The following is a 47,354-nucleotide window of genomic DNA, read 5'->3' on the forward strand; positions in this document are numbered from 1 at the left end:
CTATGGCCCGGTCGGCCGCGACAATCCCGATTGTTCGTAAGCGCTAGACGGGTTTCGGGAGAAACGTGATGGCGGTCGCCGAAGGTATGCCGCGGAGCAATGGCTCCGGCCCCCGGTCCGAAACGGCCCAACGGGTCGAACAGGCCGGCGCGGCCCACGCCCTCGATATCGAGGGCGTGGGGCGTACCTTCGGTGCCGTCGTCGCGCTCGCCGATGTGAGCTTCTCCGTCGGCGCGGGCGAACGGCGCGCGGTGCTCGGCGCCAACGGCGCGGGCAAGACGACGCTGTTCAACGCGATCACCGGGGATTTTCCGGCGACGTCCGGACGCATCCGCTTCTTCGGGGAGGATGTGACCGATCTGCCGCCGCATGAGCGCATTCGGCGCGGTCTGCGGCGCACCTATCAGCATTCGCTTCTGTTCCGGGGTCTCACCATCCTGGACAATCTCTATCTCTCCTGCCGGGGCGTGACCCGGCGGCGCTATTCGCTGAAGCGGCCGGGTAAGGACGACCCGGCGCTACGCATGGCGAAGGAGTTGGCGCATACGGTCCGCCTGGACCATTTGGCGGATACGCCCGTCTCCGAACTCGCCTACGGTCAGCAGCGGCAGTTGGAGATCGGCATGGCGTTGTCCGGCGCGCCGCGCTTCATCCTGTTCGACGAGCCGGCGGCGGGTCTCTCCTCGGTCGAGCGGCGGGAACTTATCCAGATCCTCCAGGCCCTGCCGCGCCATATCGGCTATATCATCATCGAGCATGACCTGGACGTCGCCTTGCGCGTCGTCGATCGGGTGACGATCATGCACAACGGGCGCCTCTTCAAACATGGCAGCCCGGAGGAGATCGAGACCGATCCGGAGGTCCAGCGCATCTATCTCGGGGGCGGTCATGGCTGAACGCGGGGAGACGCGCGGCGCGCAACGCGGCACCCGGCGCGAGACAGCGCCGGTTCTGGAGATTGGCGGCCTGACCGTTCATTACGGGCACGCGCCCGCGCTCCAGGGGGTGGATCTTACCCTCGATCACGGTGTGCTGGCGGTCGTCGGCCGCAACGGCATGGGCAAGACGACGACCTGCAACGCGGTGACGGGGCTGGTGCGTCCCTCGGCCGGATCGATCAAGTTCCATGGGCGCGAACTGGTCGGGATGTCGCCGAACCGGATCGCGCGGCTCGGTATCGGCTATGTGCCGCAGGGCCGGCGCGTCTGGCCGTCGCTCAGCGTGGACGAGCATCTGCGCCTCGCCCAGCGCGGCGGGCGGGACGCGGACTGGACCGTCGACCGGGTCTACGAGACCTTCCCGCGCCTGCATGAACGGCGGCGCAGCGGCGGCGGTCAGCTTTCCGGCGGCGAGCAGCAGATGCTCGCCATCGGGCGCGCGTTGCTCGGCAATCCGACCCTGTTGGTGATGGACGAGCCGACCGAGGGCCTCGCCCCCGTCATCGTCGAGCAGGTCGAGAACATGCTGCGGGATCTCGCGGCGGAGGGAGCCATCTCCGTCCTGTTGATCGAGCAGAATATCGGCGTCGCCCTGGATATCGCCGAGCGCGTCGGGGTCATGATCAACGGCCGCATCGCGCGCGACATGGCGGCGGAGGAACTGCGCGCCGACACCGCCCTACAACAGCGCCTGTTGGGCGTCGGCCGCCACGACGACGAGGCGGAGGACGCCGCCGACGACGACGCTGGGCAAGCGGACCGGGCGCCGGAGCCGGTCGTCTATCGCGTTCGGCGCGAAGCCGCGAACGAGGATGCGGGCCCCGTCCCTGGCGCCGGTCCTTCAGGCAGCCGGCGCGACGTCCCGACCCGCTGGTCGCAGGCGAACCCGCTCGCCCGCCGTGCGCGTGACGGGGACGGCGATGCGGCCTCTGGCGGTGACAGCCGCGAGGCCGCGCGCGATCTCAAGCGCGCCGCCCCGCCGATTCCCTTTACCCGCGCCTATGAGGGCGCGGCCTATGTCGTCGGCACCTTCGACACCAAGGCGCGGGAATTGCGCTTCATCGCCCAGCGTCTTGAAGCGATGGGGCGGCCCGTCGTGACGGTCGACCTCAGCACGTCCGGCCGGCCGTCCACGGCCGATGTCGGACCGACGGAGGTCGCCTCCCATCATCCGGGCGGGGCGCATGCGGTCTTCACCGCCGACCGGGGCAGCGCGGTCTCCGCCATGGCCGTCGCGTTCGAGCGTTTCCTGCCCGGGCGCCGCGACCTGGCCGGCGTGATCTCGGCCGGCGGATCGGGCGGCACGGCCCTGGCCACGCCGGCGATGCAGCGTCTGCCGGTGGGCGTGCCGAAGGTCATGGTCTCGACCGTCGCGTCGGGCGACGTCTCCTCCTATGTCGGGCCGACCGACATCACCATGATGTATTCGGTGACGGACGTGCAGGGGTTGAACCGCATTTCCGAGCAGGTGCTGGCGAATGCCGCGCACGCGCTGGGCGGCATGATCGCCAATGCGGGGGAGGACGGTGTCCGCGGGCGCGGCGGCGCCGGGGAGAAGGCGCGGCCCGCCGTGGGCCTGTCGATGTTCGGCGTGACCACGCCTTGCGTGCAGCAGGCGCAGCGTCTGCTGGAGGATGAGTATGACTGCCTTGTCTTCCACGCGACCGGAACCGGCGGTCAGTCGATGGAGAAACTGGCGGAGAGCGGCATGCTCGCCGGGGTCATCGACGCCACGACGACGGAGATCGCGGACCTGCTGATGGGCGGCGTTTTCTCCGCGGGCGAGGGGCGGTTGGATGCCGTCGCGCGCTCCCGCGTGCCCTATGTGGGGTCATGCGGCGCGCTCGACATGGTGAACTGGGGCGCGCTCGATACGGTTCCCGAGCGGTTCAAGAACCGTACTCTCTACAAGCACAATCCGCAGGTGACGCTGATGCGCACCACGGCGGAGGAGAACGCGGCCATGGGCCGTTGGATCGCGGAGAAGCTCAATCGCTGCGAGGGGCCGGTACGTTTCCTGATTCCGGAGGGTGGGGTCTCCCTGCTCGACGCGCCGGGCATGCCCTTCCACGATCCCGAGGCGGACGCCGCCCTCTTCAACGCGATCGAGGAGACGTTCCGCCCGACGGCGAATCGCCGGCTGATCCGGTTGAAGCACAATATCAACGACCCGGCCTTCTCGGAGGCGCTGGTCGAGCAATTCCGCGCGATCCAGGCCCCGGCCGGCGGCCGGGCGCTGGGCGCGCGGACGGGCTCCTGACGGGGTGGTTCCTGGCGGGCGGGACCCGCGCGGGCAAGGACGACGAGGAAAGAGGGAGAGGCCGGACATGGCCAGATTGGAAAGACGCGAGATCCTGGACCGCTTCCGCACGATGATCCGCCGGGGCGAGCCAATCGTCGGCGGCGGCGCGGGCACGGGCCTGTCGGCCAAGTGCGAGGAGGCCGGCGGCATCGACCTGATCGTGATCTACAATTCCGGACGCTATCGCATGGCGGGGCGCGGCTCGCTCGCGGGCCTGCTCGCCTACGGCAACGCGAACGAAATCGTGGTCGAGATGGCGCGCGAGGTCTTGCCGGTGGTCGAGAAGACGCCGGTCCTGGCGGGCGTCAACGGAACCGATCCCTTCATGCTGCGCGGACCGTTTCTGAAGCAACTGAAGGAGTTGGGCTTCGCCGGGGTGCAGAATTTCCCGACGGTCGGGCTGATCGACGGGACCTTCCGCGCGAACCTGGAGGAAACCGGCATGGGCTACGGCCTGGAGGTCGACATGATCCGGGCGGCGCACGATCTCGACATGCTGACCACGCCCTATGTCTTCAGCGAGGACGACGCCCGCGCGATGACCGAGGCCGGGGCCGATATCGTCGTCTGCCACATGGGGCTGACGACCGGCGGGGCCATCGGGGCGGAGACGGCGGTGACGCTCGACGATTGCGTCGCCTCCATCAACAGTTGGGCCAAGGCCGCGATGAAGGTGCGGCGCGACGTGATCGTGCTGTGCCATGGCGGGCCGATCTCCATGCCCGAGGATGCGGAATATATCCTGAAACGCTGCCCCGATTGCCACGGCTTCTACGGGGCTAGCTCGATGGAGCGCCTGCCGACCGAAAAGGCGCTTACCGAACAGACGCGCAAATTCAAGACGATCGGACGGCATTAACCCGTCCGGGCGCCGCGCGGCCGAGGTCCCGGCGCCCAAGACAGCAGGGAGGATACGATGTCTGGTGCAGCGATCGGATGGACGGTTCTGGGGATCATCATCCTCGCCGTCGTCATCGTCGTGGGCGTATATCTGCTTCATTGGCTCTATCGCCGTTCCACTAAGGAGACCGCCTTCGTGCGCACCGGCTGGGGCGGGGAGAAGGTGGTCAAGGACGGCGGCGCCTTCGTGCTGCCGATTGTCCATGAAGTGACGCCCGTCAACATGAACACCCTGCGCCTGGAGATCCGGCGCGGCCAGGAAGCGGCCCTGATCACCAAGAACCGCATGCGGGTCGACGTGGTGGCGGAGTTCTATGTGCGCGTCGCCCAGAAGCGCGACGCGATCTCCGCCGCCGCCCAGACGCTGGGCCGGCGCACGATGCAACCGGACGCGCTGAAGGAACTGGTCGAGGGTAAATTCGTCGATTCCCTGCGTTCCGTCGCCGCCGAGATGACGATGGAGGAACTGCACGAGCAGCGTGGCCAATTCGTCCGCCGGGTACAGGAATCGGTGGCCGAGATGCTCTCGCGCAACGGGTTGGAACTGGAAGCGGTCTCGCTCACCGGCATGGACCAGACCAACATGGACTATTTCAACCCGTCGAACGCGTTCGACGCGGAAGGTTTGACCCGCCTGACCGAGGAGATCGAGCGGCGCAAGAAATCCCGCAACGACATCGAGCAGGACACCATGATCGCCATCCGGAACAAGAATCTGGAGGCGGAGAAGATGGCCCTCGATATCGAGCGGGAGAGTGAATATGCCCGCCTCGACCAGGAACGCGAGATCGAGGGCCGCCGCGCCGGTCAGCGCGCGGAGGTGAGCCGCGAGCGCGCGGAGCGCGAGCGCGAGGCCGAGGAGGCGCGCATCGCCGCCGAACTGGCGGTGGAGCGCGCCAAGATATCCCAGGCCCGCACGCTGGACGAGGAACGCATCACCCGCGAGCGCGAGACCCAGACTCTGGAGGTCTCCCGCCGGCGTGCCTTGGAGAAGGCCGAGACCGAGGCCCGCGAGGCGACGGAGCGCGAGCGCATCGCCACCGAGAAGACCCTGGAGGAGGAGCGCATCGCCAGCCAGGCCGAGACCGAGCGCCTGGAGGTCGAGCGCCGGAAGTCCGTCCAACTGGCCGAGGAGGAGCGCGCCATCGCGCTCGCCAAGAAGGCGCTGGAGAAGGCCAAGGTCGAGGCGGAGTCCGAGGAGCAGACCCTCATGGCGCTGTTGGAGGTGGAACGCGCCAAGATCAAGCGCGACCGCTTGATCGAGGAGGACCGCATCTCCCGCGAGAAGGCGCTTCAGGTGCTGGAAGTCGGCCGGCGCCAGGCGCTGGAGGAGGCAGAGATCCAGACCCGCGAGGAGGTCGAGCGCGCCCGTATCCAGAGCGAGCGCGGCCTGGACGAGGCCCGTATCCTCCAGCGCAAGGAACTGCGCAAGATGGAGATCGACCAGCAACTGGCCCTGGAGATCGCGGAGATCGACCGCGCGATCGAGGTCGCGGGCAAGACCAAGCAGCGCTCCGAGGCGCTGGTCGAGAGCGAGGGCGCCCGGGCCAAGGCGATCCAGGCGGAGGAGAAGACCTTCTCCGCGCGCGAGATGGAGATCGCGGAGCGCAAGAAGGCGATCGAGCTCATCCAGGCGGAACTGGCCGCGGAGCGCGACGGCATCAAGCTGCGCAAGGGCGCCGAGGCCGAGCGCATGGCCAGCCTGGAGCGGGCCGAGGCGCTGCGGGCCATGGCCGAGGGCGAGGCGGAATCGGAGAAGCTCCGCGCGCTCGCCGACAAGCTGCGCTACGAGATCGATGCCGAGGGGCGCCGCCAGCTCAACGAGGCGCTCAACGTGCTGTCCGATCCGGCGCGCGGCTCGGAAATGCGCCTCAAGCTCATCGACAAGCTGGAGGGCATCATCCGCGAGAGTGCCAAGCCGCTGGAGCGGATCGAGGGCATCAAGATCCTGCAGGTCGACGGCCTGCTCGGCCATGGTGGCGGGTCCGGCGGAGGCTCGGGCGGCAATGGCGGAGGCGGCGATTCCGGCAATGGCGGCTTCGCCGACAATGTCGTGAACTCCGCCCTGCGCTACCGCGCGCAAGCGCCGCTGATCGACAATCTGCTGTCCGAGATCGGCATCAGCGGCGGCGATATCGGCCGGCTGACCAATGTCCTGAACCACGCCAAGGCCGTGAATCCCCAGGCCGTTAACCCCCAGGCCGTTAACCCCAAGGCCGATGACGCCGGGAGCGGGGATGACGGCACCAAGGGCGAAGGCGGTACCAAGGGGGGCAAGAGCGCCAAGGGCGACCGCGAGGGGGCGGGCTGATCCGTCATGGTGAAGGTCTATACCTCCAGCGTCATCGGCGCGCCGGCCGACCGGGTCTGGCGCGTCGTGCGCGACTTCAACGGGTTGCCGGACTGGCACCCGGCGATCGCGGAAAGCCGGATCGAGAACGGCGTCCCTTCCGATCGCGTGGGCTGTATCCGCAACTTCACGCTGAAGGACGGCGGACGCATCCGGGAGCAGCTTCTGGCGCTCTCGGATTTCGACTACAGCTTCCGCTATTCGATCCTGGAATCGCCGATGGGCGTGACGGACTATATCGCCGATTTCCGGCTGCTTCCGGTGACCGACGGGGATCAATGCTTCGCCGAATGGACGGCGGAATTCGATTGCGCCCCGGAGCGTGAGGGCGAACTCGCGGAACTGGTCGGCCAGGGCGTCTTCCAGGGTGGGTTCGATGCGTTGAAGCAGCGCTTCGGCGCGGCCTGAGGGACGCCCGGCGATGGTGAAGCTCGTGCGAAGCACGGTGATCGATGCGCCGGTCGATGCGGTCTGGGCGGCGATCCGTGATTTCAACAGCCACAAGTTCTGGCATCCCGCCATCGCCGACAGCGTGATCGAGGATGGGCGCGCCGGGGACGAGGTGGGGTGCGTGCGGCGCTTCATCCTCTCCGACGGGGAGAGCGTGCTGCGCGAGCGGCTGCTCGCCCTCGACGACCGGGAGCGGAGCTTCACCTATTGCCTGACCGATGCGCCCATCCCGCTCGACGGCTATGTCGCGACGGTGCGGCTACGGCCGGTGAGCGATGGGGACCGCACCTTCTGGGACTGGCGCAGCGAGTTCACCTGTCCGCCGTCGCGCCGCGCGGAATTGGTCGAACTGGTCGGCGAGGGCGTCTATCAAGCCGGTTTCGAGGCGATCCGGGAGCGTTTGTCCCGAACGCCTTCCGCCCGCGCCGGCGCGGCGCCGCGATCCGCGCGGGCGGAGCCTTCCTCCCCGACATCTGCCGCGCGCGAGCCGGCGGCCCCGGCGGTTCGGCGCGCGGGCGGGGCGATCGAAAGCTGGGGTATGGTCATGACCGCCCATGGCGGGCCGGAGGTGCTGGAGCGCCAAACGGTCGAGGTCCCGGCGCCCGGCCCTGGCGAGGTGCGGTTGCGTCATACGGCGATCGGTCTCAATTTCATCGATGTCTATTGTCGCACGGGCTATTTCCGGCTGGTCGATCCGCCGGGCATCCTGGGCATGGAGGCGGCGGGCGTCGTCACCGATGTCGGCCCCGGCGTGCATGGCCTGGGGGAGGGGGATCGGGTCGGCTATGCCTGCCCGCCGCCGGGCGCCTATGCCGAACGGCGGACCATGGCGGCCGATCTGCTGGTGCCGCTGCCGGACGATATCCCGGACGAGACGGCCGCCGCCGGGTTGCTGAAGGGCATGACGGCGGCCTTCCTGCTGCACGATGTGCACCGGGTGACAGAGGGGGACACGATCCTCGTCCACGCGGCCGCGGGCGGGGTGGGCACGCTGCTGTGCCAATGGGGGCGGCGGCTGGGCGCCACCGTGATCGGCACGGCGGGCGGTCCGGAGAAGACCCGCCGCGCGCGGGAGAACGGCTGCGCCTTCCCGATCGACACGACCCGCCAGGATTTCGTCGCGGCGGTCCGGGACATCACCGACGGGCGCGGCTGCGACGTGGTTTATGACGCGGTCGGGCGCGATACGATCGAGAAGAGCTTCGAGGCGCTGGCCGTGCGCGGCCATCTGGTAAGCTTCGGTCAGGCGTCGGGGCCGCTGCCGCTTCTCGACATGGCGGGCTATGCCGGCAAGTCGGCTTGCCTGTCGCGTCCGAACTATGCCCATTACACCGGCACGGCGGCCGCGGTCCGGCGTCTCAGCGACCGGCTGTTCGAAGGGTTGCGCGCCGGGTGGCTTCGGGTCGAGGCGGGGCAGAGCTTCCCACTGGCCCGGGTGGCGGATGCGCACCGCGCGCTTGAATCGCGCCAAACCACCGGCTCCACGATCCTGACCCTCTGAGCGGTCATCCGGCCTTCAATCGGCCGGGCGGCGGTGTGACACGGTACCCCCTGGAAGATACGCCCATTTGTCCTAAGTCGCCCCTCATGACCGACAATGATACAATTTTTGGTCGATAGAGGGTTGGAAGATGAGCGGAAAAGAGGTTGCGAGCGTTGTCGAGACATTGCCGGACGCCCGCGCCCTGGCCGAGGTCAACAGGGTCATCGAGCGGGCGGTCGGGTCCTGGAAGACGTCGGATCGGGTCAAGCGTGCCGCCTTGCCGAGCTATCGCTACGACCCTTTCGACCTGCCGGATATGCGGTTCTTCGTGGCGCAGGATGCCGATGGGCGCGTCGCGGGGGTCGCGACCCTGGCCGCGGTGAAGGAGGGGGAGGGGCTGCCCGGCCTGCCGAGCCGATTGCTGCACGGCCTCTTCGTCGATCCGCCGCGCACGCATCGGGGGATCGGCCGCGCGCTTCTGAATGCCGTCGAGGCGGCGGCGCGGGAGGAAGGCGTGCACGCCCTCGTCGTGCGCGCCCATATCGACTCACAGGGTTTCTTCGCGAAGGCCGGTTATGAAGCCCATGCGAGCGCGGCCTACCCCTATGCGATGGCGCGCCGTCTTTCGGGTTAGGGTTTTGGAATCGCCGCGCGGGCGAGGGCGTCGGCGCGCTCGTTCTCCGCATGGCCGGCATGGCCCTTGACCCAGCGCCAGTCGATGTCGTGACGCTTCGCCGCCTCGTCCAACCTTTGCCAGAGGTCGGCGTTCTTCACCGGCTTCTTCGCTGCCGTCTTCCAGCCATTGCGCCGCCAACCATGTATCCAGCCGGTGATACCGTCGCGCAGATAGCTGGAATCCGTCGTCAGCACCACCCGGCAGGGGCGTTTCAGCGCTTCGAGCGCGGCGATGGCCGCCATCATTTCCATGCGGTTGTTGGTGGTCGCGGGATCGCCGCCGGAAAGCTCCTTCTCCTGCCCGCGGAAGCGCATCACCGCGCCCCAGCCGCCCGGGCCGGGGTTACCGCTGCAGGCCCCGTCGGTGAAGATCTCGACCTGTTCCGCCATCAGCCGAGACCGTATCCCGACCGGCCCTCGACGCCGCGATGGAACTGCAGATAGGCGACATATTCCAGCGGGTCCTTCGGCTTCACCAGCGCGCCGGGCGGGCAGTTCAGCCAGTCATAAAGCCGCGTCAGCAGGAAGCGCATGGCCGCCCCCCGGCACAGGATCGGCAAGGCCTCCAGTTCGGCCGCCGTCATCGGCCGTTCTCCGGTATAGGCGTCGAGGAACTGCCGCGCCTTGGTGATGTTGAAGCTGCGATCGCGTTCGAAGCACCAGGCATTGAGGCAGATGGCCAGATCGTAGGCGAGGAAATCGTTGCAGGCGAAGTAGAAGTCGATCAACCCCGACAGCCGGTCCCCCATGAAGAAGACATTGTCGGGGAAGAGATCGGCATGGATCAGCCCTTCCGGCAGGCCCGTTGGCCAATCCGCCTCCAACGCGTCGAGCTCGTCCTCGATCAGCGGGCCGAGATTGGGGTCGACCTCGTGCGCGCGCTCCGCCGACATCTCGTAGAGCGGGCGCCAACCGTCGGGGCCGAGCGCGTTCGCGCGATAGAGCGGGAAATCGGCGCCGGCCGCGTGGAAGTGGGCGAGACCCTGGCCCAGTTCGGCGCAATGCACGCCCCGGACCTTGCGGGTCCACATGCCCTCCAGGAAGGTGATGATCGCCGCCGGGCGGCCGGCGAGCCGCCGCAAAGCTTCTCCGTCGCGGCCGCGCAGGGGCTCGGGGCACGGGATGTCGCGCGAGGACAGATGGTCCATCAGGCCGAGGAAGAAGGGCAGATCCTCCTCCCGCACGCGTTTCTCGTAGAGGGTCAGGATGTAACTGTCCCGCGTGGTACGGATCAGATAGTTGGAATTCTCGACCCCTTCCGCGATGCCCTTCGCCGAGACCAGATCGCCGATATCATATTCCGCGATGAAGGAACGCATCTCCTCGTCGGAGACTTCCGTGTAGACCGCCATGCCCTGCCGCGCCCGCCCTTGATGTTCGCCGTTCCGTCAGGCCACCAACGCGCGCGGCAGCTTGAATTCGATGGTTTCGACCGCCGTGACGACCTCCTCGATCGTCACGTCGTAATGCGCCCGACAGGCCTCGATCACCTCCTCCACCAGCACCTCGGGCGCGGACGCGCCGGCGGTGAGGCCGAGGGTGCGAACCCCGGCGAGCCCGCGCCAATCGATATCGTGGGCGCGTTGGATCAGATGGGCGTTATCGACGCCCTGGTCCCGGGCGACATCGACCAGCCGGTTCGAGTTGGAACTGTTCGGCGCGCCGAGGACGAGAACCGCGTCCGCGCGCTCCGCGATGGCGCGGGTCGATTTCTGCCGGTTGGTCGTGGCGTAGCAGATATCCTCCTGCTTCGGGCCGGCGATCTCCGGGAAGCGCGCCTTCAGGGCGGCGATGGAGGCGGCCGCCTCGTCGACGGACAGGGTCGTCTGCGTGGCGTAGGCAAGCGGCGTGTCCGCCGCGACCTCCAGCGTCGCGACGTCCGACGGTTTCTCGACCAGCAGGATCGCGCCGTCGGGCAACTGGCCCATCGTGCCTTCCACCTCCGGATGGCCGGCATGGCCGATCAGCACGACGGTGCGGCCATTGGCATGATGGCGTTCGACCTCGCGGTGAACCTTGCTGACCAGCGGGCAGGTCGCGTCGACATAGATCATGTTGCGCCGACGCGCCTCGTCCGGCACGTGCTTCGGGACGCCATGGGCGGAGAAGACGATCGGCCGATCGGTTGGCGCGTCCTCGACCTCGTCGACGAAGACGGCGCCCTTGGCTTCCAGGTTCTCGACCACGAAGCGGTTATGGACGATCTCGTGCCGCACATAGACGGGCGGACCAAACCGCTCCAGCGCCTTCTCGACGATCAGGATCGCGCGATCGACGCCCGCGCAGAACCCGCGCGGCCCGGCCAGCAGGATGGTGAGCGGCGGCTTTTCCCCGGAAGGGCGCCCCGGGGCGTTCCCACGGGCCTTTTCCGGGGACCTCATAGGACCGTCTTCCCGCGCGTTCCGCGAAGCAATGGCCTGATCGTCGGTCATCCGTGCCTATCCATATCCGAAAGGGCCCATATCCAATTTGGCCGGTTCCCGCCCGGAACCCGCCCATTGGTGACCCGAAGCACGGGCAACGTCAACCGATGACGGCATTCTCCCGGGGCGGGGCGAGGGTGACGATCACCGTCTCCTCCGTATCGCCTTCCGAGAAGGTGATATAGTCGCTGAAGAGGCAGCCGACGATCTGCCGCACGACGTCCCGCTCAATAAGCGGGGTGAAGGCGCATTCGATTCGACAGGTCACGTTCCGTTCGCGCAGATGAACCGTCCGGCGCATGGCGACGCGGTGCCGTTCGGCGATGGCGCCGTCATAGGCGGCGGTGACCGTGTGCGTATCGGGGCCGTGGATGATCCGGCGCAAATCGACACCCCGCAGGTCCCGCCCGAAGGTGTGTCGAAGCCGGTCACCCGTCAGCCGCACGATCAGGCCCGGGCCGTCCACGTCCAGAAGATAGAGATAGGGCCACAGCCGGGGCGGCACATCGGCGACGTCGAAAGCCGCGACGGTACCGGGGACGGCGTCGAGGAAACACGATAATTCAGACTGCTTCGTGAACCCGTCGAGCGTCATCATCGATCCCCGGATTGTCGAAACCTAGCCTTAAGTACCATTAATGCACGGCTATGAATAGATTGAAGAATCCGCACTCGTTTTACGGGTTTCACGCTCGGTGGGATGTGGTAAGTCTTTATGTTGATATTGATAATCATTTTCATCTTGAGTAGTGTCGGACTTGGAACGAAGCCAGATGACATGGCGATCCGGGGAGCTGCCTGACGATGCGGGGGTAGTACGAACAGGTGAGCGAGAATGCCGGCAAACTGGAGCTGTATCTCAGATACCGCGCGTCCCTGATCGACTATGCGACGCCGATTGTCGGCTCCCGCTCCTGGGCGGAGGATCTCGTTCAGGAGGCGTATTTTCGATTCATGCCCCAGGACGGCGCGGATCGTCCGGTTGATCAACCCGTGGCTTATCTCTATCGGATCGTACGCAATCTGGCCCTGGACTGGCGGCGCCGGACGATCGCGGAGGATCAGCGCGACAAGGCTTTTCGGAGCGTCAGCGACCCTCACCCGATGGTTCCCTCTCCCGAGGACCGGGCGCTCTACAGCGATGAGCTGGCCGAGGTTGATCGCGCTCTTTCAGAATTACCGGACAAGATGCGGCTGGCCTTCGAGATGCATCGTCTCGGCGAGGCTCCGTTGCGGGAGATCGCGGAGCGCCTCGATATCTCCGTCGCGACGGCGGGTCGTTGGACCCAGCAGGCGCATGCCCATATCGCGCGGCGTCTGCGCGATTCCGAATCATGATTATTTTATGCACCCCGGTGAGAAATTCGTCACCGCGCTTCGTCTCTTGGATTAGCGGCAAACCGTCGATCTTCACGAATAAGCACACCATCATTGCGAGCCCCATCGAGTGCGAGAGATGAACGAGACCGCCGGACCGTTTCCCAACGACGATGCGATCGACGAGGCGACGGCATGGTTCCATCGCCTGCGGGAGGCCGCCGACGATGTTGAGGTGTCCGCCGGTTTCCAGCGGTGGATCGAACGGGACGAAGCCAATGCCGAGGCTTGGCGTCTTGTTTCGCGGGCATGGCGTCTATCCGGCGATGCGGCCGAGGCCTCGGTGCGACCTCGGACCGCCGGCGATGGGCTCGATGGTGCCGGCCCGTCGGCTGACAGGGGGTGGGATGACACGGCGGGCGTTGGGATGCCGGCCGCGCGGCACGGGTGGAGGCGTGGGAATGGCCGCGCGCGCGGCCACTCCCGTCGGCGCGCGGCGCCGCGACGACGGACGGTGATCCGTGCGGTGGCGGCCGGTATCGCCTGTCTCGCGGTCGTCCTGGCCGCGCCGTCGATGATGCGGGATATCCTTTCGGACGTCAGTACCGCCGTCGGCGAGACCCGCACCGTCGCGCTTTCGGATGGGTCGAACGTTCACCTCTCCGCGGACAGCGCCATCGCCCTCGATATGGGAGAGAGCGAACGATCCGTGCGGCTTGTCGAGGGGGAGGCTTTCTTTGACGTCGAGTCCGACCCCGACCGGCCCTTCCTTGTCCGGGCGGAGGATTTGACGGTGCGTGTAACCGGCACGGCCTTCGATGTGCGGGTGACGGCGCGCCGTTTCGTCGTCGCCGTCGCGGAAGGGTCGGTCGACGTCTCCCGGGATGCGGCCGCGCCGACCCGGCTTCGGCCGGGTCAAAGGCTATCGATCGACCGGACGACGGGCCATTCCTCGGTGACCTCGATCGATGTCGCGAACGTTGCCGCCTGGCGCAGCGGTCAGTTGATGGTGGAGGACGCGCCGTTACTTGATGTGGTCGATGTCCTCCGACGCTATCACGACGGCATGATCCTGGTGGCGAGCACCGAGGCGGAGGCCAGGCATGTCACCGGCGTTTTCGACCTTACCCGGCCGGAACGGGCCCTGCGGACGCTGGTCGCCCCCTATGGCGCGGGTGTGCGCGCGGTGTCGGATCACTTCCTTCTTATGACCGATTTCTAACCGGCGGGGGCCGCCGGACCGGATTTATCGCATCGGCGTGAGAAAACCGCTGCCGAGCCTCGTCCCCTACAAAGAGATGCGAATGCGAGCCAGTCGCATGGTTGTCGCTTGTTGCGAGAGGGAGAGGTTATGTTTGTTCGGGGAGAAACCAATAGGCGCCGGGCGCGCGCGCCGCGCAGTCTGGCGGGACCCGTGATACCGGGACGGATGTCGGTGTGGCTCTGCGCCGCGGCGGCGGTCGCGATCGCCGCCATGCCGCCGATGGGTGAGGCCCAGGCCGCCGATGCCGCGACACTGACCGCCGGAGGCGGCGCGGCTACGGCGAAATTGGCTCAATCGGGCGAGGCGGTGCGCTTCGACATCCCGGGGCAGGGGCTGTCGGCGGCGTTGATGGCCTTCGGCCGTCAGTCCGGTTACCAGGTGTCGGTCGATCATGGCGCCCTGGCCGGTCTGACCTCCACGCCCGTATCGGGCGCTATGGCACCGGAAGCGGCGCTTACCCGTCTCCTGGAAGGGACGCCCGTTACCTGGCGTCTTGCCGACACGCGCAGCGTCGTGCTTACCCCCGCCGATGCGTCTGGCGACGGACCGATGCAGCTCGGCCCGATCAATGTCGAGGGGCGCAACATGTCCGGTGGAGAGACCGACTATCGCCCGCAGCCAAGTTCGGTCGGCACCAAGATGAACCTGCCGATCCGACAGACGCCCTATACCGTCAATCAGGTCGATTCCGAACTGATGGAGGACCGCGGCGACACGACGGTCTACGATGCGTTGGAGAATATCGCCGGCGTCACGCATCAGAGCACGAATTCAGACACCGGATCGAACTTCGTGCGCAGCATTTTCGTGCGTGGCTTCGATATCGCCGGGGACGGTCCCATCCTGGTCAACGGTCAGCGCTTCTACACCACCGGCACCAATTTCCGCAGCACCGCCAGCATGGAGCGGATCGATCTGCTGCGCGGGGCCGCGGGTATTTATTACGGTGCGTCCCAACCGGGCGGTGTCCTCAACTATGTCTATAAGAAGCCCCAGGCCGAGGCGGCCCAGAAGGTCAGCGTCCGGGGCGATTCCTTCGGCAGTTACGGCGGCACGGCCGATATTACCGGCGCGGTCAGCGAGGATGAAAGCCTGCGCGTCCGTCTGATCGCCGATTACGGCCGGGAGAAGGACAATGTCGAGGAGATCTACGAGGAACCGAAGAGCCTGATGGGCGCGCTTCAGTGGGTGCCGAGCGAGGAGTTCGAGAGCACGTTCACCGTCGAGGCCCTCGACATCGACGGCGTCCCGCAGCGCTACGACAATATCCGCGTCAATGGTGAGTTGCTGCCGATCCAGGAGGATATCTTCTGGGGGCACGACAATGATTTCGTCGACGTCAAACAGTATACGGCCATGCTGGAGAACAACTGGACGCCGTCCGATGCCTTCAATGTGCGGACCTATCTGGCCTATCAGACGACGGATCAGGAACACCAGACGACGCGCATCGGCGGCCGTGGGGGCGGAGCGCCCCTGGCCGATACGTCATTGCCGCGCACGGTGCATGTCGGTCAGTCGGAGGAGTATTCCATCTCCACCGGGTTCGACCTGAGCGGGCGCTTCGATACCGGCGATTTCGGTCATGATTGGCTGTTCGGCTACGGCTTCGCCTATGGCGAATCCGAAGGCGGGGTGGCCCAGTGCAGCACGGGCGCGAATGCGGGCTCGGACTGCTTCCCCATACGCCCGACCTCTCAGTTCCCATTCGATCCGGTCCAGGGGGACTATGCCTATCAGAGTGACATATTCGACCTGATCGGCACGCAACGCGGCGGTGTCGGTTTCAGCGAGGCGCGCGACCACAATTTCTATGTTCAGGACATGGTGACGCTCCCGAACGAGGATACGAAGCTCCTCGCCGGTGTCGGCTATACCATCGCCGAGCGGGAAAGCTGGGACGAACCGAAAGGGGGAACCCGAACTCCGACCCAGATGATCGATGCGGCCCGGCCGACGCCCCGTCTCGCCCTGATCCACGATCTGGACCGGGTGACGACGGTTTATGCCAGCTATAATGAATCCTACTTCCCGCAACTCTACAGCAATCCGGATGGCGGCATTCTCGACGATCCCGAGATCGGCGTGCAGTACGAAGCCGGGTTCAAGCGTGATATGTTCGATGGCGATGCGCTCTTCACCCTTTCCCTCTTCCAGTTGGAGAAGGAGAACGTGCAGCGCAACGATCCGGCCTATGATCCGTCGCTCGGCTATCGGATTTCCGATGGCCTGCAGCGTTCCCGGGGGCTGGAGACGGAGCTTTCCGGCCGGGTCAACGACTGGTGGAAGGCGCATCTGGGCTATGCCTATCTGGCGACCGAAATCGTCGATGCGGATGCCAATGTCGGGCAGGATTTCGAGAATGTGTCGCGGCACAACCTGTCCCTCTGGAACAAGTTTCGGGTTCTCGGCGATCGGAGGAGCGGAGAGTTCAGCATCGGCGCGGGCCTGTCCGCCCACAGCCGCTCCGGCACCTTCAGTGGCGCGGAAAACCCGGGATATGGGATCGTCGATGTCGGTCTGTTCTATGAGCAGGATGTCGAGGACGGGCCGGCCCTGAACGCCGCGTTGCGCGTCGATAATCTGCTGGACAAGGATTATTTCGACCGCCGTTCCTACGGCAGTTCCGTCACCTATGGCGAGGAGCGGGTGGTCAGCTTCCGCCTCGGGGCGCGGTTCTGATGGCGCAAGCGGCGCGCGGGGCGCGTGGACGGGCTCCGTCCCCGCGTTACCGTCTGGATGTCGCCTCGCGCGCGGTGGCGGGGATCGGGGGCGGATATGCGCTCTCGGTCCTCGTCACGCTTCTGTTGGCGCGGCTATTGCCCCTGGGGGCGGCGGACGCGGGCCTCGCGGCGACGATGGGCTCCTTCACGATCCATGCGATCGCGATCATCTGGGCTTTCTCCGTGCGGGGGCAGGCGCGGGTGTGGGGCGGTATCGCCGGGGCGGCGGCTCTGGCTGGCCTCCTGCTGATCGTCATCCATGAGATTGGCGGCGGGGCGCAAATGGGGGGCGGGCTATGAAGGGTGGCTTTCGCCAATCCATGGCCTGGTTGCATGCCTGGGTAGGAATCCTGCCGGGATGGTTGCTGTTCGCGGTCTTCCTGACCGGGACGATCGCCTTCTTCCGGACGGAGGTCACTTTCTGGATGCAGCCGGAACTGCATGCCTCTCAACCGGGGCCGGAGACGGCGGCGATGGCGATGGAGCGGCTGCGGACCCTGGCGCCCAATGCCGAAAGCTGGGTCGTCGGTCTGCCGGAGGAACGCTCCCCCACGCTCAGCCTCTCCTGGCGGGAGCCGGGCGCGCCGCCGGGCCGGCGTGGGTTGACCGGCACGGTGCTGGATGCGGGCAGCGGCGTGGAACTGCATCCCCGGGACACGGCGGGCGGTAACTTCCTCTATCGTTTCCATTACGAGCTTTATGCCCTGCCGCGCGATTGGGGACGCGCCATCGTCGGAATCGCGACCATGGCGATGTTCGTCGCGATCCTGAGCGGGGTGATCACCCATCGGCGAATCTTCAAGGACTTCTTCACCTTCCGGCCGGCGAAGGGCGGGCAGCGATCCTGGCTGGATGGTCACAATGCGGCCGCCGTGCTGGGGCTGCCGTTCCATCTGATGATCACTTATTCGGGGCTGGTCCTCTTCATCTCGACACTGATGCCCTGGGCATTGGACGATGGGGGGCGCCATGGCAGGGGGGGCGCGCCGCCCGATGCGGAAACCACGGTGGAAAAACAACTGACGCCCGCCGACCTGCCCGAATTCGCCCCGATCGGTCCGGTCCTCGCGCAGGCGGAGGCGCTTTGGGGTATCCCGGCCGGGCGCATCATGGTGGAGGATCCCGCCGGCGCGGCGGTCATAACGCTGGCTCCCCGGCGCAATACCCGCCTTTCCGCGCATAGCGGCAGCGGGTCTATCGGCGTGGAGCGATTGCATTTCGACGGACGCAGCGGCCGCCTGATCGGCCGCGACGACAATATCGAGGAGTCCGCCGTCCAGGCGACCAACAATGTGCTGGGCAGCCTTCATCGTGCGCGCTTCGCGGATACGACCATGCGGTGGCTGTTCTTCCTGGCCGGCGTCGCGGGAACCGCCATGGTGGGGACCGGCCTTATCCTGTGGACGGTCAAGCGCGCGAAGCAGCAGGCCCGCCCGGACGGCACCATACCCCGCCATATCGAGGTGATGGAGCGTCTCAACATCGCGGCCATCACCGGCCTGACCATCGCGGTCGGCGCCTATTTCGTCGCGAACCGCCTTTTGCCGGTGGATATGGCCGACCGGGCGGGATGGGAGATCCGCGTCTTCTTCGCCGTCTGGGCGGCCTTCATCCTGCACCCCTTCCTACGGCCCCTGCGGGTCGGTTGGGTGGAGCAGCTTACCATCGCGGCGGGGCTTTTCGCGGCCATTCCGCTTCTCAACATGGCGGTGACGGGCAGTCATCTGTTCGTGACCCTGCCGGCGGGGAGCTGGATCGTGGCGGGTTTCGATCTGATCTGCCTTCTGACCGCGCTGGGGTTGGGGGCGACGGCCCTGAAGGTCGCGGGCCGCTGGCCGGTGGCGGCCGTCCGGCCGTCCGGCCGTGGGGCACGCGTGCGCCGGCGCGCGGTGGGGCGGGTGGAATGATCGCGCTCGCGCTCGCCGTCTCCTATATCGGCATGCTCGTGCTGTGTCTCGCGATGGATAGACACGGGCGGGACGTGTTGGGCCGGGTGCCCGGCCGTGGCGGGCGTCTCGCGGCCCGCCTGCTCGGTTCGGCGTTGCTGGCCGGCGCGCTCGTGCTTTGCTTCGACCGGTGGGGGCATGCCATCGGGACGACCGCCTGGCTCGGCCTGGTCACGGTCGCGGGGCTCGTGTTGATCCTGTTGCTGCCCTTTTCTGTCCGCGCGGCGGGGACGGGCGCGCGCATGGCCTGTTTGCTCGCGCCCTTGCCGGTGGGGGCGATGGCCATGGGGGTGTTCGCCGGATAGGAGGGAGGTGAGGGGTCAGCCGGTGGGCTCGGGCCCTTCCCGTTTCTTCGCCTGGAGGCCGAGATAGAAGGCCATGACCGCGGCGGCGTTGAGCGCCGTGATCTCGGCCACGTCGTAGGCGGGCGCCACCTCGACCACGTCCATGCCGATGAAGCGTGGCCCCTTGAGCCGCGTCAGGATGGCCCGTGTCTGCCATGAAAGCAGGCCGCCGACCTCCGGCGTGCCGGTGCCCGGCGCGCAGGACGGATCGAGGCAGTCGATATCGAAGGTGAGGTAGGTATCCCCAGACGTTCCGACGATATCGACGATCCGGGCGGCGATCTCGTCCGGGCGGCCGAGATGCACCTCCTCGGCCGATATGATCGTCACCCCCTGGTCCGACGTCCAGTGCCAGACCTCCGGTTCGACCCGGCAGCGGATGCCGATTTGCACCATCCGCTTCGGATCGACCAGCCCCTCCTCGATGGCGATGCGGAAATTGGTGCCGTGGGTGAAGGGCACCTGGAAGGTTTCCGCCCAGGTGTCGACATGGGCGTCGAAATGGACGAGGCCGAGCGGCCCGCCCCGACGCTTCGACGCCGCCCGCAACAGCGGCAGGGTGACGAGATGATCGCCCCCCACCGATAGCAGGTGGTCGTAGGCCATGGCCTGACGCTCGATCGCGTCCAGGGAGTCCGCCAACTGGCCCATATAGAGGCTGAAATTTCCCACGTCGGCGATATCCAGCCCGTAGAGATCGGGCCAGAGATCGGGATAGGTGCCACCGACCATGCGGCTCGCGCGGCGCACCGCCGCCGGTCCGTCGCGCGCCCCGGCGCGGTTGGTCGTGCCCAGGTCGAAGGGAATGCCGGCGATGGAGAACTCCGCATTCGCCATCTTCTCCGTGCCGAAGAAGGTTTCGCGCGCGGCGAAGGTGGGCAGCGGCCTGTCGCGGCGCTTGCCCGACCGCTCGGCTTGGCCGGAAGGGGGCGAGTTCGGGGGCTGGTCGCTCATGATCGCGTCCCTTGGTCGGTCGGGCCCCTCCATGGCGGTATCCATGTCGGGCGGTTAACCGGATAAGGATGGCAGTTTACCACGGCGAAATGAAGCGGAGCGATCCGGCCCGGGAAAAGCCGGGGCCCTTTTCCTCCAAAACCGGGTCCTCCAAACCGGGCCCCTCCTGAAAAGCAGGGAGGTCATCCGGCCATGACGCGGTTCCGGCCGTCCTCCTTCGCGCGATAAAGCGCGCGGTCGGCACGCGCCAACAGGCTGTCCTCACTTTCATCCACGTCGTGGCACGCGACGCCGAAGCTGCTCGTCACCTGCCCGATTTCCCCGAAATCATGCGCGGCGATCGCGCCACGTAGCTTTTCGGCGAGGACCATCGCCCCCTCAAGGGTCGTTTCCGGACAAATCACCAGGAACTCCTCGCCGCCCCAGCGTCCGGGAATATCGACCTGCCGCACGCTGGTGCGTAGGAGGGTGGCGATATCACTCAATACCCGGTCGCCCGCCTGATGCCCGTGGATATCGTTGACGCGCTTGAAGTGGTCGACGTCGAAGAGAATCACGGACAGGGCATTGTGGTATCGCTTGCGGCGTTCAAGTTCGTCGGCGAAGGCGCTGTCCAATTTCAACCGATTGAAAAGGCCTGTCAGCCGATCGGTGATCGACAGTTCCTGGAGCTGGCGTGCCTTGCCCTCGAGGTCCTTGGTCTGGTTCGCGACGATGCGCTCCAGCCGCTCGGTCGCGAACCGGAATGCCATGAACAGTAAAAGTTCGACGAAGAGGAACCCGACGATGCCATAGACGATATTGAAGAGGGCTGCCCGGCGGTGGGCGGTGATTCGTTCGGTCGCGTCGCGCCAGAAGACGACCGCGCCGACCGCTTCGCGATCCGGTTCCCGCATGCCTTTGTAGTCGCGCAATGGGAAATGCGTTACTACGTGGATGGTCTCGTCGGTCTCGACGATATTCGTGTCCTCGTCCCGGAAATCGAGGCCGAGTTCCGGCATCTTCGCGAGAATGGGACGCAGCCCCTCCCTGGATTGCGCTTCGATGGCGCAGTCGCATCCGGGCTCGCCCTCGCCGAATCGCTCCTTCACGAAATCAGGCCACATCGCCGATTCGATGTGATCCATGGAAAGCAGGATGCCCACTCCCTGGCCCAGCCGTTCATCCAGGATCTTGATGATATTCGAGAAGGACGTCCCCACTTCCAACGCGCCGGCATGGACATGCTCGCCACTGTCCGGGTCGGTCGCATAGACAGGCACGACACCGCGTAACCCGGAATAGACCCGTCCCGTCTCGAACCCGACCCGGGGCGATTTCTCGGCGTTCGTATCGACGATCGTGTGCCGGACATCATGCATCGTGTCGCCGAATTTGTCCGGCCGATGAACGCGAAGGAAACTGGTGGAGCCGGGTCCGAGATGAAAATGCAGTTGGCGGACATCGAACCTGTCCTGCACGCGTTGCCAACTCGGACCGATCCTCTCGAAGAGTTCTCGCCGGATTCCGGCCGCCTTCGGCCCGCCCGCGCCGCCGCCTTCCGCCTCGACCGCCTTTCCCCCGGCGAGAAATAGGGATTGCATCTCGGAATCGTTGGCGATGAAGGTGGCCATCGCCAGCATGTTGCTATAGGTGCGGTCCGTCAGGACTTCGAAACTCGACCGGAGGTCCCGACTCTCCTCCTTGAGGGTGCGCGTCAATGTATCCGATGCATTATCGTTATTGATATAAACAAATAAAATATCAATTACAGCGATTGATAGACTTAATAGAAGGAATACTTTTTTATTCTTCGTTCCACGCATTCACCCGCCCACCCATTCTTGGGCGCCATTTCAGGCTACCTTATGATTGTATTTATTTTTTATTTTCAATCATTATAGTTTCTCGCGAATATATTCTTGCTCTACCTGGAATGCGAAGTAAACGGTTATTTTCGTGATCGCGTGACGATAGGTGACCGTGGCCCCCGATCTTCGCATTCGCCCGTCATTCGCCCATCATTCGAGCGTCGGGGGAGGCGGCAGGCGGGGCTTCTGCTTGACCTGATTGAAGGCGAAGCTGGATTCGATCGAGGCGATGCCTTCGATCCGGGTCAGACGCTCCCGGACGAAGCGTTCATAGGACTGCAGGGAATCGGAGACGACCCGCAGGAAGTAATCCCGTGGGCCGGTCATGAGATAGCATTCCTGTACCTCGTCCAGGTCCTGGATCGCTTGCTCGAAGGCGCGGATGGCGTGGTCCGTCTGGCGTTCCAGCTTGATCGACACGAAGACGGTGACAGGCAAGCCATAGAGCGTCTGGTCGATCTGCGCCTGATAGCCGCGCAGGATGCCCGAATCCTCGAGCTTGCGGACCCGCCGCAGACAGGGCGATGGCGAGAGACCGACGATCTGCGCCAGCTCTTGATTGGTCAGGCGCGCATTCTGCTGAAGCGCGGTGATGATCTTCCAGTCTATTTTATTCATGGCACCCTGATTGGCAGATTCTGCCAATTCAATAGAGGTTTGCTTTTCAAATCGCAAACATATGCCGGGAGGCTTCTGGTAGCGTCGCGCTCGTGGGTGTTGGCATTCGCACCGTGACGCCCCGTTTCTTCACACCGGCGCTCGCCCTCTTCCGGCGGTTTCGCGTACACGCTCGGTGGCGCGCGCCGGTATCTGGGAAAGGCAGCAATTCATGGCTACCGCGGATATTCGGCGGATCGATCTGGTCGAGGTCGCGCCGCGAGACGGTCTCCAGTCGATCGCCGAGCCGGTTTCGACCGAAGAGAAGATTGCCCTGATCGCCGGGCTCCTCGATGCCGGAGTCCGGCGCATGGAGATCGGGTCCTTCGTCAGCCCCAAGGCGGTTCCCCAAATGGCCGACATGCGCGAGGTCGTCGCCGGCCTTGGAGAGCGATGGACGGATGGCCTCGCCGTCCTGATCCCGAACGCGAAGGGGGCCGAAATCGCGGTCGAGGCGGGGTGCCGCGCGCTGGTCTTCGTTCTCTCCGTCTCCGAAACACATAATCTGAGGAATGTGCGGCGGACGGTCGGAGAGTCGCTCGACCAATTGCGCGCGATCGCGGCGGTGATGGCGCGGACGCCGGGTATCGCGCTTCGGGTCGATTTGGCGACCGCGTTCGATTGTCCATTCGACGGTTCCGTGCCGGAGGCAAGGGTTAGGGAGGTGTTCGAGGCCACCCGGTCCATCGTCCCGCGGGCGGAATTCGCGCTGTGCGATACGACGGGGCGGGCCGACCCTTTCCGGGTACGCGCGCTTTTCGCCGGATTGATCGCGGCGGACCCCACGGTTCGCTGGGCGTTCCACGGTCATGACACGTTCGGCATGGGGGTCGCGAACGCCTTCGCCGCCTATGATGCCGGGGTGCGCGTCATCGACGGGTCGACCGCCGGCCTCGGAGGTTGCCCGTTCGCGCCCGGTGCTTCCGGCAATACCGCGACGGAGGATCTGGTCTATGCCTTCGCGCGCGGCGGGATCGAGACCGGCATCGACATGACGCGATTGCTCGCGGTGTCGGATCGGATCGCGGCGCTGCCCGGCGGAAGGACCGGGGGGCATTTGCGCACGGTCCCGAGGGACCGGGTCACCCTGGTCCGGTGAGGTCATCCCGGAAGCCCGGGGGCGATGGTCTCCGGTGCCTCCATCATTCCCCCCATCCCCATCCTGATTCTGGAACAGCAAGTAGAAGGTCTGTCGTCCGATGAGCGATATCACGTCGCGCCCGGCCCCTTTAAGCGGTCTGCGCATCCTCGAACTCGGCCATTTCATCGCCGCCCCGTTCTGCACCCGCGTCCTGGCCGATCTGGGCGCGGAGGTCATCAAGGTGGAGCCGCCGGGACGGGGCGATCCCGTCCGCGCCTGGGGACAGACCCCCGAGGGGCAGAGCACGTCCGTCTGGTGGTCGGTGCATGGCCGCAACAAGAAATCCGTCAGCATCAATCTGAAGGACCCGGCAGGGATCGATCTGGTGCGCCGGTTGGTCGGCGAAGTCGATGCGGTGGTGGAGAACTTCAAGCCCGGCCAACTCGCGAAATGGGGATTGGGGCCGGACGACATCGCGGCCGCCAATTCGGACGCGGTTCTCGTCCAGATCTCCGGCTTCGGACAAACCGGCCCGGGGCGCGATCGCGCGGCTTTCGGTCTGATCGGCGAGGCGGTCGGCGGTATCCGCCACTTGACCGGCTATCCGCCGGCGGTGACGGATCTGCCGCCGGTTCGCACGGGCATATCCATCGGGGACAGCATAGCCGGGCTCTACGGCGCGATCGGACTGCTCGCGGCGATCTTCGAGAAGCGTGTCGCGCGGGCGGGAGAGGACCTGCCCAACCGCCGCGTGGATGTCGCCTTGACGGACTCCGTGCTCAGCCTCATGGAGGGGTGCCTGCCCGAATACGGCTATTTCGGAAGTGTGCGCCAGCCGCACGGCTCCTCCCTGCCGACGACCGCGCCGTCGAACGCCTATCCGTCGCGGGACCGGAAATGGTTCCTGATCGGTGCGAATTCGGATTCGCTGTTCGCGCGGCTTTGCCGGGCGATGGATCGCGTCGCCCTGACCGATGATCCGCGTTTCATCGACAATCAGGCCCGGGTGCGCAATGCCGAGGCGTTGGACCAGGAAATTTCCGCCTGGACCTTCACCAAGACGATCGACGAGTTGGAAGCCGCGATGAAGGAAGTCGACGTTCCGTCGAGCCGTATCTACACCGTGGCCGATATCGCCGCCGATCCACAGTTCCGGGCACGCGGCATGATCCAGGACGTCGCCGATCCGCGGCTGGGCAAGGTGCTGCATCCCGGCGCGGTTCCCGATATGGGAGGGGATGCGGGAGCGACCGTTCGCTGGACGGGGCCGGAGGTCGGTGCCCACACTGATGAAATCCTTGAAGGGCTGCTGGGGATGACGGCGACGGATATCGACCGGCTGCGCGGCGCCGGCACGATTTGACGGCAGGCGTCGTCCGGTCGGTCGGTCAGCTACCGGACGGTTGCCGGGCACTGCCGGCCAGGCTCGCGAAGGTTCCGTCGAGCCCGGGCAGGATCTGTTCCGCCAGCTTCAGCGGGTCGGCCCGGTCGGGAGCGAGGCTCCATTCGACCCAGATCCCCTTCAGCAGCGCCATGATCGCCAGCGTGACGATGTCGAGATCGACCGTCAGTCCCTTCTCCTCGGCGACGGCGCCGACCAGCCCGCGAAGCTCCTTCTCGAAACGCGCATAAATCCGGTCGTGGACGGTGCGGATCGTCTCGTTCGTCTGGGCCAGGCTCCAGAACAGGAAACGGGCGCGGACATATTTCGCGTCCAGCGCGCCGGGATGCAGGCAGGCCGTGATGAAGGCGTGCAGGCGCTCGGTCGGGGTCAGGTCCGGTAGCGCCAGCGCCTCGCGGGTCTGCGACTGAACCTTGTCGGAGAGCTGCTGTAGGGTCGCGGCCAGAAGCTCGTCCTTGGTTCGGAAATGGTGGCGTACCATGCCGAGCGACACGCCCGCTTCCGCCGCGATCAGACGTACGCTGATTTCCGACGAGCCGTGATTGCACAGGCACCGGAAGGTGGCGTCGATCAACTCCTGTCGGCGCACTTCCGGCGCCTTCTTGGAAAAGCTTCGCGCCTGCCTCCGGGGTCTGTGCTCGTCGCTCGTCGGTGCGCTCATATGAACTCTCTACATTGTTGAGCGCACTGGCTGCCACCATACCGCACCCCCGTCAAGAAAGACCGTTGACGGAATGTGAAACCTTGGTTACCGTCACTTTATACGATCGTATTAAATTGGTGCGATCGGGAAGCCGCCCGGAACAGGGCGGCCCGCAGGGACGTTGACGAGGGAGTTATCCATGACGATTGGTGTGGCGCCGGCTGCCGGCGCATCGGACGAGCGCGCCCGTGTCGCGGAGACGTGCGAGGAACTCAACAAGGCACGGCATCTGCCGGGCGACATTTACGCGTCCGAGGAAATCTATCGGAAGGAACTCGACGAGTTCTTCTACAAGGACTGGCTCTTCGTCGGTCGGGAAGAGCAGTTCCCGAACCCCGGCGATTACATGGCGCAGCGTATCGTCGATCAGCCGATCATCATCGCGCGTGACAAGGACGGGGTTCTGAGCGCCTTCCGCAACATGTGCCGCCATCGGGGCGTCGAGGTGGCCGAGGGGTCGGGCAATCTACGCCACTTCAAATGTCCCTATCACGGCTGGACCTACGATCTTTCCGGCAAGCTTCTGGGGGCCGCCTATATGAAGGAGACGGAGGGCTTCGACCCCAAGTCCTGCCGCCTGCCGAAGGTTCATCTGGAGACGTGGCGCGGCAGTATCTTCATAAGCCTCGCGGATGAACCGGTCCCCTTTGCCGAGGCGATCGCCGATTTCGAGCAGGACTTCGCCCAGCTTCATCCGGAGAAATGCCGTCTTGTCGATGTCACGCGTCTGGAGTTGGCGTGCAATTGGAAGTTCCTGCACGAGAACCTGATGGATTTCTATCACGTCGGCGTGCTTCACGTGAACACCTTCGGGGCGCGCTTCTCCTGGACGCCGGATAATGTGTCGCTGAAGGACGGCGGCGGGATCACCATCCGCTATGACGCCGCACCCTCGACGCCGGACGGGCAGACGCTGTTCGCGAAGATGCCGTGGCTGGAGGATCAGGAGAACAGCTTTGCCTGTACCGGCTTCCGCCTCCCCAATCTGACGCTCTTCGGGCGCATCGACTGCGTGAAGATGATGGTCGCCTGGCCGGTCGGCCCGAACAAATGCGAGGTCTTCATCTACGTCCTCTTCCCGGAGGAATTCCTCGACGACCCCGCGCTCGAGGAGAAGCTGAAGGTCTACAAGGACTATCAGATGAAGATCTACGAGGAAGACCGCTCGATGATCGAATCCATGCAGAAGGCGATGGCGCTCTCCACCTACGAGCCCGGCCGCATGTCGGTGATGGAGAAGGCGATCCACCACTTCCTGAACGGCTATGCCGAGCGGATGTTCGGGGCGCATCGGTAATGACGTCGACCGCCGAAAAGGAGATGCGGCTGCAGGTGACGGCCCGTCGCCCGGAGGCGGTCGACGTTCTCTCCCTGACGCTGGCCGATCCCGGGGGCGAGGCCTTGCCCCCGGGTGAGCCGGGGGCGCACATCGCGCTGCGTCTGGGGGATCGTCTCGTTCGACAATATTCCTTATGCAACGGTCCGGGCGAGACATCGAATTACATGATCGCGGTAAAGCGGGAAGCCGAATCGCGTGGCGGCTCCGACGCGGTCCACCGGCTTCAGGTGGGGGATGTCGTCCCGGTCGCGCCGCCGGTCAATCGGTTCCCGCTCGACCGCGGGGCTCGACACCTCGTGCTGCTGGCGGGTGGGATCGGCGTGACCCCGCTGCTCAGCATGGCGAAGGACGCCGCCGGTCGCGGGCAATCCTTCGAACTGCACTATTTCGCGCGCACGCCGGGGCATGCGGCCTTTCACCAGGATCTCGCGGCCGGCGCGCTGCGCGCGAACGTCGCCTTCCATTTCGGCGTGGAACCGGAGGCGGTCGGCGGGCGGATGGACGCGATTCTCGCGAACGCGCCGGGGGACTCGCAGATTTATATCTGCGGGCCCGGGCCGTTCATCGATCGGGCCCGGATCGTCGCGAACGACCATGCGGACCCATCGGCCGTTCACTGGGAATCCTTCTCGGCCGAACCTGGGACGAGGGATGACGGGAAGGAGGAGGCCGCGCCGGCCAAGGGCTTCGAGGTTCGGTTGGCGCGGACGGGCAAGACGCTGCATGTCGGTCCGAACGACACCATCCTGCAGGTGTTGCAGGAGAACGGGGTCATGGTCGACTGCTCCTGCATGGAGGGCGTGTGCGGGCTTTGCATCACGGCCGTCCTGGAGGGGGAGCCGGATCATCGGGACGAGGTGCTGACGGAGGACGAGAAACGCGATGGCGGGCACATGACCGTCTGCGTTTCCCGCAGTAAGGGCGAGGTGATCGTCCTGGATCTTTAATGACGACTGCAACATCAAGAACAGGGGATAGACGATGAATAAGCAGATTTCGCGCAGAACCGCTCTCGGCCTGCTCGGTGCCACCATGACCAGCGCGACGGCCTTGCGGGCCATGCCGGCGCGCGCCGCGACCGATGGCGTCATCCGCTTCGGCGGCTCGCTCGGCATGTCCGGGCGCTATGCCGAGACCGGCCTGAATATCCGGCACGGCTACGAAACCGCCATCAAGTACATCAATGAGGAGAAAGGCGGCGTTCAGATCGCCGGCAAGACCTATAGTCTCGAACTCGGCATCGTCGACGACGCGAGCGACCCGGCCCGCGCGACGACCCTGATCCAGCGCCAGGTCGACGAGGGCGTCGATTTCTTCCTCGGCTCCTACGGCAGCAATGTCGTCCTGCCTTGCGCCGGCATCACGGAAGCGGCGGGCAAGGTGACCGTCCAGGTCGGCGGGTCGGCCGACCAGATCTTCACGCAAGGCTATGAGAACATCTTCGGCTTCTTCCCCCGCGCCAGCCGCGCCTGGGTGACGAGCATCGAATTCTTCAAGTCGATCGAGCCGAAGCCGAAGACCGTGTCGGTCATGGCGACCAACTCGGCCTTCTCGAAGCTGAACGCGCAGGCCGCCGCCGCCGGTTGCAAGGAAATCGGCCTCGAAGTCCTGGATGTCCTGGAACTGCCGGAACAGGTGACGGATTCCTCCAGCGCGCTGGCGACGCTTCGCGCCCGGACGCCGGACATCCTGATCACCACGACGGTCGACCAGAACTCCCTGGTGATCGCGCGTCAGATGATCGCGACGGAAACGAACGTGCCCTTGCTCTACCAGTTCCTGGGCCCGCAGCTTCCGGCCTATCGCGAGAGCCTGGGGGCGAAGGCCGATGGCGTCGTGATGCAGTTGCCGTGGGACGAGAGCCTGGAGTTCACCGATCCGACCTTCGGCGATACGCAATCCTATATCGACTATTACAACGCGACGAACGACCGGCCCTTCAGCTATCATACGGTCGGCGCGTCTTCCTGCATCACGACCTATATCGAAGCGATGAAGGCCGCCGGGAGCGTGGATCCGTTGGCGGTTCGCGACGCGCTGGACGCGATCGACATCGTCACGGCGTTCGGTCCGGTCAACTTCACGGAGGACGGGGACGGCGATCCGATCCTGATGGGGGCGAAAATCGGGCAGGTGCAGGGGGGCGAAATCAAGGTCGTCTATCCCGAGAACCTGCGGACCGCCGAGACCCTCTATCCGACGCCGACCTGGGCGGAGAAGGGGTAATCCCTTTTCCCTCCTCCACGAATAGGATTGGCGAAAGCCCGCAATGACTGGAACATTATTTCTCCAGACCCTTGTCGATGGGTTGATCCTGGGGGGAATCTTCTCGCTGTCCGCGGTCGGATTCTCCCTGATTTTCGGCGTCCTGGGCGTCGTCAACCTGTCGCATGGTATCTTCGTGCTCCTCGGGGCGTATTTGGGGCTCGCGCTGAAGGAGGCGTGGGGGATCGATCCGTTGATGGCGATCCCCCTCGTCTTCGGGGCCCTGTTCGTCCTGGGCGGCTTGGTTCAAATCACCTTGGTATCCGGCGCGGTGCGGCGTGGCTCCCTGATGAGCAGCCTGCTGATCACCTTCGGCGTCAGCCTGATGCTGCGCGATCTGATCATCCTGGTCTTCGGGCCGGATGTTCAGTCCCTGTCGTCAAGCTGGCTGTTCGATACCTTCCGCATCGGCGGCGTCATCGTCGATGGCGCCCGCGCCAGCGGCCTGATCGCCAGCCTGCTGTCGCTCGGCCTGCTGTCCTATGTGCTCTATCGCTCGAAGGTCGGCCGGGCCATGCGGGCGACCGCGCAGCAGGATTTCGCGGCCGGGCTCTGCGGCATCGACGTGAAGAAGATCTACGCCATGACCTTCGGGGTCTCGGCCGGGTTCGCGGGGGTGTCCGGCATTATCGTCGGGCTGATCAATCCGTTCACGCCGTTCGATGACACGCACTGGACCCTGAATGCCTTCGTGACCGTCGTCCTGGGCGGGGTCGGCAGTCCGGTCGGCGCGCTTCTGGGCGGGCTCATGCTCGGCGGGATCAGTACGTTCTCGTCCCAGTATGTCGGCTCGCTCTATCCGAACGTCTTCATCTTCGGCGCCCTTCTTCTGATGCTGATCGTCCGTCCGAACGGGCTTCTCGGCAATGCCTATAAGGGGTCGGTCTGATGCGGGGCTTTCATAAACCGATCTCGTCGAGGCAATGGGGGCTGAGCGCCCTTCTGCTGGTCGGCGCCGTGGCGCTGCCGTTCGTCGCCTCGCCTTTCGAGCTTCGCCTGGCGCAGCAGATCCTCCTGTTCGGCGGGCTGGCCGTGGCGTGGAACCTGCTGGGCGGGTTCACCACCTACTGGAGCTTCGGCCACGCCGCCTTCTTCGGTCTGGGCGCCTTCGCGGCCGGTCTGTTGGGGCAGCAGCTCGGGCCGGAGGTGCCGGTTGCCCTGCGGCTCGTCCTGGGGCTGTTGTTCGCGATGGCCGTTACCCTGGCGGCGGCGGTCGCGGTGGCGCTTCCGGTGTTGCGCTTGCGCGGCATCTATTTCGCCATCGCCATGCTGGCCTTCGCGCAGATCCTGGGGGAGGTCAGCAAGACCTTCGATGTCTTCCAGGGCGCGATCGGCTTCACCCTGCCGATCCTGAAGGTGCCGGGTCTGGCGAAGGTGCAGCTCTTCTACTTCCTGTTCCTCGTCTTCCTGATGGTCTGCATCGGGCTGTTCGTCGTCATGCGGCGGTCCCGCCTGGGCGTCGGCCTGACCTGCATCGGGCAGGACGAGGATACGGCCGCGATGCTGGGCGTGCCGACGGAACGCTACAAGCTGACGGCCTTCGTCATCAGTGCCGTTCTCACGGCGGTGGGTGGCGTGCTCTATTCCTACAGCCTGGGCTTCATGACCGCCGACACCGTCTTCCGCATCGATATCAGCCTGAACCTCATCCTCTACAGCATGGTGGGCGGAATCGGCACGGTCGCCGGTCCGATCATCGGCGCGGCGATCATGATCCTGCTGACACAGGTCGTGCTGGGCGATCTTCTCGACCTGCACATGCTGGTGACCGGCGCGGTGCTGGTGGCGATGGTCACGCTCGCGCCGAAGGGGCTCATCGGCCTGGTTCGCGACATGCGTCGGCGGCGGGAGGAAACGACCGTGGAAGAGGGGGCGGCATCATGACAGTGCTCACAATCGAGTCCCTGACGAAGCAGTTCCGAGGCCTGCGCGCCATCGAGGATGTCACGCTTACGGTCGAGCGGGATAGCATCACCAGCATCGTCGGACCCAATGGGGCGGGGAAATCGACGCTCTTCAACATGGTGTCCGGCTATCTGAAGCCGACCTCCGGTCGAATCGAATTCGATGGGCATGATATCACCGGCATGGCGCCCTATCGCATTTGCCGGCAGGGCGTGGCCCGTGCGTTCCAGATATCCAAACCGTTCCCGGAACTTTCGGTGCAGGAGAATGTCCTCGTCGCGGCCTCCTTCGGCCGCGCGGGGGAACGGGATGCGAAAGCGACCACGACGCGGGCGATCGATATCTGTCACCTGACGCCCTTGCGCGACCGGCGTGCAGGCTCGCTCAGTATCGGCAATCTCCGACGGTTGGAATTGGCCCGGGCGATCGCCGCCCGGCCCATCCTGTTGCTGGCCGACGAGCCCTGCGCGGGATTGAACGACGCGGAGACGCGGGAACTGACGAATGTTCTGTCGAAGATCCGCGACTCCGGCGTGACCATCCTGCTGGTGGAGCACGATATCAAGGCGGTCCGGCGGGTGTCCGACCGGGTCGTCGTGCTCGAAGCCGGCCGGAAGATCGCCGACGGCTCCGCCACGGATGTCTTCTCCGACCAGGCGGTGATCGACGCATATCTAGGGACGGCGCCGGCATGACGGGTTTGAGCATAGAGAATATCCACTACGCCTATGGCGGGGCGCGTGCCCTGGATGGCGTATCGCTGAACGTGCCGGAGGGGGGCATCATCGCCCTCCTCGGCTCCAACGGCGCGGGCAAGACGACTACGGCCAAGGTGATCGCCGGGGCCTTCGCTCCTTCTCGGGGGCGGGTCGTCTTCAACGGCGAGACGCTCTCCGGCATGCCCGTGCACCGGGTCATGCGCCGGGGAATCGTCCTGGTTCCGGAAGGGCGGCAGGTTTTCGCGCAGATGACCATTCAGGAGAATCTCCTGATGGGCGCCTTCAAGGAATCCAATCGGTCCCGGGTCGCCGAATTGTTGGAGAAGAGCTTCGAAACCTTTCCCCGGTTGAAGGAACGGCGGAGTCAGCTCGCGGGGTCTCTTAGCGGGGGGGAGCAGCAGATGCTCGCCATCGCGCGGGGGCTGATGGGCGAGCCACGCCTTCTCGTTCTGGACGAACCGTCGCTCGGCATCATGCCGAAGCTGGTGGAAGAGATCTTCGTGCTGATCGAGCGCGTCGCGGAAAGCGGCGTTTCCATCCTGTTGATCGAGCAGAATGTGCGGGCCTCCCTGCGCGTGGCGTCCCACGCCTATGTGCTGGAGAAGGGACGTATCATCCTCGACGGCGAAGGGGATGCGCTGTTGAACGACGCGTTCGTGCAAAACGCCTATCTCGGCGTGGATGACTGAAGCGAATAGAGGACTGACGATGGCTGCAATGACGTCGCCGCGCCTTCTGCGGGGCGCGGACAATCTGGTTGTGGAGAGTTTCGCGGTGGCGCCGGGCGAAAGCGTGCTGATCTCCGCCGATTACCGGACTGAGACGGCGGTTCTCGACGCCGTCGCGGGAAGCGTGGCCCGCGTGGGCGCGAAGCCGATGATCGCGCTCGCCCCGACGCTGCCCTATCAGGGGGGGCTTTCGGACCCCTATGTCGGGGATGCGTTCCGGGCGGCGGCGGCCGAATCCGATGTGTGGTTCGACTTCTGCTTTCCCTATCACGCGGGCTCGGGCACGCACGCGGCGGCGATGAAGCGGCAACGCACGCGTTATTGCCTGATCTCGCTCTCCGCCGCCGATACGTTCGAGCGGCTCTATGGCTGCGTCGACTATCCGGCGATGGTCGACTTCAATGTCGCGCTCGCCTCCTTCTTCGCGGAGGCCGAGGGTGAGACCGCCCGTTTCACCTGCCCGCGCGGCACCGACGTCCGGCTCACCCTCGACAAGATGAAGCTGGCCCGGAAGGGTGTGTGCAAGGATCCCGGCATGTATACTGTGCCCGGGACGCAGAGCTTCTATCCGGTGATGGAGAGCGTGACGGGACGGATCGTGATCCAGGCGCTCTTCGACGAAAATTACCGCGCCCTGCGCGAGCCGATCACGATCGAGGCGGAAGGCGGCATCCGCAGCCTGACCGGCGGCGGCGCCGACGACCGTGTCAGTTTCGAGCGCGCGCTACGCCGCGCGAGCGGGGAAGGGGACGGTTTTGGGAGCTTCATCCATTTCACCGCCGGTTTCCATCCGGCGGCGCTGTTCACCCGAAACCAGTTCATCGAGGATATCCGCGTTCCGGGCAGCAACGCGATCGGCATGGGCCTTCCCTGGTGGGAGCCGGGCGGTGGCGAGAACCATCCGGACGGCATCGTCCTCGACCAATCGCTCTGGGTCGGCGACACGCAATTGCTGGACGGCGGGCGTTTCGTCGGGCCGGAGCCCTTGCGGGGGCTTCACGATGCGATGTCGCGCCGGCTCGACTGATCCCTTCGCTTCCGCATCGACCAGGTAGGCACGCGCATGGACCGCATCGATCCCTCCCGCCTCGACCTCGCGCGCGAATTTCGCGACGCGCCCTTCGGGCCGCATGGACAGGAATTGCAGAAACTCCTCAAGCTGTTGCGTTGGGAGACGTTCGACGACCGCATCGTCGCGATCCAACCCCAACGCAACGGGCCGTGGCAGCTTGCGCGCAACACCGGCCGGAAGGGTAGCCCGCTGGAGGTCTTCGAGGCAGGGGGCGAGGGAGAAGGGTTCGCGACGTTGGGCGAGGCCCAATGGGCCATCTTCCGCGCGCGTTGGGAACGGCACACCGGCCAGCCGCTCTGTCTGGACGGGGAGGCGCCGTTGCCGACCGCCGGGACGCTTCGCCGCGATCTGACCAGCCACCCGGTGCTGGGCTACTCCGACACGTTCAGCGTGGAGACGGGGCGGTCCATCGCCTTCATGGTGAGCGCGGAGGGCCCCTACGATCTGAGCTTCGAGAAGCTGATCTGCGGCGACGCGGCCAATATCGGCTTGAAGACGGTCTCCATGACCAGCGATATCGACGGCCGCTATCCGGGCCGTCGGCAGGAAATCGCCTGCGGGTCCTATGTCTCCTTTCCCGAGGACCCGGTCTTCGGGTCGGCGTCCTTCACCATCTCGGCCTATATATGGCCGACGACGCCGATGCTCGACCGGATGCAGGTCATCATGGGGGGCGGCGGGCGGTCCCTGATCCTGGATGGGACGGGGCGGCTTTCCCTCCAGATAGGCTCGGAAAGCCTATCGCTCGATACCCCCTTGCTGGAGCGCCATTGGTATTTGGTCGCGGCCGGCTATGACGCCGAGACCGGGGAAGCCTGGGTGGTGCAACGGCCGCTAACGCGCTATGCGGCACGCGGGGACACGGCCGACCGGGCGGTCGGACGGCTGACGGCGTCGTCACCGGTCGGCCGGGATTTCCGTATCGCCGCCGGGTTCGACGCGCGGGGGGAAGCCTGCGCCTTTTATAACGGCAAGATCGACAGCCCGCGATTGCTGGCCCGGTCGCTTTCGGAAGAGGAGCGCGACGGCGTGCTGCGCGACGCGCGCCTGCCGTCGGATGAGCGGGACCTCGTCGCCGCCTGGGATTTCAGCCGGGAGATGTCCTCCCCCCGCATCGTCGATGCCGGCCCGCGCGGGCTGCATGGCGAGACGGTCAACCTGCCGACGCGCGCGATGAAGGGCTGGAACTGGGACGGTGGCGACTATAACTGGACGCACCGTCCCGATCAGTATGGCGCGATCCACTTCCACGACGACGACCTCTATGATTGCGGGTGGGAGACGGATTTCGAACTGACCGTTCCGAAGGATTGGCCAAGCGGCCTCTACTGCGCGCGGCTCTCCTGCGACGGGGTGGAGGAACGCATCCCCTTCGTGGTGCGGCCACCCAGCGGCACGGCGACGGCGCCGCTGGCCCTCATCCTGCCGTCGGCGAGCTATTGGGCCTACAGCAACACGCACCACCATCTGGAATGGACCGAGGGGGAGAATATCCGTGCCGTCTTCACGACGGTGGACAGCACGACGCTATATCTGCACGAGCATCCGGAACTGGGCTGCTCCCTCTATGATCATCACAGCGACGGCAGCGGCGTATGTTATTCCTCGCGCCTGCGGCCCATCCTGAACATGCGCCCGGGCGAGCGTTTGTGGCAATTGCCCGCCGATACCCATATCATCGATTGGCTGGAGGCGCGCGGCATCGCCTATGATGTCGTGACCGAGGACGACTTGGAGCGCGAGGGGGAGGCGCTGCTGCGTCCCTACCGCTGCGTCATGACGGGCAGCCATCCCGAATATCCGTCGAAGCGCATGCTGGACGCCTTCGAGGCCTATCAGGCCGGGGGCGGACGGTTCGTCTATCTGGGCGGGAACGGCTTCTATTGGCGCACCTCCTATCATCCGGAACTTCCCGGCGTGATCGAGATGCGCCGGGCCGAGGACGGTATCCGCACCTGGGCGGCGGAAGGCGGCGAGTATTATCACAGCTTCACCGGCGAGTTGGGCGGCATGTGGCGGCGCATGGGCCGCGCCCCGCAATCCGTCGCGGGGACCGGCATGTCGGCCCAGGGGTTCGATTTCTCCACCCATTTCGACCGCATGCCGGACAGCCGCGACCCGCGCGTCGCCTTCGCCTTCGAGGGGATCGGAGAGGACGAGCGGATCGGCGATTTCGGCCTGATCGGCGGCGGCGCCGCCGGCTGGGAGGTCGACCGGGCGGACGCCGCCCTGGGAACCCCGCCGCATGCGTTGGTCGTCGCGCGGGCAACGGACTTCTCGGCCGCCTATCACTGGATGAAGGAAGAACTGACCCATACCCATTCGGCCATCACCGGGGAGACTTGCCCGATGGTCCGGTGCGACATGGTCTTCTATGAAACGCCCAATGGCGGGGCGGTCTTCGCCACCAGTTCGATCGCCTGGGCGGGGGCGTTGTCCCATGCGAACTACGAGAACAATGTTTCCCGCCTGACGGAGAACGTGCTGCGCCGGTTCACGGACCCGACGCCCTTCGAGTGATCCGGTCTATCGCGGCCCGAAGGCTTTTCCTCTCGGGCCGCGATCGATTCCGCCGCCGCTCAGCCCTTCGCGAGGAAGGCACCGACCGTTTCGTTATAGCGTTTCGGATGTTCGATCATCGGATAGTGACCGCACGCGTCGAAAACCGTGAGATCCCCGTTCGGCAGGCGCTTGATGGCTTCCTGCGCGCTTTCCAGCGATCCGCCCCGGTCGTCGCGGCCCCAGACAACCAGGGTCGGGCATGTCAGTTCCTCTAGGCGCTCCAGGATGCGGAAGGGGCGGAAGCGTTCCGGTTCCTGCATGACGGCCATGGTTTCCGATAGCCGCCGCGCGGCCCAGGGATAAGCATAGCAAAGCTGGGCGATGTGCAGCAATTCGCGCGGCACCTTGTCTGTATCGTGGAAGTTATTGCCGATACGCTGGTGCCATTCCTCGATGCTGGAGCTGGCCATCTTCTCCGGCCCGAACACATCGCGCAGCTTCGTGACCTGCGCCTGAAGCTGCGCCTCGGTGTTGAAGCACGAGCCGCTGCCGTTGATGACGAGTTTCTCCACCCGGTCCTTGTTGTCGAGGAAGAAGAGGGAGGCCATCAAGGCGCCGTAGGAACTGCCGCACAGGGACAGCCGGTCGATTCCGAGCGTATCCACCAGCTTGCGCAGATGACGGATTTTCGCGGGGACGTCGACCGTGGCGTCGTCCGCGGGCTTCGTGAAGCCATGGCCCAGCATGTCCGGCGCGATGACCCGGTGGGTACGGGCCAACGCGTCGATATTGCGCAGCCAGACCTCCGCCGTCAGCGCGAGCCCGTGGATGAAAAGGATCGTCGGCGCGGCTTCATCGCCCGCGATGATGCATCGGGTCGGCGTGCCGGCGACATCGACAAAGTGCATTCGCAAAATCGGCTCTCCCATGGGTTCAGGATGTAACTAGGGTGGGGTGGGGGTCCGCCCGGCACCACTTTATTCGATTGTATAAAGTTGGGGCAACCTTGTTCCCTGCCCCAGCAATTGGGGGGCACGGAGCCTAGATTCTGCCGGTTCCGGCCCGAAAAGCCTCGAACAAGGCGGTGCCTTGGGGCCAGTCGCCGAGGTTGCTCGCCGCGTTCAGGTGGCCGTGCGCGCCCACGGACACATGGCCCGCGCCCCATTGCTCCGCCCGGGCCTTGCTATAGTCGATCGTGCCGAAGGGATCGTCGGTGCTGGCGACCACCAGGGCGGGGAAGGGGAGGCGGCCGCCCGGGACATCGTCGAACTCTCGCGCCTCCACCGGGAAGGCGGCGCTTCGTGGATCGGGCACGCAGACCAGGAAGGCACCCCGAACCGGTCGCGCGCCGCGCGCCGCCCAGTGGGCGACCAGCAGGCAGGCCAGACTGTGCGCGACGAGAAGGGGCGCGGCCGGCGCGGCCGCGACGGCGCTATCCAGGGAGGCGATCCAATCCGCGAGATCGGGCCGGTCCCAGCGCGCCGGTTGGAATCGGACGATGGTGGGATCCTTTGCTTCCCATGCGCTTTGCCAATGGGTCGGCCCCGACCCGCCGATGCCGGGCAGGGTGATGACGGGGATCATTCGGTCTTCCTTCTCCGGTAGGCGCGCGGACAATCAACAGCCAAGAGCATGATGATATCATATGGCCCCACCCGTGATCGTTTTTCCGGGTTTCCGGCAAGAATAGGGCGCACGGGCGATGGTCGCCGCCCATGGTCGGCGCCCCATGCGGGTTCGACCCGTGCCTATGTAGTTGGCCTATGCGCTTTCGGCGGCGTGGAATTGGGTCGCCAGATCGTCGTGGAAGGGCGTTGGACGGAAACCGAATTCCGCTTCCGCCCGCTTGCCGGAAACGCGGTCGACGAACAGTGGCGGCGTGGGGGCGGCGGCGAACGCGAAGCGTGCCGACGGTTCCAGGCTTCGGACCGTCTCCGCGACTTCTCCGGCGGCCAGGCCGTGCCCGCCGGAATTCACGATGGTATGACTAATCCGCTCGGCACCCGTGACGAGGGACAGGAGCCGTGCCGCATCGTCGACGGAAATCAGGTTGATGCGTTGATCCTCGGCGAGAGGGACATGAATCGTCTCGCCCCGCATGGGATGGGAGATCATCGCCGACGTCCAGGCGGTATAGCCGTGCAGGCGTCCCGGTCCGAAGATCACGCTCAACCTTATCCCGCAGACCTCCAGCCCATGTTCGAGCCGATACCGCTCGGCGGCGAACTCGTTATAGGCCTTCATGGCCCCATAGATCAGCGAATGCCGGTCGAGGGGACAGCCGTCCGTCTCCTCGATATCGCGGTTGCCGTAATACTGTTGATCGGGCCCGTAGGTCGCGATGGAGCTGGAGTAGATATAGCGGCCGACGCCCTGTTCGACCGCCGCGTCCATGCAATGGATCTGGCCCATGAGGTTGACCGCCCCGGCGAGGGCGCGGTCGTCCTGCAAACTCTGCCCGGTGACATAGGCCAGATTGACGACCCTGTCCGGCTTTACCGTGGCGAAGAGGGTCCGGACGGCATCGCGATCGCGGATATCGAGTCCGCGAAAGGCGATACCGTCCGCCGTTACGTTCCGAACGTTCTCGGACCCCGGCAGATCCGCCGCGACCACCTCGGCGCCGGCACCGCGAAGGCCACGGCAGAGCTTCGCGCCGAGGAACCCGGTTCCCCCGATTACGAGTATCCGCATGGTGCTTTCCGTCCCGTTGCCGTTCGTCGCCATGGTGTCGTGGTGGCCGCGAAGCGTGGATCAGGGGGTGAGGCGCTTCAGAAGACGCCGGTCCTCCAGGTCGAACCCGCCGGCATAGACATCCGAATACATGAAGTGCGCGCCAAGGATTTCCGGTTCCAGATCGGCGATCGGGTCGAATTCGGACGGGTATAGGCTCAATTCCGCGCGGCCGACCTTCGGCTGGGAGTATTCCAGCGGCGTGCGCCGATAGACGATGTCCTCATAGGCCGGTTCGGGGCGCTCCGGATGGGGGAGGCGACGCACATGGATTTCGCCACCGGGCTGTTCGTCGCCATCGACCAGGCGCACCAGCGGCGCGGTCTCGTCGGGCTTGAAGGTGAATTCCGCCAGTTGGAAGCCGCGCCGGTTGACCCACCCCCGGATGGAGCCGCGCGGGTCTTCCTCGAACTGATAGGTGCAATCCTTCTTCGTGTAGCCGAACAACTCCCGGCCGGCGGCGGTGCCCATCGGGTCGCTGCAATACATATAGATGTGGGTCTGGGTGTGGAGATCCTGATAACGCACCGGCACCGTGATCATCAGATCGAACATCGCCCCCTTGTGGACCGACAGCGTATGTCCCGGCGAGAGCATGAAGCGGAAGGCGACGCGGTCGTTGATCAGTTCGAACCCGCTGCCCTCCAGCATGGCTTCTACCTTCGTGCGGTCCACCCGCGTGATCACCTCGACCGTGCGCAGGGTGCAATCCCATTCCAGCGGATAGGCCGGTGAATGGTGCGGATTGACGCCGCTTTTCGGGTAAAGCTTGAAGTTACCGAACATGTTTACTCCCCTTCTGTCCTGAACGCGCGATTGCGATCATCGGCAAAGCGCGTCTGCATTGATATCGGCGACGGTGCGCACCCCGCAGAGCGCCATCGTCAAATCCAGCTCCTTCCGGATGATTTCCAGACAGCGGGTTACGCCTTCCCGGCCCATGGCGCCCAACCCGTACATATGGGCGCGCCCGACATAGACACCGCGCGCGCCGAGGGCGAGCGCCTTGAAGACGTCCTGGCCGGAGCGGATGCCGCTGTCGAAATGGATTTCCGTGCGATCGCCGACGGCCGCGACGATCGCGGGCAGGGCCTGGATGCTCGACGGCGCGCCGTCGAGTTGGCGTCCGCCGTGATTGGACACGATGATGGCATCCGCGCCAACGTCGACGGCCTTGCGCGCATCCTCCGCGTCCATGATTCCCTTCAGGATCAGCTTCCCGCCCCATTGATCCTTGACCCAGCGCACATCGTCCCAGTCCAGCGATTGATCGAACTGCTCGCTGACCCAAAGCGCCATCGAGGAGGTGTCCTCGATATCCGGCGCGTGGCCGACGATGTTGCCGAAGGTGCGCCGCTTGGTTCCCAGCATCTTCCAGCACCAGCCAGGCTTGGTCATCAGGTTCAGGATGTTGGGGATCGTCATGCGCGGCGGCGTCGAAAGCCCGTTCTTGATATCCTTGTGGCGCTGTCCCTGAACCTGCAGGTCGAGCGTCAGGACGAGAGCCGAGCAGCCCGCCTTCCGTGCCCGCCGGATGAGGTCGCGCATGAAATCGCGGTCCTTCATCATGTAAAGCTGGAACCAGAAGGGACGCGAGGTGCTCGCGGCCACGTCCTCGACCGAGCAGACGCTCATCGTGGAGAGCGTGAAGGGCACCCCGAACCTTTCGGCCGCCTGCGCGGCCAGTATCTCGCCGTCGGCGCATTGCATCCCGGCAAGTCCGGTGGGCGCGATCGCGACCGGCATCGAGGCATCTTCCCCGATAAGGGTCGTCGCGGTCGAACGGCCCTCGATATTGACGGCCACGCGTTGACGGAGTTTCAGCGCCGCGAGATCCATGCTGTTCGCGTGGTAGGTGCCTTCCGTCCAGGAGCCGCAATCGACATAGTCGTAGAACATCCGCGGGACCCGCCGCTTAGCCAGAATCCGGAGGTCCTCGGTGCTCGTGACGATGTGTTTCCCGCCCATGCTTCCTGATTCCATTATTCATTTCATGACGCCTGGCCACGGCGTCCCGTGTCCATTAAGCGTATTTAGTAGCCAAAGTACAAATGCGTCCCGCTTTGTCAATCCGAACAAAACCGCCGCCAAAAAGTAGAGAATTTAGTGATCCTGCACGGTTGGCGGTGCGTTTTATCGGTGCTTGACGTTGTTTCTCAAAAGTGTACAAAGAAGACAAAATACATAATGATGGGTTTAGGGCGGAACGGCGATGGGCGATCTGAATTCAAGGGACGGCGGGAAAGCGGGTGTCGCGCTGGTGACCGGTGGTGCCGGTGATCTCGGCCGGGCGGTCGTCGCGCGGTTGGCGCGCGCGGGCTTCGCCGTCGCGATAGCCGATCTGGACTCGGCCGGGGCGGAGGATGCGCTGAGGGCGGTGCGGGCCCTGGACGGTCGTGGTCTCGCCCCGTGCGTGGACGTGGCGGACGCCGATAGCTTCACGGCCTGCATCGATCGGGTGGAAGGCGAACTCGGCCCCGTGACCCTGTTGGTCAACAATGCCGGCCTCGAAGGTGATGTGGCGGCGTTTTCCGACTATTCCGCGGACGTTTTCGATCGGGTCATGGCGGTCAATGCGAGGGGCGTTTTCCTCGGCACGAAGCTGGCGCTTTCGCGAATGATGCCGCGGGGCGCGGGATGCATTGTGAACGTGGCTTCGACGTCCGCCATTCGCGGGCGGGCGGGGCTCGCCGGATATGTCGCCAGTAAGCATGCCGTGCTCGGGCTGACGCGCGTGGCGGCCCTGGACGCGGCCGGATCGGGGGTTCGGGTCAACGCGGTCCTGCCGGGACCGATCGAGGGCCGGATGATCCGCAGCCTGGAGGAAAAGGCGGGCGGAGGCATCGCCCGCGCGGGCCGGGCGTCCCGGGCAATGCCGGAGGACGTGGCGAGCGGCGTGGCGTTCCTCGCCTCCGATGAGGCGCGGCACATCAATGGGGAGGCCCTGGTCATCGATGGCGGCGCGACCGTCATGTGAGCCGGCCTTCCCTGCAGCATCAATCCGAGAAGCAATACCGGGAATGGAAAGCGATGAAGTTTTGTAGATTTGGCGATGTCGGCAATGAGCGCGTGGGCGCCGTGGACAACGAGGGCCGGATTCGTGACCTGTCCGGCAAGATCGAGCGTCTGCGGTCGAGCGACTTCGCCGGCGGGGCGTTGGAAGCCCTCTCCGGGGTCGATGTCGCCGGCCTGCCCTTGGTCGAGGGGGAGCCGCGCCTCGGCATCCCCTATGAGGGGATATCCAAGATGATCTGCATCGGCCTGAATTATTCCGACCATGCGCTGGAGGCCGGGATGCAGCCGCCGGAGAAGCCGATCGTCTTCCTGAAGGCGCCCTCGGCGCTCTGTGGTCCCTATGAGGATACGATCCAACCGGTGGATTCGACGAAGCTTGATTGGGAAGTCGAGCTCGGCGTGGTGATCGGCCGCGAGGCGCGGTACATCGACGAGGCCGAGGCACAGGATTTCATCGCCGGCTATTGCGTCGTCAACGACATTTCGGAACGTGCGTTCCAGATGGAGGGCGGCCAGTGGGACAAGGGCAAGGGGTGCGATAGTTTCGGGCCGGTCGGGCCATGGCTCGTCACCAAGGACGAGGTGGCGGACCCTCAGGCGCTCGACCTCTGGCTCGACGTGAACGGCGAGCGGATGCAGACCGGCAATACCAGTACGATGATCTTCGGCGTCGACACGCTGGTTTCCCATTGCAGCCGATACATGACCCTCATGCCGGGCGACATCATCGCCACGGGCACGCCGCCCGGCGTGGGCATGGGCAAGAAGCCGGAGCCGGTCTGGCTTCGTCCCGGCGATACGATCGAATTGGGCGTGACCGGCCTTGGCCGTCAGCGTCAGCGGGTCGTTCGCTATGAGGAGGCGGTCGCCGGACCGTGACCGCCGGAATGCCGGCCGTCGTCCGGCCTTCGTCGGACGGCGGTCGAAACGAACCACAATGAACTGTCGGGCAGACAGTCCTTGCACAATCGAGGAAGGAGGAAATTCGCATGAAACACGGATTCAAGGGGGCGCTTCTCGCCGCCGGATTGGCCGTCTGGTCGCTCTCGGGTTCCGCTGCGGCGCTGGCGCAGGATTATTCCTGGAATATCCAGAGCATGTGGCAGGCCGGCACCGCGACGCAGCAAAGCTTCGAACGCTTCGCGAAGGATGTCGAGGCGCGGACCGACGGCGCCATCACCATCCGGCCGCTTCCGGCGGGTGCCGTGGTCGGCACGGCCGAGACGCTGGAGGCGATCCAGATGGGCGTCCTCGACGGGCAGCATAACGCACCCGCCTATTGGACGGGGCGCGAGCCGGCCTTCGCCATCCTGGGCGGTCTGGTCGGCGCTTATGAGGAGCCCGACCAGCTGCTGACCTATCATTACGAGGAAGGGGGCCTCGACCTGCTGCGCGAGGCCTATGAACCCTATGGGCTTTATCCGATCGGCATCGCGACCTGGGGGTCGGAATCGCTCGTGCTGAAGAAGCCGGTCGAGTCGCCGGACGACCTGGAGGGTCTGAAACTGCGCATGTCGAAGGGCATGTTCTCGGAGGTTTTCGAGAAGTTCGGCACGATTCCGATCGAGATGGCCGGCACCGAGGTCTATAGCGCCCTGGACAAGGGCGTGGTGGACGGCGCCGATTGGGGCACGCTCTCGATGAACGAGGAATTGGGTTTCCACGACATCGCGGATTACGCCATCTATCCCAGCGTCCATTCGATGTCGATCGCCGACGTGACGATCAAGAAGGATGTCTGGGACGGCCTCTCGCCCGAGCTTCAGGATAGCCTGAAGCAGGCGGTTCGGGCCTTCGCGGATGACATGATCGCCACGATGGAGCAGAAGGACGCGGAAGCGGCCGAAAAGCTGAGCGCCGAGGGCGTGACGCTGATCGACTGGTCCGACGAGGACAAGCAGCGTTTCCGGAACGCCGCCGTGGATGTCTGGAAGGCGTTCGCCACCCGCAGCGATCTGGCGCAACGCGCGCTGGACAGTCAGATGGGCTATATGAAGCGCATCGGGCTGATCAAGGAGTAGTCGCGACGCGCAAGCAACGGGTCCCGTGCCGGCATGGCCGGGCGGGACCCGTTGTCTCGCGACATACATCCCCAACCTTCAAGGGAGGCGGCGGTGTTGTCCATTGTGAGCACGTTCAACCGGAAGCTCGGTGAATACGGATCGGCCGCTGCCTATATCGCGGTTTTCGTCATCACCATCTACGACGTCGGCATGCGCTATTTCCTCGATGCGCCCTCGGTCTGGGGTCTCGAACTGGTTATCGCGATCGCCGGGATGCATTACGTGCTCGCGGGTGCCTATACGCTCGCCGAGGACAAGCATGTCCGTATCGACGTCGTCTACAATCTGTTCGCGCCCCGGACACAGCGCCTGCTGGACGTGTTGTCCTGTCTGTTGACGATCCTCTTTCTCTGCATCGTCGTCTACTATGGAAGCGCCCAGGCCTACCCATCCGTCATGAGCGGCGAGACATCCGGTGGCGGTTGGGACTCCCATGCTCCGATGTTCATGAAGGCGGCGATCCCGGTGGGGGCGACGCTGATGGTTCTCGAATCGCTCAATAAGCTCAAAATCGCATGTGGGGCGTTGAGAAATGAGTGGTGAGTGGCTGAGCCTGCTGACTGTCGGAATCCTGTTCCTGCTTCTGTTCACGGGTATTCCGCTGGCGTTCGCGACGGGTCTGACGGCCGTCGTCCTGACCCTTCTGACGTTCGGGCCGGATGCCCTCTATCTGATCCCAAGCCGCATGCTGACGCTGATGGGGAACTATGCGTTGATCGCGGTTCCGCTGTTCGTCCTGATGGGTTGCCTGCTGGAGAAGGCGGGCGTGGTGGAGCGCCTGTTCCATGCCTTGCATGTCTGGTCGGGACGGTTGCGCGGCGGTCTCGCGATCGGGACGCTGCTGACCTCGACGATCCTGGCGGCCATGGTGGGGATCATCGGCGCGGAAATCCTCCTTCTGGGGCTTGTCTGCCTGCCCGCGATGCTGGGACGGAAATACGACAAGCGTCTGGCGCTCGGCGTGATATGCAGCGGTGGATCGCTGGGCACGCTGTTGCCGCCGAGTATCGTGCTGATCGTCTACGGGCTGGTCGCGCAGGTATCCATCGGCGACCTCTTCCTGGCGGCGGTCGTGCCGGGGCTTCTCCTGGCGGGCCTCTATTTCATCTATGTCCTCGTCATCTGCTACATGAAGCCCGAGATGGGGCCGCTCGCCGATATCGCGGAGCGCGAGATGCCCCTGATGGAGAAGGTCTCGCTCGGCAAGGCGCTGGTCCTGCCCTTGGGCCTGATCGGCGCCGTGCTCGGCTCGCTTTACACCGGTGTCGCCACGCCGACGGAGACCGCCGGCATCGGGGTGCTCGGCGCGCTCGTGATCGCGGGCGTGAACGGGAAGCTCTCCGCCGACATGTTGCTCGATGTGTTGAAGCAGACCGGCAACACGGTCGCCATGCTGACCTGGGTTTTCTTCGGGGCGTCGGCCTTGGTGGGAATCTACACGCTCGCCGGGGGAACATCGTTCCTGCAAGACATGATCACCGATCTTCCCTTCGCGCCGATCGTGATCGTCATGGTGATGATGCTGGTGCTGATCGTGCTCGGCTCCTTCGTCGACTGGATCGGGATCGTTCTTCTGACCATGCCCATCTTCGTGCCCATCATCAAAAGCTACGGCATGGACCCGGTTTGGTTCGGTATCCTGTTCACCATGAATATGCAGATTTCCTATCTGACGCCGCCTTTCGGACCGGCGGCCTTCTATCTGAAGGCGGTGGCGCCGCCGGACGTCACGCTGGGCGATATCTTCGCCTCGGTCGTGCCATTCGTCTGCCTGCAGGTCGTCGGGCTCGCGCTCGTCCTATTCTTTCCGCAACTGGCGCAATGGTTGCCCGCCATGGTGGGGAGCTAGGCGATGGGTGAGCGGAAAGAGGCGCGCCAGACGACGTCGCTCAGTCAGCGGGTTCACCTCCTGTTGAAGATGATGATCGACAACGGCCGGATCGGGGACGGGGAGAAGGTTCTCGAGGCGCAGGTCGCCAAGGCCTTCGACGTCAGTCGCTCGCCGGCCCGCCGTGCGTTGCGGACGCTTCTCGATGAGGGGATGCTGAAGGACGTCGACGGGCACGGCTACGCGGTCGTCAGCCAGCATGATACCGGACGGCGCGGCCAGGTCGCCGTCCTCGACGCCATCCCGCTCGATATTCCGCGCCAGTGGGAACGGATGTACGAGGAGGTCGAGAGGGAGATCGCGATTCGTATCCTGTTCGGGTCCGTCCGCGTGAATGAACAGAAACTCGCGGATCATTTCGGCGTCAGTCGATCCGTCACGCGCGACGTCCTGGCCCGGATGGATGGCCTCGGCCTCATCCAGAAAAACCGCGCCGGCCATTGGGTGGCGGAGCAGGTTACCCCGCGCCGTGTCGGCCATCTCTATGAATTGCGATGGATTTTGGAACCGCAGGCTCTAGTGGAGGGGTATCCGCATGCCCCGCCGTTCGAATTGGAAAAGGCGCGGGACAATATCTGGCGCGCTCTCGCGTCCTCGCCGATCGCGAGCGGGGAGTTCGACCGGATCGAGACGGACCTTCACGGAACATTGCTGTCCTATTGCCCTAACCCGGAGATTCTTCACGCCCTCCGGCGCACGCAGTCGCTGTTCGTGCCGACGCGTTACCTGTCGGACCCGTTCCTGGGCATCCCGATGGAACTGATCGAGGCGGCGGTCCGGGAGCATCTGGAAATCGTCCAATATCTCCTGGACGGAAAGCCCGACAATGCCGCGCGGAAACTCGTCCAGCACCTGAAGGTTGCCCAGGATCGTTGGTTGGAACGCTTCGAGATAAATTCGAACAGGACACAGCGACCGCTGCCGCCTTTCCTGAGCCCGGCCTGAACCCGCCGCCCGCATATATCCGGTTGCCAAGCCTGAAAGCGACACCGTGCCGGTTCCGGCAAGGTGTCGTGAATGGCGGTCGTCGAGGGCGACCCCGCGCCGCCACGCTCCACGCCTTGAAATATTGAGAGGGTGAATGGCGCCCCATCCCGAAGGGATGCCGGACCAGAACCGGGGCGCCAGCGAGACTCTAGGAGAAATGGTGTCCCCGGCAGGACGAGATGGGGGATGTTAAAAATAAAATATTATCAGTGCCTTACAGAACATTTTGCCAAGCTTGTGCTTCACCTTTGTGTGTCACTTAGGAGGACCGCCCAGCATGGGGAGCCTATCTGACCGCCTTATACCATTTCGCGCTGATCACCATTCATGGGCCCATTGTCGATATCCGATGGACATGATCTTCCACGGTTGGTCC

General features: G+C 65.2%; 44 protein-coding genes (1 of these 44 cut by a window edge). 31 read left to right on the plus strand and 13 right to left on the minus strand.

All coding sequences use genetic code 11. The features are described 5' to 3' along the window. The 8 genes from KAJ83_RS15125 to KAJ83_RS15160 form a co-directional block, all read left to right on the plus strand. Nucleotides 1-40, plus strand: partial view of an ABC transporter substrate-binding protein gene (locus tag KAJ83_RS15125; protein ID WP_210682934.1) — the end only. 1,208 nt of this gene lie to the left of the window's left edge; the window shows 40 of its 1,248 coding nt (coding positions 1,209-1,248); its start codon lies beyond the left edge, outside the window; its stop codon occupies nt 38-40. A 46-nt stretch (nt 41-86) separates the two neighbouring features. Then, a complete protein-coding gene (locus KAJ83_RS15130; RefSeq protein WP_210682935.1) occupies nt 87-896 on the plus strand; it encodes an ABC transporter ATP-binding protein in 810 nt (269 codons plus the stop codon). Then, entirely contained in the window at nt 889-3,198 is a 2,310-nt protein-coding gene (locus KAJ83_RS19685) for an ABC transporter permease (RefSeq protein ID WP_343222024.1), read from the plus strand. The genes KAJ83_RS15130 and KAJ83_RS19685 overlap by 8 nt, the downstream gene beginning before the upstream one ends. Before the next feature lie 67 nt (nt 3,199-3,265). Further along, nucleotides 3,266-4,099: a phosphoenolpyruvate hydrolase family protein gene (locus KAJ83_RS15140; protein ID WP_210682936.1), complete on the plus strand. Its 834-nt coding sequence runs from the start codon at nt 3,266-3,268 to the stop codon at nt 4,097-4,099. Nucleotides 4,100-4,156: 57 nt separating this feature from the next. Next, nucleotides 4,157-6,451, plus strand: coding sequence for a flotillin family protein (locus KAJ83_RS15145; protein WP_210682937.1), 2,295 nt, complete (start codon nt 4,157-4,159; stop codon nt 6,449-6,451). 6 nt (nt 6,452-6,457) lie between these two features. Beyond that, a complete protein-coding gene (locus KAJ83_RS15150) occupies nt 6,458-6,898 on the plus strand; it encodes an SRPBCC family protein (RefSeq protein WP_210682938.1) in 441 nt (146 codons plus the stop codon). A gap of 13 nt (nt 6,899-6,911) precedes the next feature. Beyond that, a complete protein-coding gene (locus KAJ83_RS19690) occupies nt 6,912-8,441 on the plus strand; it encodes an SRPBCC family protein (RefSeq protein ID WP_210682939.1) in 1,530 nt (509 codons plus the stop codon). A gap of 130 nt (nt 8,442-8,571) precedes the next feature. Further along, on the plus strand, nt 8,572-9,057 hold the full coding sequence (locus tag KAJ83_RS15160; RefSeq protein WP_210682940.1) for a GNAT family N-acetyltransferase: 486 nt from the start codon (nt 8,572-8,574) through the stop codon (nt 9,055-9,057). Here the strand turns inward: KAJ83_RS15160 and rnhA are convergent. The 4 genes from rnhA to KAJ83_RS15180 form a co-directional block, all read right to left on the minus strand. Continuing rightward, nucleotides 9,054-9,488, minus strand: a complete 435-nt coding sequence (gene rnhA / locus KAJ83_RS15165; RefSeq protein WP_210682941.1) for a ribonuclease HI — start codon at nt 9,486-9,488, stop codon at nt 9,054-9,056. The two genes, KAJ83_RS15160 and rnhA, sit on opposite strands and share 4 nt — an antisense overlap. Further along, on the minus strand, nt 9,488-10,450 hold the full coding sequence (locus KAJ83_RS15170; protein WP_210682942.1) for a homoserine kinase: 963 nt from the start codon (nt 10,448-10,450) through the stop codon (nt 9,488-9,490). The genes rnhA and KAJ83_RS15170 overlap by 1 nt, the downstream gene beginning before the upstream one ends. A 36-nt stretch (nt 10,451-10,486) precedes the next feature. Further along, a complete protein-coding gene (ispH, locus tag KAJ83_RS15175; RefSeq protein ID WP_210682943.1) occupies nt 10,487-11,479 on the minus strand; it encodes a 4-hydroxy-3-methylbut-2-enyl diphosphate reductase in 993 nt (330 codons plus the stop codon). A 142-nt stretch (nt 11,480-11,621) separates the two neighbouring features. Further along, nucleotides 11,622-12,119, minus strand: a complete 498-nt coding sequence (locus tag KAJ83_RS15180) for a PAS domain-containing protein (protein ID WP_210682944.1) — start codon at nt 12,117-12,119, stop codon at nt 11,622-11,624. Between the two features lie 227 nt (nt 12,120-12,346). On the opposite strand from KAJ83_RS15180, the gene KAJ83_RS15185 reads away from it, so the two are divergent. The 6 genes from KAJ83_RS15185 to KAJ83_RS15210 all read left to right on the plus strand — a co-directional run bounded on the left by KAJ83_RS15185 (nt 12,347) and on the right by KAJ83_RS15210 (nt 19,076). Then, on the plus strand, nt 12,347-12,859 hold the full coding sequence (locus tag KAJ83_RS15185; RefSeq protein WP_210682945.1) for an RNA polymerase sigma factor: 513 nt from the start codon (nt 12,347-12,349) through the stop codon (nt 12,857-12,859). Nucleotides 12,860-12,977: 118 nt separating this feature from the next. Further along, complete coding sequence (locus tag KAJ83_RS15190; protein ID WP_210682946.1) at nt 12,978-14,060, plus strand: FecR family protein; 1,083 nt, start codon at nt 12,978-12,980, stop codon at nt 14,058-14,060. 213 nt (nt 14,061-14,273) lie between these two features. After that, nucleotides 14,274-16,784, plus strand: coding sequence for a TonB-dependent siderophore receptor (locus KAJ83_RS15195; RefSeq protein WP_210682947.1), 2,511 nt, complete (start codon nt 14,274-14,276; stop codon nt 16,782-16,784). After that, nucleotides 16,784-17,125 carry a hypothetical protein gene (locus KAJ83_RS15200; protein WP_210682948.1) on the plus strand — a complete coding sequence of 114 codons (342 nt, stop codon included), beginning with the start codon at nt 16,784-16,786 and terminating at the stop codon, nt 17,123-17,125. The genes KAJ83_RS15195 and KAJ83_RS15200 overlap by 1 nt, the downstream gene beginning before the upstream one ends. Nucleotides 17,126-17,145: 20 nt before the next feature. Beyond that, nucleotides 17,146-18,732 (plus strand): PepSY-associated TM helix domain-containing protein, encoded by a 1,587-nt coding sequence (locus KAJ83_RS15205; protein ID WP_210682949.1) that lies wholly within the window; start codon nt 17,146-17,148, stop codon nt 18,730-18,732. Then, a complete protein-coding gene (locus tag KAJ83_RS15210) occupies nt 18,729-19,076 on the plus strand; it encodes a DUF3325 domain-containing protein (RefSeq protein ID WP_210682950.1) in 348 nt (115 codons plus the stop codon). The genes KAJ83_RS15205 and KAJ83_RS15210 overlap by 4 nt, the downstream gene beginning before the upstream one ends. Before the next feature lie 15 nt (nt 19,077-19,091). Here KAJ83_RS15210 and speB read toward each other — a convergent pair whose 3' ends face one another. The 3 genes from speB to KAJ83_RS15225 all read right to left on the minus strand — a co-directional run bounded on the left by speB (nt 19,092) and on the right by KAJ83_RS15225 (nt 22,537). Then, the gene (gene speB / locus KAJ83_RS15215; protein WP_210682951.1) at nt 19,092-20,069 is read right to left on the minus strand and encodes an agmatinase; all 978 of its coding nucleotides are present in this window, start codon (nt 20,067-20,069) and stop codon (nt 19,092-19,094) included. Between the two features lie 182 nt (nt 20,070-20,251). Further along, a complete protein-coding gene (locus tag KAJ83_RS15220) occupies nt 20,252-21,769 on the minus strand; it encodes a sensor domain-containing diguanylate cyclase (RefSeq protein WP_210682952.1) in 1,518 nt (505 codons plus the stop codon). 300 nt (nt 21,770-22,069) lie between these two features. After that, nucleotides 22,070-22,537: an Lrp/AsnC family transcriptional regulator gene (locus tag KAJ83_RS15225; protein ID WP_210682953.1), complete on the minus strand. Its 468-nt coding sequence runs from the start codon at nt 22,535-22,537 to the stop codon at nt 22,070-22,072. Nucleotides 22,538-22,748: 211 nt separating this feature from the next. Between KAJ83_RS15225 and KAJ83_RS15230 the strand changes: the two genes are divergently transcribed. Continuing rightward, nucleotides 22,749-23,675: a hydroxymethylglutaryl-CoA lyase gene (locus KAJ83_RS15230; RefSeq protein ID WP_210682954.1), complete on the plus strand. Its 927-nt coding sequence runs from the start codon at nt 22,749-22,751 to the stop codon at nt 23,673-23,675. A gap of 100 nt (nt 23,676-23,775) precedes the next feature. Next, a complete protein-coding gene (locus KAJ83_RS15235; RefSeq protein ID WP_210682955.1) occupies nt 23,776-25,020 on the plus strand; it encodes a CaiB/BaiF CoA transferase family protein in 1,245 nt (414 codons plus the stop codon). 25 nt (nt 25,021-25,045) lie between these two features. On the opposite strand, the gene KAJ83_RS15240 is transcribed toward KAJ83_RS15235, so the two are convergent. Next, entirely contained in the window at nt 25,046-25,720 is a 675-nt protein-coding gene (locus tag KAJ83_RS15240) for a TetR family transcriptional regulator C-terminal domain-containing protein (protein WP_210682956.1), read from the minus strand. 181 nt (nt 25,721-25,901) lie between these two features. Between KAJ83_RS15240 and KAJ83_RS15245 the strand changes: the two genes are divergently transcribed. The 9 genes from KAJ83_RS15245 to KAJ83_RS15285 are packed head-to-tail and all read left to right on the plus strand — an operon-like array spanning nt 25,902 to nt 36,310. After that, the gene (locus tag KAJ83_RS15245; RefSeq protein ID WP_210682957.1) at nt 25,902-27,059 is read left to right on the plus strand and encodes an aromatic ring-hydroxylating oxygenase subunit alpha; all 1,158 of its coding nucleotides are present in this window, start codon (nt 25,902-25,904) and stop codon (nt 27,057-27,059) included. Then, nucleotides 27,059-28,048, plus strand: coding sequence for a PDR/VanB family oxidoreductase (locus KAJ83_RS15250; protein ID WP_210682958.1), 990 nt, complete (start codon nt 27,059-27,061; stop codon nt 28,046-28,048). Before KAJ83_RS15245 ends, KAJ83_RS15250 begins: the two co-directional genes overlap by 1 nt. A gap of 34 nt (nt 28,049-28,082) precedes the next feature. Continuing rightward, on the plus strand, nt 28,083-29,327 hold the full coding sequence (locus tag KAJ83_RS15255) for an amino acid ABC transporter substrate-binding protein (RefSeq protein WP_210682959.1): 1,245 nt from the start codon (nt 28,083-28,085) through the stop codon (nt 29,325-29,327). A gap of 43 nt (nt 29,328-29,370) precedes the next feature. After that, nucleotides 29,371-30,255, plus strand: coding sequence for a branched-chain amino acid ABC transporter permease (locus KAJ83_RS15260; protein WP_210682960.1), 885 nt, complete (start codon nt 29,371-29,373; stop codon nt 30,253-30,255). Further along, nucleotides 30,255-31,250: a branched-chain amino acid ABC transporter permease gene (locus KAJ83_RS15265; protein WP_210682961.1), complete on the plus strand. Its 996-nt coding sequence runs from the start codon at nt 30,255-30,257 to the stop codon at nt 31,248-31,250. The genes KAJ83_RS15260 and KAJ83_RS15265 overlap by 1 nt, the downstream gene beginning before the upstream one ends. Further along, on the plus strand, nt 31,247-31,966 hold the full coding sequence (locus KAJ83_RS15270) for an ABC transporter ATP-binding protein (RefSeq protein ID WP_210682988.1): 720 nt from the start codon (nt 31,247-31,249) through the stop codon (nt 31,964-31,966). The genes KAJ83_RS15265 and KAJ83_RS15270 overlap by 4 nt, the downstream gene beginning before the upstream one ends. Then, nucleotides 31,963-32,679: an ABC transporter ATP-binding protein gene (locus tag KAJ83_RS15275; RefSeq protein WP_210682962.1), complete on the plus strand. Its 717-nt coding sequence runs from the start codon at nt 31,963-31,965 to the stop codon at nt 32,677-32,679. Before KAJ83_RS15270 ends, KAJ83_RS15275 begins: the two co-directional genes overlap by 4 nt. A 19-nt stretch (nt 32,680-32,698) precedes the next feature. Next, nucleotides 32,699-33,745 (plus strand): 2,5-dihydroxypyridine 5,6-dioxygenase NicX family protein, encoded by a 1,047-nt coding sequence (locus tag KAJ83_RS15280; protein ID WP_210682963.1) that lies wholly within the window; start codon nt 32,699-32,701, stop codon nt 33,743-33,745. Nucleotides 33,746-33,781: 36 nt separating this feature from the next. After that, complete coding sequence (locus tag KAJ83_RS15285) at nt 33,782-36,310, plus strand: LamG domain-containing protein (protein ID WP_210682964.1); 2,529 nt, start codon at nt 33,782-33,784, stop codon at nt 36,308-36,310. Nucleotides 36,311-36,369: 59 nt separating this feature from the next. Here KAJ83_RS15285 and KAJ83_RS15290 read toward each other — a convergent pair whose 3' ends face one another. From KAJ83_RS15290 to KAJ83_RS15310, 5 genes are all read right to left on the minus strand, one after another. Next, complete coding sequence (locus tag KAJ83_RS15290; protein ID WP_210682965.1) at nt 36,370-37,200, minus strand: alpha/beta fold hydrolase; 831 nt, start codon at nt 37,198-37,200, stop codon at nt 36,370-36,372. 133 nt (nt 37,201-37,333) lie between these two features. Continuing rightward, the gene (locus KAJ83_RS15295) at nt 37,334-37,876 is read right to left on the minus strand and encodes an RBBP9/YdeN family alpha/beta hydrolase (protein ID WP_210682966.1); all 543 of its coding nucleotides are present in this window, start codon (nt 37,874-37,876) and stop codon (nt 37,334-37,336) included. A gap of 177 nt (nt 37,877-38,053) precedes the next feature. After that, nucleotides 38,054-38,986, minus strand: a complete 933-nt coding sequence (locus KAJ83_RS15300) for an NAD-dependent epimerase/dehydratase family protein (RefSeq protein ID WP_210682967.1) — start codon at nt 38,984-38,986, stop codon at nt 38,054-38,056. A gap of 60 nt (nt 38,987-39,046) precedes the next feature. Next, a complete protein-coding gene (locus KAJ83_RS15305) occupies nt 39,047-39,811 on the minus strand; it encodes an acetoacetate decarboxylase family protein (protein WP_210682968.1) in 765 nt (254 codons plus the stop codon). 36 nt (nt 39,812-39,847) lie between these two features. Further along, nucleotides 39,848-40,993 (minus strand): alpha-hydroxy acid oxidase, encoded by a 1,146-nt coding sequence (locus KAJ83_RS15310; protein ID WP_210682969.1) that lies wholly within the window; start codon nt 40,991-40,993, stop codon nt 39,848-39,850. Between the two features lie 244 nt (nt 40,994-41,237). Here KAJ83_RS15310 and KAJ83_RS15315 point away from each other — a divergent pair, with 244 nt between their 5' ends. The 6 genes from KAJ83_RS15315 to KAJ83_RS15340 all read left to right on the plus strand — a co-directional run bounded on the left by KAJ83_RS15315 (nt 41,238) and on the right by KAJ83_RS15340 (nt 46,936). Then, nucleotides 41,238-42,002, plus strand: coding sequence for an SDR family NAD(P)-dependent oxidoreductase (locus KAJ83_RS15315; RefSeq protein WP_210682970.1), 765 nt, complete (start codon nt 41,238-41,240; stop codon nt 42,000-42,002). Nucleotides 42,003-42,055: 53 nt separating this feature from the next. Continuing rightward, nucleotides 42,056-42,919, plus strand: a complete 864-nt coding sequence (locus KAJ83_RS15320; protein ID WP_210682971.1) for a fumarylacetoacetate hydrolase family protein — start codon at nt 42,056-42,058, stop codon at nt 42,917-42,919. 110 nt (nt 42,920-43,029) lie between these two features. Next, on the plus strand, nt 43,030-44,061 hold the full coding sequence (locus KAJ83_RS15325; protein WP_210682972.1) for a TRAP transporter substrate-binding protein: 1,032 nt from the start codon (nt 43,030-43,032) through the stop codon (nt 44,059-44,061). 105 nt (nt 44,062-44,166) lie between these two features. Next, the gene (locus KAJ83_RS15330; RefSeq protein WP_343222026.1) at nt 44,167-44,646 is read left to right on the plus strand and encodes a TRAP transporter small permease subunit; all 480 of its coding nucleotides are present in this window, start codon (nt 44,167-44,169) and stop codon (nt 44,644-44,646) included. Then, the gene (locus KAJ83_RS15335; RefSeq protein WP_210682974.1) at nt 44,636-45,952 is read left to right on the plus strand and encodes a TRAP transporter large permease; all 1,317 of its coding nucleotides are present in this window, start codon (nt 44,636-44,638) and stop codon (nt 45,950-45,952) included. The genes KAJ83_RS15330 and KAJ83_RS15335 overlap by 11 nt, the downstream gene beginning before the upstream one ends. Nucleotides 45,953-45,955: 3 nt before the next feature. Beyond that, nucleotides 45,956-46,936, plus strand: coding sequence for a GntR family transcriptional regulator (locus KAJ83_RS15340; protein ID WP_210682975.1), 981 nt, complete (start codon nt 45,956-45,958; stop codon nt 46,934-46,936). The last annotated feature ends 418 nt before the right edge of the window (nt 46,937-47,354 follow it).

The sequence above is a fragment of the Marivibrio halodurans genome (genome assembly GCF_017963645.1).
Classification (GTDB): Bacteria; Pseudomonadota; Alphaproteobacteria; order UBA8366; family Aestuariispiraceae; genus Marivibrio; species Marivibrio halodurans.

Coding starts and splice junctions, on each gene's coding strand:
- KAJ83_RS15275 (WP_210682962.1), top strand. CDS start 31,963: ATGACGGGTTTGAGCATAGAGAATATCCACTACGCCTATGGCGGGGCG.
- KAJ83_RS15130 (WP_210682935.1), top strand. CDS start 87: ATGCCGCGGAGCAATGGCTCCGGCCCCCGGTCCGAAACGGCCCAACGG.
- KAJ83_RS15300 (WP_210682967.1), bottom strand. CDS start 38,986: ATGCGGATACTCGTAATCGGGGGAACCGGGTTCCTCGGCGCGAAGCTC.
- rnhA (WP_210682941.1), bottom strand. CDS start 9,488: ATGGCGGAACAGGTCGAGATCTTCACCGACGGGGCCTGCAGCGGTAAC.
- KAJ83_RS15285 (WP_210682964.1), top strand. CDS start 33,782: ATGGACCGCATCGATCCCTCCCGCCTCGACCTCGCGCGCGAATTTCGC.
- KAJ83_RS15205 (WP_210682949.1), top strand. CDS start 17,146: ATGGCCTGGTTGCATGCCTGGGTAGGAATCCTGCCGGGATGGTTGCTG.
- KAJ83_RS15200 (WP_210682948.1), top strand. CDS start 16,784: ATGGCGCAAGCGGCGCGCGGGGCGCGTGGACGGGCTCCGTCCCCGCGT.
- KAJ83_RS19690 (WP_210682939.1), top strand. CDS start 6,912: ATGGTGAAGCTCGTGCGAAGCACGGTGATCGATGCGCCGGTCGATGCG.
- KAJ83_RS15255 (WP_210682959.1), top strand. CDS start 28,083: ATGAATAAGCAGATTTCGCGCAGAACCGCTCTCGGCCTGCTCGGTGCC.
- KAJ83_RS15235 (WP_210682955.1), top strand. CDS start 23,776: ATGAGCGATATCACGTCGCGCCCGGCCCCTTTAAGCGGTCTGCGCATC.
- speB (WP_210682951.1), bottom strand. CDS start 20,069: ATGAGCGACCAGCCCCCGAACTCGCCCCCTTCCGGCCAAGCCGAGCGG.
- KAJ83_RS15265 (WP_210682961.1), top strand. CDS start 30,255: ATGCGGGGCTTTCATAAACCGATCTCGTCGAGGCAATGGGGGCTGAGC.
- KAJ83_RS15180 (WP_210682944.1), bottom strand. CDS start 12,119: ATGATGACGCTCGACGGGTTCACGAAGCAGTCTGAATTATCGTGTTTC.
- KAJ83_RS15325 (WP_210682972.1), top strand. CDS start 43,030: ATGAAACACGGATTCAAGGGGGCGCTTCTCGCCGCCGGATTGGCCGTC.
- ispH (WP_210682943.1), bottom strand. CDS start 11,479: ATGAGGTCCCCGGAAAAGGCCCGTGGGAACGCCCCGGGGCGCCCTTCC.
- KAJ83_RS15305 (WP_210682968.1), bottom strand. CDS start 39,811: ATGTTCGGTAACTTCAAGCTTTACCCGAAAAGCGGCGTCAATCCGCAC.
- KAJ83_RS15160 (WP_210682940.1), top strand. CDS start 8,572: ATGAGCGGAAAAGAGGTTGCGAGCGTTGTCGAGACATTGCCGGACGCC.
- KAJ83_RS15210 (WP_210682950.1), top strand. CDS start 18,729: ATGATCGCGCTCGCGCTCGCCGTCTCCTATATCGGCATGCTCGTGCTG.
- KAJ83_RS15270 (WP_210682988.1), top strand. CDS start 31,247: ATGACAGTGCTCACAATCGAGTCCCTGACGAAGCAGTTCCGAGGCCTG.
- KAJ83_RS15145 (WP_210682937.1), top strand. CDS start 4,157: ATGTCTGGTGCAGCGATCGGATGGACGGTTCTGGGGATCATCATCCTC.
- KAJ83_RS15295 (WP_210682966.1), bottom strand. CDS start 37,876: ATGATCCCCGTCATCACCCTGCCCGGCATCGGCGGGTCGGGGCCGACC.
- KAJ83_RS15310 (WP_210682969.1), bottom strand. CDS start 40,993: ATGGGCGGGAAACACATCGTCACGAGCACCGAGGACCTCCGGATTCTG.
- KAJ83_RS15320 (WP_210682971.1), top strand. CDS start 42,056: ATGAAGTTTTGTAGATTTGGCGATGTCGGCAATGAGCGCGTGGGCGCC.
- KAJ83_RS15230 (WP_210682954.1), top strand. CDS start 22,749: ATGGCTACCGCGGATATTCGGCGGATCGATCTGGTCGAGGTCGCGCCG.
- KAJ83_RS15340 (WP_210682975.1), top strand. CDS start 45,956: ATGGGTGAGCGGAAAGAGGCGCGCCAGACGACGTCGCTCAGTCAGCGG.
- KAJ83_RS15240 (WP_210682956.1), bottom strand. CDS start 25,720: ATGAGCGCACCGACGAGCGACGAGCACAGACCCCGGAGGCAGGCGCGA.
- KAJ83_RS15150 (WP_210682938.1), top strand. CDS start 6,458: ATGGTGAAGGTCTATACCTCCAGCGTCATCGGCGCGCCGGCCGACCGG.
- KAJ83_RS15190 (WP_210682946.1), top strand. CDS start 12,978: ATGAACGAGACCGCCGGACCGTTTCCCAACGACGATGCGATCGACGAG.
- KAJ83_RS15335 (WP_210682974.1), top strand. CDS start 44,636: ATGAGTGGTGAGTGGCTGAGCCTGCTGACTGTCGGAATCCTGTTCCTG.
- KAJ83_RS15290 (WP_210682965.1), bottom strand. CDS start 37,200: ATGCACTTTGTCGATGTCGCCGGCACGCCGACCCGATGCATCATCGCG.
- KAJ83_RS15245 (WP_210682957.1), top strand. CDS start 25,902: ATGACGATTGGTGTGGCGCCGGCTGCCGGCGCATCGGACGAGCGCGCC.
- KAJ83_RS15140 (WP_210682936.1), top strand. CDS start 3,266: ATGGCCAGATTGGAAAGACGCGAGATCCTGGACCGCTTCCGCACGATG.
- KAJ83_RS19685 (WP_343222024.1), top strand. CDS start 889: ATGGCTGAACGCGGGGAGACGCGCGGCGCGCAACGCGGCACCCGGCGC.
- KAJ83_RS15260 (WP_210682960.1), top strand. CDS start 29,371: ATGACTGGAACATTATTTCTCCAGACCCTTGTCGATGGGTTGATCCTG.
- KAJ83_RS15250 (WP_210682958.1), top strand. CDS start 27,059: ATGACGTCGACCGCCGAAAAGGAGATGCGGCTGCAGGTGACGGCCCGT.
- KAJ83_RS15170 (WP_210682942.1), bottom strand. CDS start 10,450: ATGGCGGTCTACACGGAAGTCTCCGACGAGGAGATGCGTTCCTTCATC.
- KAJ83_RS15315 (WP_210682970.1), top strand. CDS start 41,238: ATGGGCGATCTGAATTCAAGGGACGGCGGGAAAGCGGGTGTCGCGCTG.
- KAJ83_RS15225 (WP_210682953.1), bottom strand. CDS start 22,537: ATGAATAAAATAGACTGGAAGATCATCACCGCGCTTCAGCAGAATGCG.
- KAJ83_RS15280 (WP_210682963.1), top strand. CDS start 32,699: ATGGCTGCAATGACGTCGCCGCGCCTTCTGCGGGGCGCGGACAATCTG.